A 54,279-nucleotide genomic window follows, 5' to 3' on the forward strand; every position below is an offset into this window, starting at 1 on the left:
TTGCGACGCGCACCCGCATACCGGTGGAATACGTGCGCAGCGGCATCGACAGGTATTCGCCCAGCTCGGTGAACTCGGCGATCTCGTCCATCTTCGCGAGCATCTGCTTGCGGGTCTGCCCCAGGAACAGGCCGCGGATGATGATGTTCTCGTAGCCGGAGATCTCGGGGTCCATGCCCACGCCGAGGTCGAAGACCGGGGCCACCCGGCCGCGGATGCTCGCGCTGCCGCGGGTGGGCTCGTAGATGCCCGACAGCAGCCGCAGCAACGTCGACTTGCCCGCGCCGTTGTGGCCGACCAGGCCGATCCGGTCGCCTTCCTTCAGCGACAGGTTGATGTCGCGCAGGGCCTCGACCACCACGACGTCCGAATTGTTTCGCCCGATGGAACCGCCGGCCTTGCCGAGGAACGCCTTCTTCAGCGACCGGGACTTGGCGTCGAAGATGGGGAAGTCGACGCAGGCGTCCCGCGTCTCGATGCTCACATGCTCCGCCATTTGCCCCTCGCTCCGCTCAACCGTTGTCATGGTGACCCCTAAACCCAGTAGGGCACGCGGGCCCGGTACTTGCGAAGCGCGAGGATGGCGGCGGTCCACCCGACGGCGGTGATGGCCAGCACGATGTACCAGTGGTACGCCTGCTGGTCCTGCCCGATCATCGGTGCGCGCACGATGTCGAGGTAGTGGAACAGCGGGTTCAGCTCGGCGAGCTTGGCGCGCTCGGCGGCCTGACCGCCCTGCGCCTCGAGGCTCTGCGTGGTCCACATGATCGGCGTCAGCACGAACAGCAGCAGCGTCATGCTGCCGAGGATCGGCGCGATGTCCCGGTACCGGGTGGAGAAGATGCCGAACATGATCGACACCCACGCGGCGTTGACGACGATCAGCCCGATCGCCGGAATCGCGGCCAGCGACATCCAGGTCAGGTGCCGCCACACCCCGAACACGAACAGCATGATCACGTAGATCACGAGGTTGTGGGCGAACAGCAGCAGTTGCCGCCACACGAGCCGGTACACGTGCACGCTCAGCGCCGACGGCAGCTGTTTGATCAGCCCCTCGTTGGCGATGAACACCTCGGACCCCTCGAGGATGCTCGCGCTGATCAGGTTCCAGACGATCAGACCCACGGTGACGTACGGCAGGAACTCGTCCAGCGGGATGTCCAGCAGCGCGGAGTACAGGATGCCCATCGCCGCGGCCTGCACGCCGGTCGCGATCGTGATCCAGAACGGACCGATCACCGACCGGCGGTAGCGCTGCTTGATGTCCTGCCAGCCGAGGCTCAGCCACAGCTCGCGCTGAGCGAAGCCGTCCCCGAGGTCCCTGAACGCGCGACGGAAGGTCTGCGAATCGGACGCCGGGAGCGGGCCGCCTGCGGCCTCGGTTTCGATAGCGGATGCTGACACGGGCACCGAGCCTACCGGGAGTCGAGTTCCATGCTGATTGCCCGTTGCTACAGGTACTGGCCCGTACCGCTCGACTGCGACCCCGAATCGTTGTTGTGCGGCCCGTGCGGGTTGCCCATGCTGAGGCCCGGAGGCAGCGCGCCCTGACGCATCTGCTCGAGCTGGGAGCGGGCCGCCATCTGCTGGGCGAACAGGGCCGTCTGGATGCCGTGGAACAGTCCCTCTAGCCACCCCACCAGCTGCGCCTGTGCGATGCGGAGTTCGGCGTCGGTCGGGACGGTGTCGTCGGTGAAGGGAAGCGTGAGGCGTTCGAGTTCGTCGCGCAGTTCGGGGGCGAGGCCCTGCTCGAGCTCGTGGATCGACGACTCGTGGATCTGCCGCAACCGGTTGCGGCTGGCGTCGTCGAGCGGCGCGGCGCGCACTTCTTCGAGAAGCTGCTTGATCATGGTGCCGATGCGCATGACCTTGGCCGGCTGCTCCACCATGTCGGCCACCGATTCGGCGCCGTTGCCGTTCGCGTCTCCGGCGGGTTCGGGGTCTTCGGATTTGCTCGCGGCCTCGGCGACGGGGATCGCCATGGGTTGACCGTCGGGGCCGATCACGACGACGTGTTCATTCTCCGAGTTCGTCATGCCTCCATCTTGTCTGTTCCTGCTCGGCGGCGCGAAGGTGCGTCCGATTTGGGGCCATTCCATTTTGTTGCTCATCGCAACAATTGATGGCTGGCTTCGACCGTATTGACTTGGGGTCTTAGAGTGTCGGGCATGGCTTACGACGTTGCCCGCGTTCGGGGACTCATCCCCTCACTCGGCGACGGTTGGATCCATCTCGATCCGCAGGCCGGCATGCAGATTCCGGATGCGGTGTCACGCACTGTCTCGACAGCCTTCCGGGCCTCTGCCTCTTCGTCGACCGGACGACATGTGTCCAGCCGGCGCAGTGCGGCGGTACTCGATGCGGCCCGAGCAGCCGTCGCCGACCTGGTCGGAGGCGATCCCGCCGGGGTCGTCCTCGGCCCCGACCGATCCGTTCTCCTCGCCTGGCTCGCGGAATCGCTCAGCACCCGCCTCGGCCTCGGAACCGGCCTGGTGCTCTCCCGCCTCGACGAAGAAGCGAACGTCGCGCCCTGGTTGCGCGTCGCCAGCCGCTACGGCGCCCAGGTGCGGTGGGCGGAAGTCGAGATCGAGACCTGCGAGCTCCCCAGCTGGCAGTTCCAGGACCTCATCACCACCACGACGCGTCTCGTCGCACTCACCGCCGCCTCCCCGATCGTCGGCTCGGCGCCCGACGTCCGCGTCGCGTCGGACCGCGTGCACGAGGTCGGTGGGCTGATGGTCGTCGACGCGATCGGCGCCGCCCCCTACGCGCACGTCGACATCAACGAACTCGGCGCCGACATCGTCGCCGTCGGTGCCACGTCCTGGGGTGGACCGCAGGTCGGTGCCCTCGTCTTCCGCGACCCGAGCCTCCTCGACCGCATCCCCGCCGTGTCGCTCAACCCCTACGCGCGGGGTGTCGAACGTCTCGAGGTCGGGGGGCACCAGTTCGCGCTCCTCGCCGGTCTCACCACCTCCATCGACTTCCTCGCGAACCTCGACGAGTCGGCCACCGGCTCCCGGCGCGAGAAGCTCGAAGCGTCCATCAGCTCGCTGCAGAACTACCAGGACACCCTGTTCGACCACCTCATGGCGTCGCTGAAGCGACTACCGCAGGTGATGGTCATCGGGCGCTCGCCCAGCCGGGTTCCGACGCTCAGCTTCACCGTCGCGGGCGTCTCGGCCGACAAGGTTGCCTCGCACCTCGCCGACAAGCGCATCGCCACCGTCAGCGGCGTCCACGGCGGCTCCCGGCTGCTCGACGCACTCGGCGTCAACGACGAGGGCGGCGCCGTCACCATCGGTCTCGCGCCGTACACCACCCGCTACGAGATCGACCAGCTCGTCAACGAGCTCGCCACCCTGGGCTGAGTACGCCCTTGGCCCCGTGCCGCGCCCGGTCCACCGCCGCCGCGCCCAATGTGACATTCGTTCCGTGGGACTGGACGAATGTCACACCGGGCGACGACGGGGAGCGTCAGTTCCGCGGGATCGTGAGGATCACCTTGCCGACGGTGTCCGCCGAATCGAGCAGCTCGTGCCCGCGCGGCGCCTCGGTGATGGGCAGTTCGGCCGACACGATGGGGTGCACCGCGCCCTCCGCGATCAGCGGCCACAGCCGCTTCCGGACGTCGGCGACGATGTCGGCCTTGCCCTCGCGTCCCGCCTCGGGGCGTCCCCGGAGTCCGGCGGCCGTCACGTGCCCGCGTTTGCCGAGCAGCTTGCCCAGGTCGAGTTCGCCCTTGCGCCCGCCCTGCATGCCGATGACGACGAGCCGGCCGTCGGCGGCGAGCACGTCCACGTTGCGGTCGAGGTAGGCGCCGCCCATGTTGTCGAGGATGACGTCGGCGCCGTGACCGTCGGTCGCCTTGCGGATCTCGTCGACGAAGTCGGCCTCGCGGTAGTTGACGAGGATGTCGGCGCCGAGTTCGCGGCAGCGCGCCAGCTTCTCCTCGGACCCGGCGGTGACGGCCACGCGGGCCCCCAGCGCAACGCCCACCTGGATGGCGTGGGTGCCGATGCCGCCACCACCGCCGTGCACCAGCAGCACGTCGCCGCGGGACAATCCGGCGCCCATCACGACGTTCGACCACACCGTGCATGCGACCTCCGGCAGCGACGCGGCGACGCGCAGGTCCACGCCCTCGGGCAGCGGGAGCAGCTGCGACGCCGGGACGGCGACCTTCTCCGCGTAGCCGCCGCCGGACAGCAGCGCGCACACCTGGTCGCCGACGGACCACCCCGACACGCCCTCGCCCAGTTCGGCGACCGTGCCGGAACATTCGAGCCCGAGGATGTCGCTGGCTCCGGGCGGCGGCGGGTAGAACCCCTGCCGCTGCAGCAGGTCGGCGCGGTTCACGGCTGTCGCGGCGACGTCGAGGAGGACGTGTCCGGGTGGGATTTCCGGGTCCGGCTGCTCGGCCCACGTCATGACTTCGGGGCCGCCCGGCTGGTCGATCGTGATCGCATACATGGGGACGACGCTAGCGAAATGCGGCGGCGTCCGGTGCCCGCGACCGATCCGAGCGACCACTCGGCCTCGTCCGGTACCGCAGGCTACTGGAAAGTAATGTCGCACTACTAGAATGTGAACCTGTGACAGCAGAAACCTCCGACGCCGCAGCGGCGACCAACTGGTTGACCCCTGCCGAGATGCGCGCGTGGCGCGGGTACATGGACGGCAACCAGCGGCTGATGGACATCCTCAACCGGGATCTGCAGGAGAAACACGATCTCTCCCTGGCGGACTACCGGATTCTGGTACTGCTGTCCGAGTCTCCGGACGGTTCCCTGCGCATGAGCGATCTGGCGGACGGCGTCCTCTCCTCCCGCAGCCGCCTCACCCACCAGATCCGGCGGATGGAGGCGCAGGGCATGGTCGGCCGCGACACGTGCGTCGAGGACGGCCGTGGCGTGCTCGCCGTCATCACCGACGAAGGTCGCGCCCGGCTCGCCGCGGCGGCGCCCACTCATGTGGCCGGGGTGCGCAGCAACCTCGTCGATCTGCTCACCAAGTCGCAGCTGAAGGTTCTCGCCGAGGTGTTCGAACGCGTAGACAAGGCCATCGGCGACCGCTGACCGGTTGCCCGATGCCGACTCCGTACCGATAAGATCGCCCACGGAAGCGTGGCAGAGCGGCCGAATGCACTCGCCTTGAAAGCGAGCGTCGTGAAAGCGACCGGGGGTTCAAATCCCTCCGCTTCCGCCAACGACCGGCAGCCCTGATCTGGTATCTCGCCAGATCAGGGCTGCCGTCGTTTCTACTTCTTGCGGGACTTCGGTTGTTTCGGCGGCAGTGCGGCGATCTCGGCGAGCGCGCGTTCGACCCACGGTGTGGCGAGGCCCGGGGTGTTCCGCCACTGGTCCGGCAGGGCCAGGTATTCGCGCATCGGCTTCTCTCCCGGCCCGAACGGACCGGCGCCGTCGGCGGACGCCAGTTCGTCCTTCGCCTGCTCGGTGAGGAGCCGGACCCCGACGCTCGGCCCGAGGAGTCCGGCGAACATGTTCCCGTTGACGAAGGCGCCGAGGTTGCCGAACATCGGTTTCACCTCGACGCCGGGGGTGTCGGGGATCAGTGACCGGAAGAACTGTTTGTCCTCCTCGGAGGGTTTGGGCATCTTCACGGTTTCAGGAATCCTGACGTTCCGCGGGCGTCATGATGCTGAAGGTCGCGCCCTGCGGGTCGGCGACGCCGGCCATCCGGCCGACGGTGGGGATGTCCATCGCCTCTTCGACGATCTTGCCGCCGAGTGCCACGACCTTCGCTGCGCTGGCGTCGACGTCCTCGACCGCGAAGTAGACGCGCCAGTGGTTCGGTGTGCCGGCCGTCAGCGGCTGCCCGCACCCACACACCTGGTCTCCGCCCACCTCGAACAGCGTGTAGGTGTATTCCGGGCCCATGGACATCTGCGACGTCGTGATCCCGAAGACGCTGGTGTAGAACGCAACTGCCGTGTCGACGTCGCCGGTGTTCAGTTCGTTCCAGACGCAGGCGCCGGGATCGCCGACGAGGGAGGCGCCGATGTGCTTGTTCGCCTGCCACAGTCCGACGGCCGCCCCGGTGGGGTCGGTGACGAAGGTCATGCGGCCCGCTTCCCCCACGTCGAACGCAGGCATCAGAACCTGGCCGCCGGCGGCGGGGACCTTTCCGACGGTCGCATCGACGTCGTCGACCGCGATGTAGGTGTTCCAATTCGCGGGGGCCCCGGCCCCGGCTGCGTCGGGTTGCAGCGGCGCGATGGCGGCGACGTTCCGCCGCGCACGGTGGCCATGGAGTAGACGGGTCCTTCGGGCATCGGCCGGTCGTCGTACTCCCAGCCGAACAGTTCGGAATAGAACTTCTTGGCCGCGTCCTGATCGCGGGCCTGGAGGTCGACCCAGCTCGGTGTCCCCTGGGCGTATTCCGATTTGATGGGCATGACGGTTCCTTTCCGTTGTGTGTCAGGCTGCCGGGACGGGACGACGGCCGGTGTACGCGACGAGCCGGGTCACCGCGTCGCTGGCATGCGGGGCGGGTACGGGGTCGTCGAAGCCGACGGCTTTCCTGCCCTCGGGCGAGATGATCTTGTGCGTCAACGTCAGCACGTATTCGGCGAGAGCTTCGGGGATGGCCGCCGGCCGCCCGGTCGCGGCCGCGAAATCCCAGGCGTGGACCAGGAATTCGATCGAGAGGATCCCTGCGGCGACGGTGGCGGGGATGTCGTTCGGGCCGACGGTCACCGTGCCGTCCAGGCCGCGACCGCGCCACGCCTCCAGTGCGGGCTGGGCGAGGTCGGCGATTCTGATTTCGACGGGTTTTCCGGGGTCGTCGTCGAACTGCGCTCCGGCCGCGCCGCCGAGGGTGGTGATCGAGCCGACGAGGTGATCGGCGAGCTGGGCGACGGTGAACTCGGTGCAGGCCGTCTGCGCCGACATGTCGTCCGCAGTGACGTCCCGCAGGACCCGTTGGACGACCGCCAATGTGGCCTCGGCGCTGGACAGTTCGTCGAGCGGATCGGGTGCGGCCGCCCACTCGTCGGGGCCGGCGTCGCTGTTCTGCGCGGCGACGACGAGACGATCCAGGTAATGGTTCCAACCTTCCGCATGGCGTACGGCCTGGGCGTCGGTGAGTCCGTCGTGCACGAGGCGCACCTCGGTTCCGCCTGCGGTGGGGGTGAGTGTCACCGTCACGGTGGACGTGCCCGGCGGGAGTTCGTCGTCGCCTTCCCATCCCCAGGTGAACACCACCCGCTTGCCGGGGACGATCTCGGAGAACGTGCCGGTGGCGGAATGTCCGGGGACGACGGTCCATCGGTACTCGCCGCCCGCCTGCAGGTCGACGCGGGCGGCGACGGTCTGCCACCGCCGCAATCGTTCCGGTCGGGTGACGAGGTCGAATGTCGCGTCCGGGTCCAGGGGGACGACGACGGTCTTGTCGAAAGGCATCAACTGTCTCCTTTGGAAGCTGCTTCCTCGGTGGCGTCCGCGACGAGCCGGTCGAGTTCGTCGATCCAGAAGGAGTCGAACAACGTGCGGAGTTGCACGAGTCCCTGCGGGTCGAGCCGGTAGTACCTGAAGCGTCCGTCCTTGCGTGCAGTGACCAGTCCCGCCTCGGTGAGCACCCTGAGATGTTGCGATATCGCCGACCGGCTCGCGGGGAAGTGTGCGGCGAGGTTGTTGACGGTCTGTTCACCAGATGTCAGCAGTTGCATGAGGCGTCTCCGGGTGGGCTCAGCTGCGACTTCCAACTGATCGAGCACGACCAATACGTTAGTCGTGACTAACGCGTTGTGCAATGGGTCTCGCCGACGGGCCGGAGAGGTGGGAGAATTCGTAAGCGACGAGGGAGTGAAAAATGACAACGTCAAGCCCCTGGCCCACGATTCACGACGAACGCCGCGCCCTGGTGGACGACCTCGAACCGCTGACCGAAGAGCAGTGGTCGACGCCGTCTCTCTGCGAGCGGTGGACAGTGCGGGACGTGTTCGCGCACATGACGGCGACGGAGAAGATGACGCCGCCGAAGTTCGTCGGAAAATTCGTCGGATCGGGATTCCGCATCAACACCATGTTCGAGAAGGACATCGCCCACGAAGAGGAAGGAACACCGGCCGAGGCGCTCGACGAATTCCGGGCGCACATGGGCGACTCCACGCATCCGCCCGGCCCCATCGACGCCATGCTCGGCGAGATGATCGTCCACGGCGAGGACATCCGCCGCCCGCTCGGCATCACGCACGACTACCCGATGGACGCCGTCGTCCGCGTCGCCGACTTCTACAAGAATTCCAACCTGCTCATCGGCTCGAAGTCCCGGGTCGCGGGCCTGACGCTGCGGGCCACCGACACCGACTGGACCACCGGATCGGGCCCGGAGGTCTCCGGTCCGATGCTCGCGCTGGTGCTGGCGATGACGGGTCGCAGCGCCGCCCTCGGCGAACTCGGCGGCGTCGGTCTCGACCAGCTGAAGTCCGCCCTCGCGAAGTAACGGTCCGGCATCCGCCGCCGCACCCTTTCTGCGTAGCCGCACCCGAATTCTGGCCCAGAAGGGGTGCGGCCGCGGGAAACGGATGCGTTTATCGAGGTGCGGACTGCAGTGACTACAACGTGATCGGGCTGGGGCACACAGCTGTCACAAACCCTCTAAGCTCTTGTTGACCGGACGCATTTTGTACTGTGCAATCGGGGTCCACACAGTCCGGGGAAGAGGGATTTCTGTATGCGTCGCGAAGCATTGGCTGCTGCCGGTATGGCAGTGTCACTGGCCCTTCTGGGGCCGGCGTTCACTGCAGTCGCCGACCCGGCGCCTGCTCCGGCCGCGCCGCAGAACAACAGGGTCGCCAGCGTCGACAAGATCGTTCCGCTCACCGACACCCGCAGTGCCGTCTTCATCAATTCCCCCGCCATGGGCAGGGTCGTGCAGGTGCAGGTCCTGCATCCCGCCGGGGGCGGATCGAGGCCGTCGCTGTATCTGCTGGACGGCGTCAGCGCGGGCGCCGAGTCGAACTTCCAGGAGAGCACCTGGACGCAGAAGACGGACGTCGTCCAGTTCTTCGCCGACAAGAAGGTCAACGTGGTGCTCCCGGTGGGGGGCACCGCCAGCTACTACACCGACTGGCTGCAGCCCGACCCCACGCTGGGAGTCAACAAGTGGGAGACGTTCCTGGCCAACGAACTCCCGCCGATCATCGACCGGAACTTCAGCGGAAACGGCGTCAACGCCGTCGCGGGTGTGTCGATGGGCGCGATGGGCGCCGCCAACCTCATCACCCGGCACCCCCAGCTCTACCGCGGACTGGCCGCCTACAGCGGATGCCTCGACAACTCGAATCCCAGCTCGCGCGACTCGGTCCGCGGCACGGTGGCGTTCAAGGGCGGAAACCCGGCCAACATGTGGGGGCCCGACACCGATCCGGCCTGGACCGCTCACGATCCGTCGGTGAATGCCGAAGCCTTGCGCGGCAAGCAGATCTACATCTCCACGGGCAACGGGCTCCCCGGACCGTACGAGATCGGGGGAGATATCGCGTCGACGATCGCGGTGGGTGGTCCGCTCGAGGCGGCCGCGAACCTGTGCACACAGACGTTCCAGCAGCGACTGACCCAGCTCGCGATTCCGGCGACGTTCACCTACCGGAACTTCGGCACGCATTCGTGGCCGTACTGGCAGGACGAGCTGCGGACGTCGTGGCCGGTCCTGAAGAACGCGCTCGGCGTCTGACCGCGCTCACTGTCAGCCGATCACCGTGATCCGGTCGGTGGTCGGCGGCGCCACGGGTGATCGCGCTCCCAGATACGCCGTGAAGGCGTCCAGGTCGCAGCCCGCGTGCACGGCCTCGGTGCGGCTGCGGAACGCGTCGAAGCCGTCGCCGCCGTCGGCGAGGAACTTGTTGACCGCCACCCGGTAGATGTTCTCGGGAGTGACCGCTGCGCCGTTCACCCGCAGGTCCGAGATGCGTTCGCCGACAATCGCCGAGCGGTTCATCGTGTACGTCAGTGAACTCGACGGGGCGAGGATGCGCTCGGAGATCGTGCCGTCGCCGCGCGGCTGGAACTGCTGCTCCAACGCGGACTTCAGCGTCGCGCCGGTGACCGTGAGAACTTCGAGGGTGTTGCCGAACGGCTGAGCGGCGTAGGCCTGTCCATAGGTGACGGCGCCGTCCGGGCCCGGCAGCAGGTCGTCCCGGAGCCCGCCGGGGTTGGTGAGCGCCACCTGGGCGCCGTGCCCGGAACCCGCGGCCAGCTGGGCGTCGGCGACAACGTTGCCGAGGGTGGACTCGCCGCTGCCGTTCGCGTCGCGGGTGAGGTCACCCACAAGCGACGCGACCCGCGCCCCGCCGACCTCGGAGGCCCGGCGGGCGGCGTCGTCGGCGAGCGCCTGGATGCCGGGATCGGGCGGGATGTCGTGGGTGACCACCTGATTGAACGAGGACGCGCGGTCGCGCAGGATGTCGCGGGTGGTGCGGTCGATCGTCACGTCGACCACCGAGATGATCCGGCCGTGCGACGCGCCCTGCATCATCACCCGCGGGTTCCCCATCGGGTCGGGGAACGAGCAGTTGTACTGCTGATGGCTGTCGGCGGTGAAGATGACGTCGACCTTCGGGGACGCCCGCAGCGCGAGGTCGCGCGCGGGTCCGGACGTCACCTCGCACGAGTTGGGGCCGTTGTCGGCGACGGGTTCGGCGCCCCTGTGCATCAGCAGGGCGATGGCCCGCACCCCGAAGAAGTCGAGGAGATCCGCCGTCCGGTCGACGGCCGCGAGTTCGTCCGTGAACCGCAGCCCACCCACGCCCTCGGACGTCACCATCCGCGCGGTGTCGGCGGGCATGGTCGCGATCACCCCGACCGGGATTCCCTCCACGTAGTCGACGGTGAAGGGAAGCGTTGCCGGCGCGCCGTTCTCGAACTCCATATTCGCGGCGAGGAGCGGGAACCGGGCGCCCTCGAACGTGTCCCCGAAGCGGCAGCCGTCGACGGGATGGCAACCGCCGGTCTGCATCCGCCGGAATTCCGCGTACCCCTCGTCGAGTTCGTGATTGCCGATCGCGGACGCGTCGACGCCCATCCGGTTGAGGAGTTGCACGGTCGGTTCGTCGTGGAACATCGCGGATTCGAGTGCCGACGACCCCCAGTTGTCACCCACCGAGTACAGCAGCGAATGCGTCGCCTGGCCGCGCAACTGGTCGACGTAGGCGGCCAGGTAGGCGGCGCCGCCGGCCGGGGCCAGCGAACCGTCGGCGTGCTTCACCTGACTGCGGACGCCCGGCGGTGGTTCGAGGCTGCCGTGGAGGTCGTTGAACGCGAGCAGCCGGACCGACACGGTCGTGTCCTGCGCCTGCGCCGCGGACAGCCCCGACGTCACCGACACCGTGAGCGCCGTCGACAGTCCGGCCGCCAGCGCGGCGGTGCGGAGCGCGGCACGGCGACGCATGTGGGGGCTCCCTTCGGCAAAACCTCACTGAGTCTGCCAACAAGGAGTCACGGGCGTTATACCCGTGGGTAACGTTTACGTCTCGAGCGTTACGCCCGGACCGCCACGTTCGCGACCGCTCGGGCCTCGGCGCCCGTGGCGAAGGCGAGGAACGCGTCGTTCTCCGCCGGATCGCCGATCGTGATCCGCACCCCGTCGTCGCCGTACGGGCGCAGCAGCACACCGGCCTCGGCGCTGGCGGCCGCGAACGGTCCGGAGTGCGTTCCCAGCGGCAGGTAGACGAAGTTGGCGGCCGATTCGGGCACCTCGTAGCCGGCGGCGATCAGGGCGTCGCGCACCCGGTTCCGCTCGGCGATGACACCGTCCGTGCGCGCGAGCAGTTCGGCGGACGCGGCCAGCGACGCGATGGCGGCGGCCTGCGCGACGGCATTGACCGCGAACGCGATGTGCACCTTGCTCAGGGCGGTGACGACGGCGGGGTCGGCGACCGCGTACCCCACCCGGATGCCCGCGAGACCGTAGGCCTTGGAGAAGGTGCGCAGCACCACCACGTTGGGGCGTCCGCGGAACAGTTCGATGCCGTCGGCGTCGGACCGGTTGTATTCGAAGTAGGCCTCGTCCAGGGCGACCAGGACGTGCGCGGGAACGGCGTCGAGGAAACGTTCGAGTTCGGCCTTGGTGAGGGCGTTGCCGGTGGGGTTGTTCGGGTTGCAGACGAAGATCAGCCGGGTGCGGTCGGTGACCGCGGCGGCCATGGCGTCGAGGTCGTGACCGTGGTCCGCGGTGAGCGGAACCTTGACCGGCGTCGCCCCGCCCACCTGGGTGACCACGGGGTAGGCCTCGAACGACCGCCACGCGAAGACGACCTCGTCGCCGTCGTTGCACGTGGCCTGCACCAGCTCCTGGCACAGGCTGACCGAACCGCAGCCCGCGGCGATGTTCTCGGTGGCCACCCCGAGGTGGTCGGCGAGCGCCGCGATCAGAGCGACGTGACCGTTGTCGGGGTACCGGTTGGCGTTCCCGACGGCGTCGGCGATGGCGTCCCGCACACTCGGCAACGGGCCCAGCGTGGTCTCGTTGCTCGCCAGCTTGATCGCGCCCGGAAAATTCTTGCCGGGGACGTAGGCCGGAATCGTGTCGAGGTCTGCCCTGGTTCGCGGAGTCACCAGGCGATTATGCGCCTCCCGATCCTCTGCGCCGACGCCCCCTTCGTGCCAAGGTAGGGACATGTCGGGATTCTTCAGGGACAGTGCAGCCCTGCGGACGTCCGGAGACGCGCCGGAAGGTCCTCAGCTGCGAGTTCCGCTCACCGCGGTGGAACCGGACGGTCCGGCGCGGGGCGGCATCGTGGTCCTGCACGAGTCACGAACGTTCAGTGAAGCTCTCCTCGATCTGATGCGCGCGCTCGCGATGGAGGGGTGGGTGACGGTCGCGCCGCACCTCTTCCACCGGGAACCGGCGCCCAGCGACATCGAGGTGTTCGGCGAAACGCTGTTCGCAGACTTCGACGCCACGTTCGACTGGCTCCTCGCGCGGGGCATCTACGCCGACTGCGTGGGGGTACTGGGATTCGACGACGCCGGGACCGCGGCCCTGCTCGTCGCGACGACGCGTCCCGTCGGTGCCGCCGTGAGCGTCGCCGCCCGCGGAATCGTCGAGCCGCTGTCGGAGGACGCGCCCGCGCTGGTGCACGCCGCCCCCGACCTGAAGGCGCCGTGGCTCGGTCTGTACGGGGAGGACGATCCGTCGACGCCGCCCGATCAGGTCGAGCTGCTGCGCGACGCCACCGCCCGATCCGACGTCGCGGGGCTCGTAGTGAGTTATGCCGGGCTCGCGCACCGGGCCGACGAACCGCCTCAGGTCCCCGACGGCCGCGACGACGACCCGGGGGTGGAGGCCATCGTCGACGCGCAGAGGCGGATCTTCGACTGGTTCGACGGCTACCTGCGGTAGAGCGGCCATCCTTGCGCTCTGACCAGCCGTTTTGCCTTTGTGGTGGAAAGGTGTGTAATCTTTCGCACCGGCGGTCCGAAGGGATCGGAACCACCCCAGGGAGGCGTGCCAGAGCGGCCGAATGGGACTCACTGCTAATGAGTTGTCCCTTTTACGAGGGACCGGAGGTTCAAATCCTCTCGCCTCCGCCACACCGGGCCTAGACGGCCGGTGCAAGTTAGACAACTGAAGAACATGCGCCCGTAGCTCAACGGATAGAGCACTTGACTACGGATCAAGAGGTTAGGGGTTCGAATCCCTTCGGGCGCACCACGAAGCCCCCGTCAACTGCAGTGATGCAGTGGCGGGGGCTTCTCGTTGTGGTCGGCCGGGCGGTCACGACGTTCGCGTGCTCGATTCGAGACCGATCGTCGTGGTGGTCGAACCGAGACCGATTCGTGGCCAGCCGGCGGTGACCGCGATGAACCCGGAGATGGGTATCGCGTCCAGCCAGTAGTGCGGTTCGGTCCGGTATTCGGGCGGCCCGCTCTGCGCCGACTTGGACGCCGACGCCGGATGGTAGGGGTCGGCCTCGCCCTCGACGTCGTCGACGCGGGCGCGCACGGACAGATAGGACCATCGGGTCGACGGATCGTCGGGATCGGACAGCGACCGTGTTTCGTACTGCGCCAGTTCTGCGGGCCTGCCCGTGGCCGTCAGGGCCATCCGGAGGTGGAGGCCGTCCGGGAACGCCACGATCTCGAACAGTTCGAGGGTGAGGTGTTCTTCGGTCGTGAGAAGTAGCGGGCCGTGGACTTGATGTCCCCCGGTGGTGGGTGGCGCTACTGCCGGCCAACGCGGTCTGCGCATACTCCTATGTTCCCACCGATCCGAATGCAGATGCAATGGTGGACAACGCAGTTCATGCCGTGTAGGAGCGGGCGCAGCCGTGATCTCAGCGGGTGGGCGGGACGAACTCCGGTTGGTCGAGGAGGCGCAGCCACGTTCCGTCCGGTTGCCTGCGCACCACCTGCGCCCGCGCGCCGGATCCGTCCTTGGGCGGGGTGGAGGTGAGGGCGATGTCGTCACTGATCAGTGTGGGGAGCGGGGTCTCGAGTTCGAAGTGCGGGGCGTTCGCGAGCACCGATTCCCACAGCTTCCGGATGGCCTCCCGGCCGACCGTCCGGCTGCCGGGCGGATAGGCCATGACGGCGTTCTCCTCGTACAGCGCGGCGACCCCGGCGGCGTCGCCTGCGTTGCTCCGCTCGACGAACAGGCGGGTGAGGTCTTCGGGCTTCAGGGCCTTCTCGTGGTCCGACATTGCGCATCCTCTCGTAGGTGATCTGTTGCCATCTCCCAGGGTGGCGCCTGCACAACCGGAAGTCCAACAGATAGTTGTGCTGAGTACTAGAATCTATGGTTATGGAACTTCGGCAGCTCGAGTACTTCGTCGCGGTCGCCGAGGAAGCGAACTTCACCCGCGCCGCCGAACGCGTCCACATCAGCCAGTCGGGGATCAGCGCGCAGATCCGGCAGCTCGAACACGACCTCGGCGCGACGCTGATCGACCGGTCGAGCCGGACCGCGACACTCACGTCCGCGGGGGAGGCGGCGCTCGTGCACGCCCGCGCGGCCCTCGCCTCGGCGGAGGCGGTGCGCCAGGCGGTGGACGACGAGAACCAGTTGGTCCGCGGCCGCCTCGTCGTCGGGATGGTCACCGCCTGCACGGTGAAACCTCTGTTCGACGCGCTGTCCGCGTTCCATCTCGCGCACCCGGGCATCGAGATCACGCTGACCGAGGACAATTCGGACCGCCTGATCGACCGTGTCCGTTCCGGCGCGACCGATCTGGCTCTCGTCGCCACCGCGTCCGCACCACCGGACGGGCTGGACGCCTTCCCGATCATCAGCGAGGGGCTGGTCGCTGCGGTGACCCCCGGTCATCCGCTGGCGCGGCGTTCCCGCGTCGCTCTGGCCGAACTCGTCGACCATACGATCGTCTGTATGCCGACCGGGACGGGCATCCGGACGGTGTTCGACCAGGCGTGTGCGGCCGCGGGCCTCCGCCCCGAGATCGCCCTGCAGGCGAGTGCACCGGATGCGGTCGCCGACCTCGCGATCCGCGGACTGGGGGTCGCGATCCTCAGCGAATCGATGGCGACCGACTACCGGGGCCGGCTGACGGCGGTCGCGCTCGACGACGTCGACATCCCGGCCGTGCTCGCGCTGGTCTGGAGGGGTCGCGGCGGCCCCGCGCTGCGCGAACTCGTCCGGCACACCCGCCGCTCCTTCGGGGAACTGCAGACCGACCCGGCCCGGTAGTTCCTCACACCACCGACGTCATCCCGCCGTCGACGAAGATGACCTGACCGTTGACGTACCGGGAGGCATCGGACGCCAGCCAGACGGCGGGACCCACGAGATCGTCCGGTGTGCCCCACCGGCCCGCGGGCGCCCGGCCGCGGAGCCAGGAGTCGAACTCGGCGTCGTCGACGAGGGCCTGCGTCATCTCGGTGTGGATGTAGCCGGGCGCGAGACCGTTGATCTGCAACCCGGACGCCGCCCATTCCGCCGTCATCGCTCGCGTCAGATTCCGCAATCCGCCCTTCGCGGCGGTGTACGGCGCAATCGTGGGCCGGGCCAGGTCGCTCTGCACCGAGCAGACGTTGACGATCTTCCCGCTGCCGCGCCCGATCTGGAACCGGGCCACCGCCCGCCCGACAAGGAAGGCGCTGGTGAGGTCGGTGTCGATCACCCGCTTCCAGTCCTCGACGGTGACGTCGAGCAGCGGTTGACGGTGTTGCAGCGCAGCGTTGTTGACCAGGATCTCGATCGGCCCGACCTCCGACTCGATCCGCGCGACGGATTCGTCCACCCGATCGGCATCGGTGACGTCGAACGCGCGCGCGTGGATCCGGTTCTCGCCGAACTGCTCGCAGAGTTCGTCCCGGGCCTGTGCGAGACGCGCTTGTGACACCCCATTGAGGACGATCGTGGCGCCCGCCTCGGCCAGGCCCCGCGCGAGTGCGAAGCCGATTCCCCGGCTGGAACCGGTGATCAGGGCGATGCGCCCGGACAGATCGAAGAGGTTCACAGGGCACGCACCGGGTTGCCGAGCGTGCCGATTCCGTCGAGCGTGATCTCGGCGCGGTCGCCCGGTTTGACCGGGCCGGACGTGAACGGACACCCCGTGAGCACGACGTCGCCCGGGCCGAGGGTCAGATACCGGGTGAGATGGACCAGTTGCTCGGAGACGTTCCAGGCGAGCTGCCGGGTGGACGCCTCCGCCACGGTCACCCCGTTCACGCGCACGGCGATCGGCACGTCGCCGGGGTCGAGGTCCGTCTCGATCGACGGTCCCAGCGGGGTGAAACCATCGCCGTGCTTGGCCTGGGTGAGTTTGTCGTCCAGCGCTATCTGTTCGACGGCGGTGACGTCGTTGCCGATCGTGTATCCGAGGATCGCCGACGGGACGTCCTCGGGACGCAGCCTGCGGCACGTGCGGCGGATGACAACGGCCAGTTCGCCCTCCACGACGACCTGCCCCAGCCCCTCGTCGGCGACGATCGGATCCTCGGGACCGACCACCGTCCGCGTCGACTTCATGAATGCCTGCAACGGCAGGTCGCGATCGCCGGGTGCGCCGTTGTGCGCCATCCCGAGCAGGACCCGCGGTTCGGCGGGCGCCAGCAGGCGGGCGTCGTCGACGTCGTGCGTGGGTCCGGTGAACGTCAGGGTGTCCGCGTAGAGATCCGTCACCTCGTGCCAGCGACCGTCGCGCAGGCACACCGGCCGCGGTCCCGAAGGCGTGGCGATGCGGGCCAGTCTCATACGTGCACCCGATCCTTCGACTCGGCGGCCACGGCGTCCGGTCCGTGAAGCGGATCGGCCATCGCGTCCCACGCGAGCCCGAGGTCGCGGCCGCGGGTCTCGGGTGTCACGAACGTCGTGGCGAACGTGATGACGCTGAGGACGAGAACGTAGATCGCGAGCGGCACCCACGAGTTGTTCAGCAGCGACAGCAGCAGGGCGCCGACGAACGGGGCGATGCCGCCGGCGAGGATCGCGCTCGTCTCCCGGGCGACCGCGACGCCGATGTAGCGGTGACGGTTCCCGAACAGCTCGGGCAGCGCGGCGCACTGTGCGCCGAGCATGACGTTGACGCCGATCCCGTAGCTGACCGCGAGGGTCGCCACCACGAGGTACGGGTTGCCGAGCGAGAGCAGCCACCACGACGGGACGGCGAGGACGAGTTGCAGGGCCGCACCGAACCGGTACACCCGCATCCGGCCGAAGCGGTCCGACAGTGCGCCCGAGAACGGGATGACGAGCATGCCGATGGCGGCGCCGCAAGCGATGGCGAGTGGTCCGATCGACTTGCTGACACCCACCACCGTGGTCACGTAGCTGATGCCGAGGGTCTGGAAGATGTACGAGCCACCGTTCTCGGCCATCCGCAGGCCGATGCCGCGGAGCACGCTGGGCATCGAACTGCCGACCAGTTCCCGGAACGGGCTCTCGCTGATCTGATCCTGCTTCTCCAGCTTGACGAACGTGGGGCTCTCCTGCATGCGGAGCCGGATGAACACGGCGACGGCGATGAGGAAGACGGAGGCCAGGAACGGCACCCGCCACACCCACGCGAGGAGGAGTTCCCGATCGATTTGACCGAGGATCGCGAAGACTCCCGACGCCATGAGTGTGCCCACCATGATCCCGACGAACGGGAGGGCGGAGAAGAATCCGCGGCGCGCGGTGGGGGAGTACTCGGCCATCAGCGTGGTGGCCCCGGCCTGTTCGGCGCCGGCGCCGAATCCCTGCAGCAGTCGCAGCGCGACCAGCAGGATCGGAGCCCAGATGCCGACCTGCGCGCCGGTGGGCAGGACGCCGATCAGGGTGCTCGCACCGCCCATGATGGCGATGGTGATCATCAGGACGGCCTTGCGTCCGAGGCGGTCCCCGAGGGCGCCGAAGAACAGGCCGCCGACGGGACGGGCGAGGAAGCCGACGGCGTAGGTGCCGAAACTGGCCATCAGCGCGGCCGACGCACCCATCGCGGGGAAGAAGAGCTGGCCGAAGATCAGCGCCGACGCCAGCCCGTACAGGGCGAAGTCGTAGTACTCGAGCGCGCTACCGATGGAACTGGCGAGCGTCGCGCGTTTGAGGTTGGCGGCGTACTCCGGGTCGTCCGAGGCGCGCACGGGCGTCGTCGAGTCTGTGTTCTTGGAGGCTGTCTTCTTGGAGTCTGGGGACATCTTCTGCTCCGTTGCGGGACGGGACCACGTCGAGCGCGGTCACAAACAGGTCGGTCTAGTGACCCAGGTCACTGGCATGCGGAGGACGATACAGCGGATCGAGCTATTTGTCATACATAATTGAAAGTGTTGACCAAATCACATTATTAGTGCAGAGTTTTTGATCTGAACATATGGTCAGCACCGGCCCGTAGCGAAGGAATCTGCAGTGAGCGCACACGACCCGAAGCCACTCGACCGACTCCGCGTCGTCGCCGCGACCCCCGTGAGCGAGGAACTCATCGATCTCGTCGTCCGCGCGGAACCGCGCATCGACTTCATCCGCGTGCAGGATCTGCTGCCACCCTCCCGGTTCCCCGGTGATCACTCCGGCGATCCGGCGTTCTCCCGGACCGCCGAGCAGCAGAAGGCGTTCGAGGACCTCGTCGATTCGGCGCAGGCCCTGTACGGCGTGCCGGACGAGAATCCGGCGGCACTGACGAGGACGGCGCGCGTCAACCCGGGGCTCCGCTGGGTGCACACCATGCCCGCGGGTGGCGGCGCGCAGGTGAAAGCGGCCGGACTCACCGACGAGCAACTCGGGCGCATCGCCTTCAGTACGTCCGCCGGCGTGCACGCGGAACCGCTCGCCGAGTTCGCCGTCTTCGGTCTGCTGGCCGGTGCCAAGACCCTCCCGCGTCTGCTCGCCCAGCAGCGCGACAAGGCGTGGAGTGGGCGGTGGGCCATGGGCACCGTGTCCGGGCAGCGCATCGTCGTCGTCGGGCTGGGCAGCATCGGCCGCGCGACGGCCCTCAAGCTGAAGGCGCTCGGCGCCACCGTCGTCGGAACGAGCAGACGCGACACCGCGGTCGAGGGCGTCGACGAGATCGTGCACCCCGACCGCCTGGCCGACGTGGTCGGGGACGCCGACGGCATCGTCGTGACACTGCCCGGAACCACCGCCACCGAAGGTCTCGTCAGCGCAAAGGTCTTCGGCGCGGTGAAGCCCGGGGTCACGGTGGTCAGCGTCGGCCGCGGCACCGTCGTCGACGAGGTGGCCATGACCGCGGCGATCGAGGACGGACGGGTCGGGTTCGCCGCCCTGGACGTGTTCGCGTCTGAGCCGCTGGTGTCGGACAGCCCGCTGTGGACTCACCCGAACGTGCTGGTCAGCCCCCACACCGCGGCCCTGAACCCCGCAGAGGATCGGCTGATCGCGGAACTGTTCGCGCGCAACGCCACTCGCTTCCTCGACGGCGCGGAGCTGATCAACCGCGTCGACACCGTCGAGTTCTACTGAGGATTCGGAGGCCGCTCAGGATCCGAGCAGCTTCGCCTTCGCCGCCGCGAACTCGTCGTCCGTGAGCACGCCCGCCTCCTTCAGGCGGGCGAGTTCCTGGAGTCGGGACACCAGGTCGTCGCCCCCGGCGGGTGCGGGTGGTGGCGGGGCGGCCTGCTGTTGCGCTGCCTGCTGTTCCGCGTACTGCTGCTGGGCCGCTTGGTCGATCCGCTCTTGTTCGTCCGCCTGCTTGTCGGCGGCGCGCCTGTTCATCGCGTTGGACGTTGCCCGTGCGGTGCCGGTGATCACCGCGGTCCGGGCTACCGTGCCGAGCAGTCCCGGACGTCCTACGCGGCGTGGACCTCTGAAAACCATGTCGTTCTCCGTTTCTGTGCGTGCAGGTCAGGTTGCCGCGGCGATGGCCGCCTCGACCACCTCGCGCGGGATGTGCAGGTGGAGGGCCACCTCGCCCCCGGCCTTGCGGGAGGCGGCCGCGACCTTGCGCGCCCACGTCTGCTCGTAGACGATCGCGACGGCGGACGAGCCCGGCTCCAGTGATTCCCGCACCACCTCGAGGTCCTCGTCGCTGATCAGTTCCTTGGCCTCGAGCGACAGGGCGGCGAGACCGATGCTGTCGAGGTCCTCGTCCACCTCGACCTGACGCATCGTTCCGTCCGTTCCCTTCGAGATGAACACGAGGTCGAGGATCGTGACCAGCCCCTGTTCGACTGCGTCCCGGAAGGTCTCGACCACCTCGGGGTCGGCCTGCTCACCCGGGAAGGTGAGAAAGAGGAACGCGACCGGACCGACATCTTCAGCTGAACTCGACATCTTTTCTCCCTGCGCTGGCGTGTCCTGGTGTCGATGATCGCCGCCGGCCGGGAGCCCCGCATCATCCACGACGGGTGATTCCGGTGGTGGCGTTCATCCGCTACGGATGATGTCTCGTGATCCGGGCTCTGTGAGGCTCGAGCCCAGTGCTGTTTCCGGTGGATCGAGAGACGGGGTGACGCATGCCTTCCGTGGGAGCCTCGCTGTTCTGGATCGTGGCATGCGCGGTGGTGGCCTCCGCGCCCGGCGTTCTGATCGCGTTCATCCTCCTCTTCCCGCTCGGGGCGACCCTGCTCGCGTCGACCCCCGAACCGGCGGGAGACACGGCCGGCCAGGCGCAGGGCGGCGACACGACTCCCGGGAGCAGACCATGACCCGCACCGAAGCGACACAGGCCCCGGCTCGGTCGACGATCATCCTCGCGACCCTCATCCTCGTGGCCGCCGTCGCCAACCTGAACCTGTCGGTCGCCAACGTCGCACTGCCCGACATCGGACGCGCGTTCGACGCGAGTCAGACGCAACTCAACCTCATTGCGGTGGCGTACTCCCTCGGACTCGCCGCGTCCGTCCTGTATCTCGGGGCGCTCGGCGACCGCTACGGACGCAAGCAGATGCTGGTGCTCGGCATGGCGCTGTCGCTGCCCGCGTCGGCGATCGCGGGTTTCGCCGGAAACTTCGAAATACTGTTCCTCGCACGCGTTCTCGGTGGAATCTCGGCCGGACTCGCGTACCCCACCACCCTCGCGATCATCACCGCACTGTGGGCGGGGCCGCCGCGGACTCGGGCCATCGCCCTGTGGTCGGCGCTCGGTGGCGCCATCTCCTCGCTCGGACCCATCGTGTCGGGTGCGCTGCTCGAGCAGTTCCACTGGGGCTCGGTGTTCTTCGTGACCCTCCCGCTCGCCGGCCTCGCCCTCGTCGCCGCCATCCTGTGGGTGCCCGCCCACGTCAACGAAACGACCGATCCCGTCGACAATCTCGGCGGCATCATTTCCGTCGTCTTCGTCGCCTCGCTCATCCTCGCGATCAATTTCGCACCCGTCGACGGCGCGGGAGCGACCGCCCTCGGGCTCGGGGTGATCGCCCTCGCGTCGGGTGCCGCATTCTTCCTGCAGCAACGCCGGGCGGCGCACCCGCTGTTCGATCTGCACGTCGCCGCCCGGCCGACGTTCTGGGTGGCCGCGGTCGGCGGGGTGATCGTGTTCGGCGCGCTGATGGGAGCGATGTTCATCGGGCAGCAGTTCCTGCAGAACGTGCTCGGGTACTCCACGCTCGCCGCCGGATCCGCGATCATCCCGGCCGCCGTCGCGATGGTCGTCGTCGCGCCCCGCTCCGCGAAACTCGTCGAATCGCACGGTGCCCGGTTCACCCTGCTGCTCGGGTACCTGTTCGTCGTCATCGGACTGGTGGTCGCGCTTGTGTGGTGGGACGAGGATGCGACGTTCTGGTGGGTGGCGCTCGCCTACGCGTTCGTCGGCATCGGCGTCGGGTTCGCGGGCACCCCCGCGTCCCGTTCGCTGACGGGGTCGGTGCCGGTGTCCCGCGCAGGCATGGCGTCCGGCACGTCCGACCTGCAACGCGACCTCGGTGGTGCGATCATGCAGTCGATCCTCGGCGCCGTGCTTACCGCCGGCTACGCGAAGTCGCTGTCGGCGACGATCGCGGCGTCGTCCGCCGCCGACCAGGTGTCGCCGGAAACCCAAGCGGCACTGACCAAGTCGTTCTCCAGTGCCGAGGTGCTCGCCGAGCGGTATCCGCAGTACGCGGAACAGATCATCACCGCCGCCCGCAATGCCTTCCTCGACGGCGACGACAAGGCCTACCTCGCGGCGATCCTCGTGGTCTGCGTCGGCGCCGTGGTGGTGTTCTTCTTCTTCCCGCGCCGGGACGAGGAGAAGCAGTTGCTGGCCGACTACGCGACCGAGAGAACGGAGTAGGGCGAATGTACCGCTCGCCGCGGCGGAAGCGTCGAAAGGCACATTCGCCCATCGGTGCCGGAGTAAATTTCCGGCAGGGGCACCTCGACGACGGGACCGCACGATGACAGCTCAGGTCGTGACCAAGACGAATCGGCGACGACTCCTCGGGGCGGCGGCGGCAACATTGCTGCTGGTGGCGCCGGTGGCGTGCTCGGACGACTCGTCTTCCACGGGCGCCTCCGCCACCTCGACGACGGAACAGTCGGGGTCGCCGAGCACCGGGGCGGACGCGCAGATCGACTCCGGTGTCGCGGCCCGGCTGGACGAGGCGATCCAGAAGGCGATGTCGATGGCGTCGATCCCCGGCGCGATCGTGGGCGTGTGGGGGCCCGACGGCAACTACGTCAAGGCCTTCGGTGTTTCCGACAAGACGTCGGGGGCGCCGATGGAGACCGACTTCTTCCACCGAATCGGCAGTGTGACAAAGACGTTCACGGTCACCGGGGTTCTGCAGTTGGTCGACGAGGACAAGGTCGCGCTCGACGATCCGATCTCCAAGTACGTCGAGGGTGTGCCGCTGGGTGATCAGATCACCCTGCGCGAACTCGCCCGGATGCAGAGCGGGCTGGCCAACTATTCGGCCAACGAGGACTTCCAGAAGGCCCTGCTCGCCAATCCGCAGGCGGACTTCACCCCGCAACAGTTGCTGGACTACGCGTTCGCGCAGCCGGCGTCCTTCCCGCCCGGGCAGGGATTCGAATACTCCAACACGAACACGATCCTGCTGGGGCTCGTCATCGAGAAGGTCAGCGGCATGCCGCTCCCGGAGTACGTGACGCAGAAGATCATCCAGCCGCTGAAGATGGCGGACACGAGCTTTCCGACCACCAACGCCTTCCCCGAACCGCACGCGCAGGGCTACACGGAGCAGACCGTGGACGGCAAGGAAGCCACGGCCACCGACTGGAATCCGTCCTGGGGATGGTCGGCGGGCGCCATGATCTCGACCCTCGACGATCTGCACATCTGGGCTCCCGCGCTGGCCACCGGAACTCTGCTGCAGCCGGCCACGCAGGCCCAGCGGCTCGAGACGGTGAACGCCCCGGGGCTGGCGCCCGACGTCGGTTACGGGCTGGGCATCTTCGACGTCGCCGGCTGGATCGGGCACAACGGCAGCCTGCCCGGCTATCAAACGGTCTGCGTCTACCTCCCCGAGAAGCAGACGACCCTCGCGATCATGATCAACACCGACGTCGCGTATCAGGACAGCGAACCGAGTACGGCGCTGGCGGGGGCCGTCACCGAGATCATCTCCCCGGAGCACGTGTATCACCTGCGCCCCGGAGCGCAGAATCCCGACGCGTCCACCCCAGCGACACCGACACCTTCGGAGACACCGGCGACAACGACGACCTCCGCCCCGCCGACCAGCTGACCCCCACGTGAGTGGCATTGCGTGCCCCCGCACACTTTGCCACTCACCTGCAGCGAGGGTCCGGGAAGTCTCAGCGGTTCGGGGTGAGCGCGACGACCGGGATCGGCCGGTCCGTCTTCTCCTGGTACTCGCGATACCGGCCGCCGTTGACCTCGTTCATCGTGGCCCACATCCGGTCGTAGTCCGGGTCGCCCGGAAGCACTTTTCGCGCCTTGACGGTGATGTGCTCGCGGCCCACCTGGATCTCACAGGTGGGTGCGGCCAGCACGTTGTGCATCCACGCCGGCGACGTGGGCGCGCCGCCCTTCGACGCGACCACCAGGAACGCGGCGCCGTCCCGGCCGTACGTCAGGGCGGACGTGCGCGGTTGCCCGGACTTCCGGCCGACGCTGTGCAACAGCAGGGTCGGCATTCCGAACAGCAACCGGTGCCCCACCCATCCGCCGCTGCGCTCGTACACGAACTGATGGAGCTGAAGAGCTTTCACGAACAGGTCGGTCACGGCGCCCTCGTCTCGGCACTGGGAACTGATCGGGCCACACGGGACGGCGACGCCGACCGGTCTACGGGCTGTGGAACGTGAAGATCCGGCAACCACTCATGTTCGCCGCCGATACGACGCCGTCGGCCCGCATGTAGTCGCCCTTGGCGGCGAGGTTGTTGGCGAGGGCGGCCTGATCGTCGCAAAAACTCTGGTCGGTCGGGTTGGCCGGGGGATTGCTGATGTAGGTGTCGCCGGGTGCAGCCGCGGCAAGGGCAGGCACGAGTGGGACGGCCGCTGCTGCAATCGCAATGGAGGCCGCCGCGACGATACGGCGGATCATCATGCTCCTCCGAAGGTGGTTCGAGTAGTGGGTGTGACACCATCCTGCACCGATCCGGGGCGCGCGACCATACCCCTAGGGGTGGAAAATACGACACCTCCTCTGTCGCCGTCAGCGCGGCCGGGCGTCCCCGTCGTCCAGAACGTGCTCGACCCTGTCTGCGGCGGCCACCGGATTCTCGTGCTCCCAGATTCGCACCACCGTCCAGCCTGCGTCCGCGAGCCTCGTGTCGGTGTCGCGGTCGCGGGTGACGTTCCCGGCGAGTTTCTCCGCCCACCATTCGGCATTGTTCTTCGGGAACGTGGCGTGCTGCGGGCAGCTGTGCCAGAAGCAGCCGTCCACGTACACGGCCACCTTCCGCCGCGGAAACACCAGGTCGGCGCGGCGTCGAACGCCCTTCATCGGGGCCCGGTCCACGAAGTACCGGACCCCACGCCGATGTAGTTCGCGGCGCAGTGCGAGCTCGGGTGCGGTGTCGCGCCGCCGCTGCGCCCGCATCCGGGCACTGGTCGCGGGATCGGTGGCGGGCATCGCGGGTCCGTCCGCCTACGCGGCGGCCTCGGGAAAGCCGCCCATGCGGTCGAGGTGGCTCTCGACGTCGTCGATGAACCCGGGAACGAACCGCAGATTCCCCATCCGCGCCCGCTTCAGGAACCCCGCGGTCGCGCGTGCCGACAGCAGTCGGGTGTCCTCGAGGAATCCGCTGAGATCCTCGTACGGTTCCTGCACGGGCCACGTCGACGTGTGCACCCGGAACGCCTGACGGTTGCTGCCCCACGCCGCCGCGGGCCACGCGTCGCCGGGCTTCATCGGCGTCTCGACACCGCGCTCGTAGTCCACCGGCTCGAGCAGTCGCCTGCCGACCCACGACGCCATCCGCACACTCACCGCGTTGCCGACGAGCTTCCACCGATGACTGTTCCGCAGACCGGGCACCAGCGCGGCCGGCGCCGTCCAGTCGGGGTCGAAACCCTGCAACCGTTCGGCATCCACCAGTCCGGGGGTCACGATCTCGCCCGACGGCAGCCGCACCGCGGGCGGGCTTGCGATGCCGACGGACGAACCACCCTTGAGCGTCGGGACCGCGTTGACGGCCCACCCGAGGCCGCGGGTGCCCTCGGTCCAGTAGAAGCCGCACGGGAAGTCGGCGGGATCGTCGACGGGACGCTCCCCGGCGTCCTCACCGAACAGCACCGCGCGCGGATCCTCCGTCCGCGAGGCGAGCATCAGGACCCGCTGCCGGCGCTGGGGGAGGCCGAACGCGCGCGCATCCACCACCCGGTACGCCCACGTGTAGCCGAGGTCCTCCAGAGCGTCCGTGATGTGCCTCATAGCAGCCCCCCGGCCCAGCTGCAGCATGAACGGAACGTTCTCGATCAGCAGCCAGCGCGGACCCCTCTTTCGCTTCACCAACCGGAACACCTCGTCGACGAGCCCGGACCGCGAGCCCGTGATGCCGGCGGTCCGGCCGGCCTGGGAGAGGTCCTGGCAGGGGAAACCGGCGGCCACCAATTCGATGTCCTGGGGGAGGGAACGCAACTTGGTGACGTCGGAATGCACTGGGACGTCCGTGAATCGGGTACGCAGAACCGCCTGGGCGCCCGGGTCGATCTCACAGAGCAGTTCGGTGTTCCAGCCGTGCTCCCTCAGACCCAACTCGAGCCCGCCGATACCGGCGAACAGGCCCACCATGCTCCCGGTTGACGTCACGGCACCCTTCCTCACGAACCAGTCACCCGAGAACGTTACTCGAGATCTGAGCCTGTCATGACCAACCACCCGTGAGTACTTCTTAACCGCCCGCGGTTAACAAGTACTCACGGCCCGGAGGCATCTAGACTTTTCGTGGGTGGGAACACAGGGAGGCGCCATGATCTCGGGTTTCCGGCACCGGTCGCACCTCCTGCGCGACGCTCAGGGCAGCGGCCTCGTCGAAGCGTTCGTCATCATCGGGATCGTCACGATCCTGCTCACCCGCGCCTACCTCCACCTCACCGGATATCCGCAGGTCGGGGGTTCCTCGCTGCACATCGCGCACGTCCTGTGGGGCGGACTCGGCATGGTCGTGGCCCTCGTCACCGTGTTCTCGTTCCTCGGGATGAAACCGCGGGTCCTGGGCGTCGTGGTCGGCGGCATCGGGTTCGGGTTGTTCCTCGACGAGATCGGCAAGTTCGTCACCAAGACCAACGACTACTTCTACCGGCCGTCCATCGCGATCATGTATGTGGTGATCGTCGTGTTGCTGCTGGTCAACCGGTCGCTACACGACGTGCGCCCGCCGACCCCGACGGAAGACGTCGCCAATGCCGCCGCGATCGCGCTCGGCGGACTCGACCGCGGACTGGACCGCGGGCGGCGGGAGCAGGCGCTGGCCCAACTGCGCAGGGCAGCCGCGGCCGGCGCCGACGAGGCGACGCTCACGCCCGTCCGGGATCTGCTCGCCCGCTGCCCGGACCGCGCCGGCCGGACCCTGCCTACGGCCCGGGAGCTAGCCCGGCGCGCGACCCCCGACTTCGCCAAAGGTCCCGGCATGCTCTGGACCGCGGCCGTGCTGCTCACCCTGTTCTCCACTCTGGGGCTGCTCAGTGCCGTGGTCACGCTCGGCGACGACCTTCGCGGCGACGAGGGAACCGACATCACCACCATCGGCCAGCTCACCGGATCCGCCATCGCCTTCGTGCTGTGCTGGGCGGGCATCGTGCGACTGCGGAACGGCAAGCTGTGGCCGCTGCAGTTCCTGCGGGCCGCCGCGCTCGTCACGGTCCTTCTCACCGAGGTGTTCGACTTCGTCGCCCAGGAATTCGGGGCGCTGCTGAACGTGGCCGTCGGACTCGGCGCCCTCGTCGTCTTCTCGTCGCGCATCGCGGTCACGGAACGCGCGCGCGCACTGGCTCTCGACAACTCTGCTGCAACGAAACTCGGCCCGTTGCCACCCCGGGCGCCGTCGTCGCTTACCGTAGACAGGTGAGCATCCAAGCCTCCGGTGCCTCGACCTGGCCCGCAGTACTGACGTGGCGGGCGGACAACGCACCCCGAATGGAATCGGTGCGCGTCCAGCTGAGCGGCGACCGCATCAAGGCCGCAGGGCGGATCATCGGCGGCGAGTGCGCCGAGCATCCGGCGTTCAGCGCGTCCTACGACCTCGTCACCGACGAGAGCGGTGTCACCCGCCGGCTGTCGCTGCGGACGTCCGTCGCGTCCGGTGAACGGCAGATGTCGATCAGCCGGGACGAAGAGGGCACGTGGATGGTGGAACACGGCGCCAACCACCAGCGGTCCACGTTCGACGGTGCCCTCGACGTCGACATGGTGCTCAGCCCCTTCTTCAACGCCCTGCCCATCCGGCGGTACGGCCTGCACCTCGGGTCGGAGGACGTCGAGGTCCCCGTCGTGTACGTGAACCTCCTGGACCTTCGGGTCGAGGGAGCGATCCTCACCTACAGCAGCGGTCCGGACGGCATTCACGTGCTGTCGCCGGTGTCGAGTTCCTCGGTGACCGTCGACGGGGACGGGTTCATCGTCGACTACCCGGGCCTGGCCGAACGGATCTAGGCGCTGCGCGCTCGTGCGCCTTTTTGGTAGCTCCCGCAACCAGAAAGGCTCACAGGCGGCGGAGCCGCCCTCCCCGCCGACCCGCATCGCGCATCTCGTCGATCCAGCCGTCGCGGCCGGGGACGATGCCGGTGATCTCCCACGTCTCCTGGTTGTCGTACGTCATGCGGGCGGCGTGACCGTCCTCGACGAGGGTCGCCGTCGACGCCTGCTCCGACAGTTCGGTCCGCGCATCCTGCAGCAGCACCAGCGCCTCGTCGAGGGCGATCAGCAGGGCGTCCCGGTTGCCTTCGCACATGGCCCGGACGAGTCCGGGCGCGCTGCCTGCGACCCGGGTGCCGTCGCGGAACGATCCCGCTGCCAGACCCAGCGCCAGCGGTCCGCCCCGGGCGCCCGTGATCGCGAGGGTCTCGGCGAGCAGGTGCGGCAGGTGCGAGATGCGCGCGACGGCCCGGTCGTGTTCGCCGGACTCGGCGGGCACGACGACGGAACCGCAGTCCAACGCGAGCTGCGCGACCTGCGTCCAGATGCCGGGGTCGACGCCGTCGTCGGTGCCGACCACCCATACGGCCTCCCGGAACAGGTCGGCGCTGCCGACGCTCCACCCCGACGCCGACGTTCCGGCCATCGGGTGCCCACCCACGTAGCGGTCGGCGAGCCCCTGACGGGCCGCCGCCGCGGCGACCTCCGCCTTGACGCTGACGACGTCGGTGATCGAACAGTTCGGTGCGTACAGGGCGATCGCGGTGAGGGTCGCGGCGACTGCGGGGACGGGAACGGCGATCACGATCAGCGCCGACTCCGCAGACGCGCGCTGGAGCACCGCGACGAGGTCCGTGTCGGCGTCGAAGCCGTCGGCGCGGGCGGCGTCGACGGACGGCGCGGATCGATTGTGGCCCCACGCTTCGCGGCCCGCCCGGACCGCCGCACGCAGCAGTGAACCGCCGATCAAACCCAGGCCGAGCACGCACACCGGAGGTGCGGAAGCGGTATCAGACACCCGAACAGGTTGGCACATTCGCGTGCGGACTTCATTTACCGGCACCCCGCGGGCTACCGTTGCGCTCATGGGTGCACAGCGCGCGGAAAACAACAGCGCCTCCTCGGATCGGGCAGAGGATCTGGAGGGCTTCGGTGTCGCGGTAGTACACGAGGACGGCCGATGGAAGGTCAAGGCCCTCACGTCGGCTGCTCTGACCAGTCTGAGCGTCGCGGAGGAGGAGCTTCGGGCCCTCCGTAGCGCGGGCGCGTTCTTCGGTCTGCTGGACGTGGACGACGAATTCTTCGTCGTGCTCCGGCCGGCACCGTCGGGAACGCGTCTGCTGCTGTCCGACGCCACCGCCGCCATCGACTACGACATCGCCGCCGACGTCCTCGAGGCGCTCAACGTCGAGGTCCCGGACATCGATCCGGACGAACTCGACGACATCGACCCCTGGGAGGAGGGCGACCTGTCGCTGCTGTCCGACCTCGGTCTGCCCGAACCCGTTCTGGCCGTCATCACGTCGGAGACGGACCTGTACCCGGACGAGCAGCTCGGGATGATCGCGCAGCGGCTCGGGTTCACCTCGGAGCTGGCCGGCGTCCTCGACAAGCTTCCCCGGTAGCTTCGCGCGCCGTGACACTGCAGGACGACGAGCGGATGATCCGCTCGGCGATCGAGGCCGCCCGCGCCGCCACCGACGCGGACGTGCCGGTGGGTGCGGTGGTGTTCGACGCCGACGGGGTCGAGGTGTCGCGGGCCGTGAATTCGCGCGAGGCGATGTCGGATCCGACGGCGCACGCGGAGATCATCGCGTTGCGGGCGGCCGCGCGGGTGTACGGCGACGGCTGGCGCCTCGAGGGGGCGACGCTGGCGGTGACGCTGGAGCCGTGCACGATGTGCGCGGGCGCGCTCGTCCTGGCCCGGATCTCCCGGGTGGTGTTCGGGGCGTGGGAGCCGAAGACGGGTGCCGTTGGCTCGCTGTGGGACGTGGTCCGCGATCGCCGGCTCACGCACCGCCCGCAGGTCAGGGGCGGTGTTCTCGAGGACGAATGCGCCGGGATCCTCGAAGATTTCTTCCGTGAACGCCGCTGACCGGTTTCAAACGCTTTCGTGGGGTACTCGACAGTGTGTGGCCGGGTCCGCATGACCCGTGCTTCTCTGGAGAAAGGTGCCGAAGAGGCGCCGCCGGACCCGAGGCCGGGTCCGAAAACGGATTCACGGAGGTATCTCGTGGGAATCGCAGACAAAGCTTCGAACAAGGCAGAGGATCTGAAGGGCCAGGCCAAGGAGGCCACGGGCAAGGCGACGGGCGATCCGGACCTGCGCGACGAAGGCAAGGCCGATCAGGCGTCGTCGGCGGTGAAGGATGCCGGCGAGAAGGTCAAGGACGCCGCCAAGAACCTCAAGGACAAGCTCACATAACGCGGGTTCACCTGGCGATTTCGGGCTCGGGCGCACCATCCGGTAAAGTCACCGGCGGTGGCGTGTCCGAGCGGCCTAAGGAGCACGCCTCGAAAGCGTGTGACGGGTAACCCCCGTCCGAGGGTTCAAATCCCTCCGCCACCGCCAAAACTCCCCACCTGCACATGCAGGTGGGGAGTTTTTTGTTCCCAGCGCACTCCCAGGTCGTAGTGAGTGACAGCAATTGAAGCTGCAACTAGCCTGAGCTCATGAAGAAACTGTGGTGGTTGGTCGGCGCAGTTGTCGTTATGGTTGTCGCGGTGCTGGTGGGACCGTGGTTCTACGGCCAGTTCATCGCAGAGGACGACGCTCCGGCGGCCTCGGTGTCCACCGAGGGGGCGCAGGCGGCCACCGGATCGGTCGACGGTCAGTGGACCGTCACGCCGGGTGAGGGGCCCAACCAGACCGCGGCGGGGTACACCGTCCACGAGATCCTCAACGGCGCGAGCGTCACCGTGGTCGGGTCGACCGGCGACGTCACCGGCACCGCGACCGTCGAGGGCGAGAAACTCACCGCCGGTGAGGTGACGGTGCAGGTGGCGACCATCGCGACCGATCAGTCCCGCCGCGACGGCCAGTTCCGCGGCAACGTCATGGACACCGCCACGTTCCCGACCGCCACGTTCACCGTCGACGCCCCGGTCGACCTGTCGGCGCTGCCGGCGGACGGTTCGGTGGGAACGGTCACCGCGCAGGGCACGCTGACCCTCAAGGGGCAGTCGCGTCCGGTGTCCGTCGATATCGACGTGCTGCGCTCCGGCGACGACCTCATCGCGTCGGGCAGTGTCCCGGTCACCTGGACGGACTTCGGCGTGACGCCGCCGTCACTGGGCTTCGTGACCGTGGACGGCAACGGCACGGTCGACTTCCTGGTCAGCCTTTCGCGGTCCTGACGGCGCCCACCCGGGCGGCCCGAAGACGTACCCCAGCTTGTCGCGCCACGACGATGCCCGGCGCCAGTCCCGTGCGATGGCGGTGTATTCGTGGGTTTGCAGTCTCCAGATGTTGTAGGTGCCCACCGGTGTCGTGAGTCCGTAGGTGGGGCGGTGGGTTTCGGGTTGGAACGTGCCGAACATCCGGTCCCACACGATGAGGATGCCCGCGTAGTTGCGGTCGAGGTATTCGGGGTCACAGCCGTGGTGGACGCGGTGGTGGGAGGGCGTGTTGAACACGAACTCGACGGGCCGGGGCAGCTTGCCGATGCGCTCGGTGTGGACGAAGAACTGGTAGACGAGGTTCACGGAGAACCCGATGAACACCATCCATGGCGGAATGCCGATCAGCGGCAGGGGAATCCACATCAGGATCTCGGCGCTGTTGTTCCACTTCTGCCGCAGCGCGGTGGAGAAGTTGAAGTACTCGCTCGAGTGATGCGCCTGGTGGGTGGCCCAGATCAGCCGGATACGGTGCGACATCCGGTGGTAGGTGTAGAACAGCAGATCGACGCCGAGGATGAGGAGCACCCACGTGTACCAGGCGTCGGCAGGCAGATGCCACGGCGCGACGTACACCCAGATGGCGGAGTATCCGATCAGGGCGAGGAGTTTCCAGAACGTGGTCGTGAGGATCGAGACTGCCCCCATCGCGACGCTGGCTCGCGCGTCGCGACGTTCGTAGCCGCCCCGGACCGGGCGGGACCGGCCGTCGGGGTCGATGGCTGCATCTTCGAGGTGCCGGGCCGCGCACCATTCGATGACCAGGAACAGTACGAACGCCGGGATGGCCAGCGTCACCGGTTCGTGCAGGGGAGTCAGAAGCGCCGAGTTCCAGGCCGACGTCACGGTGTCCCACATTGCGTCCTCCACGGGCAAGACGAGCGTCCAGGTCAATGTACCTCGACGTGACGGGTATCACTGAGTTGCCTGTTTTCATACTCGGGTGATAGGAATTCGGTGTGCACATCACCGCCAAGGTGGACTACGCCGTGCGGACGCTGATCGAACTGGCCGCTGCCGGGCCGTCCCCGTCCAAGGCCGAGTTCCTGGCGCAGTCGCAGACCATCCCGCACAAGTTCCTCGAGGCCGTGCTCGCCGACCTCCGGCGTGGGGGACTGGTGAACAGCAGGCGCGGACCCGACGGCGGCTACTGGCTCGCCCGTCCCGCCGAGGACATCACGATCGCCGACGTGATCCGGACCGTCGAGGGTCCGCTGGCGTCGGTCCGGGGTGAGCGGCCCGAGGACGTCGACTACAGCGGTCCGGCCGCCAGACTGCAGGACGTGTGGATCGCGGTGCGGGTGAACCTGCGTGCCGTGCTCGAGAACGTGAGCCTGGCGGATGTGGCGAACGAGCAGCTGCCGGACTTCCTGTCCACGCTGACGTCCGACCCGGGCGCCTGGGAGCGTCGTACCCCGTCGGCTACGACGGCGGACGAGGCCGCAGCGCGCGGCTGATGGTCCGGCCCGCGGCGCGCACCAGCGGAACCAGTGCGTTCACCGACGCGGTCTCCGCCGACACCACCAGCGACACGGCCGCGACGGCCGTTCCGGGGCGTTCGAAGATCGGTGCGGCGACCGAGACGGCGTCCAGGGTCACCTGACGATCGCTGATCGCGACCTCGGACCGCCGGATCTCGGCGAGCGTCCGCCGCAGGACGGCGGGGTCGGTGACGGTCCGGTCGGTGAACTTCTCGATCGGGCCGGCCAGCACCTGCTCCTGCACGTCGGCGGGCATGTACGCGAGCAGGGCCAGGCCGATGCCGGACGCCGTCAGCGGGAACCTGCCGCCGACGCGGGTGTGCACGGGGACGGCCTTCTTGCCGGCGATGCGCTCGACGAACACGACCTCGGTGCCCTCACAGATTCCGAGTTGCACATTCTCCCGGGTGATCTGCGAGAGGTCCTCCATGACCGGCATCGCCAGTTCGCGGAGCATCGTGCCGCGCGGCGCGAGCGAGGCGATCTCCCACAGCTTGAGCCCGACGGTGAAGCGCCCGCTGCTGTCCCGCTCGAGGGCGCCCCATTCGATGAGGTCGCTGGTCAGCCGGTGCACCGTGCTCAGCGGATACCCGGACTTCCGCGACAGGTCGCTGAGGGTGAGCCGCGGAGCCGACGGGGTGAACAGTTCGAGGAGACGCAGCGAGCGGATGGTCACCGAACCGGTGATCGCCATGGCTCGTTCTCCATCTCACAGTTCCAGGATCAGGCGTGGGCAGGTCGCACGCGAGACGCAGATCATCATAGTGTCGTCGGCGGCCTGCTCGTCCGCGGTGAGCAGGGAATCCCGGTGCTCGACGGTGCCGCCGAGGACGGCCGTCTCGCAGGTTCCGCAGGTCCCTTCCTCGCAGGACGAGAGCACCTGGACGCCGGCGGCCGTGACGGCCTGCAGGATCGTTTGATCGGGGGCGACCGCGACCGTCTTGCCGCTGAGCGTCAACTCCACCTCGAACCCCTCCGCCCGAACCGGGGCGTCGAGGTCCCTGGCGGCGAAGCGCTCGAGGTGCAGGGCGCCGGACGGCCAGCCGTCGCAGTGACCGGTGATGGCGTCGAGCAGCGGTGCGGGCCCGCAGCAGTACACGAGCGTGTTCTCACGGACCTCGCCGAGCAGCCCGGGCAGGTCGATCAGGCCGTGTTCGTCCGCGGGGTGGACGACGAGTCGGTCGCCGAAGCGCGCGGCGAGCGTGTCGGCGAACGCCATCGAACTGCGACTGCGTCCGCCGTAGACGAGGGTCCAGTCGGCGCCGGCGTCCTCCGCCGCCTGCGCCATGGTGAGGATCGGCGTGATCCCGATGCCGCCGGCGATGAACAGGTACCGCGGTGACGGTTCGAGTTCGAAATGATTGCGCGGCCCGCGGACGGTGACCGTGTCGCCCACGCTCAGCTTGTCGTGCACGAACTGGGAACCGCCGCGGCCCATCGCCTCCCGCAGCACCGCGACCCGCCACGTGCCGGTGTCGGCCGGGTCGCCGCACAGCGAGTACTGACGGGTGAGCTCCGGGGTGAGCAGCAGATCGATGTGCGCGCCGGGCGTCCACGCAGGCAGGTCGGCGCCGGACGGGTCGCGGAAGTCGAGGACGACGACGCCGTCGGCGCCGGTGGTTCTGGCGGTGAGTTGCAGGTCGAGTATCGGTTCGGGTGGCATGACGGTCTCTCCGGATCAGACGGGAACGGCGGCGAGGGGTGAGGCGGCGTCGTCGGGTGCGGGTGAGTCGACGGCGCGATGTCCGACCGGGTGGGCGAGGAGCCACTCCCACAGGGCGGCGGGGTCGTCGGCTTCGTGTGCCGCTCCGCAGTGGCAGACGCCGCGCAGCCGGTCGGTGCCCGGCAGCCAGACGATCCGCAGGACGTTCGCGCCGCGGAGCATCCGGGTCGGTTCGATGTTCATGACGTGGGCACCGCGGTGCGGGAGTTGTCCACCAGCTTCTTCAGCAGCCGGCGGGCGCCGAGGCCGCCGGCGTCGATGTTGATCGACAACTCCTGGTAGCCGGCCTGCTCGGTGTCGAGTGCCCGCTGCAGAACGTTCAGTGCCACCACGTCCTGCATCACGACGGTCCGGTTGTTCTCGGCGAGGAACGTGGTGACGTCGTCGTCGCCGAGCGCGAAGTCGCGGGCCACGGCCCAGAAGTCGAGGGTGGAATTCTCGGTGGAGGGGGTGATCGCGTAGACGATCTCGCTGTGGAAGGCGTGCGGGTCACTGCCGTTTTCGCCGGGCAGCGGTGCGCCGATCGGGGCGATGCGGCTGTGCAGCAGATACAGGCACGGCGGCGTGTACTCGATGTCCTGCCAGCGGGTGATGCGTCCCTCGATGCCGGTGGACGTCGAGTAGAACGGCGGGCACTCGGCGTCGTCCATGTGCCGGGACACGTAGATGACGTTCCGGTCCTCGTCGACCTCGGTGGTGATCGGGGTTTCGGCCACCTCGGGGGTGCCGATGTAGCCGCCGTGCAGGTACGTCTCGTGCGAGAGGTCCATCAGGTTGTCGACGAGCAGGCCGTAGTTGCAGTCGATCGGTTCCATCCCGGACACGACGGTGTAGTCGGGGGAGTCCATCCACGGTGCGCGGGGGATGCGGGTGGGGTCGCCCTGTTCGGGGTTCGCCGGGTCGGCGATCCAGACCCACACGAACGAATCCTGCTCGACCACCTGGTACTGCTTCAGCCGGGCGGTGCGGGGGACGCGTTTCTGACCGGGGACGAACACGCAGCCGCCGTCGCTGCCGTAGGTGAACCCGTGATAGCCGCAGACCACGGTGTCGCCGTCGAGTCGGCTCGGCGCCTCGGACAGCGGGTAGCGGCGGTGCACGCACCGGTCGCTCATCGCGACGGCCTCGCCGGCCTCGGTGCGCCAGAACAGGATCGGCTCCTCGCAGATGGTGCGCGAGAGCAGGTCGCGTCCGACCTCGCGGCCGTACGCTGCGACGTACCACTGGTTGCGGGCGATCGTGGACATGAGGCCTCCGGAAGATGCTGGGCTGCGGCGGAATTCGTGACGCGGGACGCGGTGGGGCATCGGCGTCGTCTCCACCACTGTGCGCCACCGGAGGTGATCCACCGCACCCGGTTTCCGAATGCCGGAAGGGTTTCGTCAGGGCTTGCGGACGAGGTAGGCGAACATCGTCACCGACATGTGGAAGTCGCCGACGCGGGCGGCGGCGGTCAGCCGCTCGAGCAACTCGACGCGCTCCGCCTCGGTGATCGCACCCTCCGCGACGGCGGCGACGGTCATCATCTGGGCGAGCGGGCCGGTCGCGTCGTCCGGGTCCTGGATCAGCGCCTCCGTGCCGATGTCCTCGACGACGAGTCCGGCGGCGGTGAGCTGCCCCGGGAGCCGGCGTCCGGAGTGCGGGTTCGCGGTGTGCGAGAGCATCACGCCCATGATCCGGTGCAGCATCTCCGGTTCGCCGGGGTGCACGATCGCCGTGCCCCAGTCGCTGTCGACGATGACGGCCCGGCCGCCCCGCCGGAGGACCCGCGCCACTTCCGCCGCTGCACGCTCCGGTTCGCTCAGGTGCTGGAAGACGCGCTCGCTCCGGACCACGTCGAGGCGCTCGTCGGGGAAGGGCAGCGAGTAGGCGTCGCCGACGACGAACCGCGCGGTCGATCCCTCCTCCTCGGTGCGCTCACGGGCGAGGAGCACCATCCCGGGGTTCGGGTCGAGTCCGATCGCGCGACCCGACGCGGTGACCGCCGCCGCGAGGGCCCGCGTCTCCGATCCGGTGCCCGAACCGATGTCGAGGGCGCTCTCGCCCGGCTGCACCTGCAGCGCGGCGTGCGACCACTCGCGCAGTCGCCGGATACCCGGGCGCGCGGCCTGCAGGTCGAGAACGGAGGCGAGTCGGTCCAGTGCGGCGCGGTCGATCTCGTCCGCCCGGAACGACAGCGGCGCCGTCGGATCGGACATGTTTCCACCGTAGCCGCCCGGTGACTTCTGCCACAGTGCCGCGAGAACTGTGGGCAAGGGCATAGAAATTGCACACTCGCGCAAATTTGCAGAGCTGCGCAAGTTCTGTACCGTCGGTGTAGTGATTTCGGAAATCGGATTGCGGGACCGCAAGAAAGCCGCCACGCGCGCGGCCCTCAGCGGTGCCGCCGCACGCCTGGCCCGGGCGCTGGGCATCGAATGCGTCACCGCCGACGCCATCGCATCCGAGGCGGGGGTCTCCACCCGGACGTTCCACAACTACTTCTCCAGCAAGGAGGAGGCGGTACTTGCCCACTTCGAGGAGTCCGTCCACGACTGGGTGAACCTCCTGCGCGCGCGCCCCGAGGACGAGCCGATCTGGGATTCCCTCGAGCACGTGGTGGTCCAGATCGTCACCGCTCCCGGGAAGCCGCTCGAAGAGACCGCCGCGATGATGGACCTCGTCGAGTCCAGCCCCGCGCTGCTCGCGAAGAAGCTCGAAGTGCACCTCCGGGTCACGCGCCTCATCGGCGAAGTGATCGCCGAACGCACCGGCACGAACATCGACACCGACCTTTACCCCAACCTGCTGCACATGGCGGTCGGATCGGCGTGCAAGGCGTCTATCGACCTGTGGCGCAGCGGCAAGACCGGCGCGAGCGGACCCGAAGAACTGGTCCGTGACGCCATGCGCCAACTCCGGCAAGGAATCCCGCAGCCGTAACCGGCCGCCCCCGAACCACCCCTCGTTCCACCGACTCGCAAGGAGCCTCCCGTGGCCACCTATCTCTATCGGATCGGCAGATTCGCCTACCGGCGAAAAGGCGCGGTCCTCAGCGTCTGGCTGGTGATCCTTGTCCTCATGGGCGTCGGGGCGGCCACGCTGTCCGGACCCACCAAGGACTCGTTCTCCATCCCGGGCACCCCCGCGCAGCAAGCGCAGGACCTCATGGCCGAACGCTTCCCCGAAGCCGCGGGCAGCGATCCGATGAACGCGGTCAGCGCGCGCTACGTGTTCGCCGCACCCGAGGGGCAGACCCTCGAGAGCGAGCAGAGTCAGCAGGCGATGGACGCCGTCCTCGCCAAGGTTCGCGGCATCGAGCAGGTCCAGGACGCGGCCAAAGTGGATCCCGCCGCCGCGTCGGGTGCCGACGCCGCGAAGGCGCTGGTCAACCCCGTCACCGCGAACGACCAGCTCGTCGAGATGGCGAAGTCCACCGCGGCCGACAAGGGCATCAGCGAGCAGACGGCCGTCGCGAACGCGCAGGCACTGTCTCCGCTCAACGCGGACAAGACCGTCGGCTACGTCGAGGTGCCGTTCACGGGCACCGTGGCTGACGTCGACCAGGCGCTGCGCGACCAGATCGACTCCGCGGCCGACGCCGGCCGCAACGCGGGTCTCACCGTCGAGATCAGCGGTTCCGTCGTCAACGAAGCCGCGCCGCCGGGCGGCGCCACCGAACTCGTCGGCATCGGCGTGGCCGCCGTCGTCCTCGCGCTGACGTTCGGTTCGCTCGTCGCCGCGGGTCTGCCCCTGATCACCGCGATCATCGGCATCATGATCGGCAGCCTCGGCATCACCGTCGCCACCGGATTCACCGATCTCAGCTCGATGACACCCACGCTGGCCATCATGATCGGCCTGGCCGTCGCCATCGACTACTCGCTGTTCATCGTCTCCCGGTTCCGGCACGAACTCACCCTCACGGACGACCGCTCCGAAGCGGCCGGACGTGCCGTCGGAACCGCAGGCTCCGCCGTGGTGTTCGCCGGACTCACCGTCATCATCGCGCTGATCGCCCTGCGCGTCGTCGGGATCCCGTTCCTGTCCGACATGGGTGCGGCCGCCGCGTTCACGGTGTTCATCGCCGTGTCCATCGCGCTGACCCTGCTGCCCGCGATCCTCGGGCTGTTCGGGAAGAAGGCGTTCGCCGGCAAGATCCCGTTCCTCAGCAGTCGTGACCTCGAGGACGACGAGGGCAAGCCGAGCCTCGCGCTGCGCTTCATCAGCGCCGTGGTCCGCAGGCCCGCGATCCCGTTGGTCGCCGGAGTCGTGGTGCTCGGGGCGCTCGCCATCCCCGCCACCGGCCTGAGCCTGGCCCTGCCGAGCGAGGGCACCGGCGACCCCGCCACCAGCTCCCGGCAGGCGTACGACCTGGTGAGCGACGGCTTCGGCCCCGGCAAGAACGGCCCGCTGCTCGTCGTCGTCGACGCCAAGGACATCACCACCGGCACGCCGTCGGAGGCGTTCGGTGAGGTCGTGAAGACCATCACCGCGCAGGACGACGTGGCCAACGCCCAGGTCGTCGGCATGAACAAGGCCGGCGACACCGCGCAGATCCTGGTGACGCCGAGCAGTGCCCCGAGCGATCCCGCCACCATGGACCTCGTCGACAACATCCGGGGGGCTGAGGGCGCGCTGCACGACTCGATCGGCGTCAACTACGGCGTCACCGGGCAGACCGCGCTCGAGGGCGACGTGTCCGAGACCCTGCAGGACGCGCTGATCCCGTACCTCGCGGTGGTCGTCGGCTTGGCGTTCCTCCTGCTCCTGCTGGTGTTCCGCTCGCTGCTCGTGCCGCTGACCGCCACGCTCGGCTTCCTCCTCAGCGTCGCGGCCACCTTCGGCGCCACGGTCGCGGTGTTCCAGGAAGGCTGGGGCGGCATCATCGCCAACCCGCAGCCGATCGTCAGCTTCATGCCGATCTTCCTGATCGGTGTCGTGTTCGGTCTCGCGATGGACTACCAGGTGTTCCTGGTGACCCGGATGCGGGAGGAATACGTCCACGGCGCCACCGCGAAGCAGGCCGTCACCGTCGGCTTCAACCACGGTGCCCGGGTGGTCAGCGCCGCCGCCGTCATCATGATCTCGGTGTTCGCGGCCTTCATCGCCGAACCGAACTCGTTCATCAAGTCGATCGGATTCGCCCTGGCAGCGGCCGTGTTCTTCGACGCCTTCGTCGTCCGCATGGTCATCATCCCGTCCGTGATGGCACTGCTCGGCGACAAGGCCTGGTGGCTGCCGACGTGGCTGGACAAGATCCTGCCCAACGTCGACATCGAGGGCGAGAAGCTGAAGAAGGTGCTGGACGACGCGGACCAGTCGCTGCAACCCGTCAGGTAGGCGCTCCGCGCCCGTGCGCCTTTTTGGTAGTGGCTGCTACCAGAAAGGCGCACAGGGCCGCAGGCCCCCCAAAATCCGCGGGCCTGCGGTCCTTTCTGTTGGTAACCTTCGCACATAATGATGACCCGCCAGGATCGCTGCCCATGTTGAATGCCCTGCTCACCACGTACCTCCGCCCGTACAAGCGGGAACTCACCGCGGTCGTCCTGTTCCAGTTGGTCGCCACCGCCGCTGCCCTGTACCTGCCCAGCCTGAACGCCGATCTCATCGACAACGGCGTCACGAAGGGCGACACCGCGTACATCCTGTCGACCGGACTCATGATGCTGCTCGTCACCGTCGTGCAGATCGTCTGCTCGATCGGATCGGTGTACTTCGGCGCCCGCGCCGCAATGGGTTTCGGGCGCGACGTGCGCCGCGCCGTGATGCATCAGGTCGGGAGCTTCTCGTCCCGCGAGTTCGGCCGCTTCGGCGCGCCGTCCCTGATCACCCGCAACACGAACGACGTGCAGCAGGTGCAGATGCTCGTCGTCATGAGCTGCACGATCCTCGTGATGGCGCCGATCATGTGCGTCGGCGGCGTCGTGATGTCGATCCGGGAGGACGCCGGGCTCGCCTGGATCCTGGCGGTCACCGTGCCGGTTCTCGCGCTGTCCATGGGATTCGTGATCTCGCGGATGGTGCCCGCGTTCCGGGAGATGCAGACCCGCATCGACGGCGTCAACCGGGTGCTCCGTGAGCAGATCACCGGCATCCGGGTGGTGCGGGCGTTCGTCCGCGAGCGCTCCGAGATGCAGCGGTTCGGCGACGCGAACGAGCAGCTCACCCAGACCGCCCTGCGGGTCGGCAGGCTGACCGCCGTGATGTTCCCCCTCGTGATGGTCATCGCGAACATCACCAGCGTCGCCGTCATCTGGTTCGGTGGTCACGAGATCAACAGCGGCACGATGCAGGTCGGCTCGCTCACCGCGATGCTCAGCTACATCATGCAGATCCTGATGTCGGTGATGATGGCGTCGTTCATCGCGATGATGGCCCCCCGCGCCACCGTCTGCGCCGAACGCATCGGCGAGGTCCTCGACACCGATTCCACCGTCGTCCCGCCGGCCGACGCGATCACCGTGCTGGACAACCCCGGCGTGGTGGAACTGCGCGACGCCCAGTTCAAATTCCCCGGTGCCGACGAACCCGTGTTGCGCGACATCAGTTTCCGCGCCGAACCGGGCAAGACCACCGCGATCATCGGCGGCACCGGTTCCGGCAAGACGACGCTGCTGTCGCTGATCCCGCGTCTCATCGACGCGACATCGGGTGCGGTCACCGTGTCCGACACGGATGTGCGCGGTATCGACCTGGACGTCCTGCGGGCCGGTATCGGGCTCGTTCCGCAGCGGCCGTACCTGTTCTCGGGCACCGTCGCGACCAACCTCCGGTACGGCAAACCCGACGCCACGGACGACGAACTGTGGCGGGCCCTGGAGATCGCGCAGGCCGCCGATTTCGTCCGCGCCATGCCCGAGGGTCTCGACACCCCGATCGCGCAGGGCGGCACCACCGTGTCCGGCGGTCAGCGGCAGCGGCTCGCCATTGCGCGGGCGCTGGTCCGTCGGCCGTCGATCTACCTGTTCGACGACTCCTTCTCCGCCCTCGACCTCACCACCGACGCCCGGCTGCGCGCGGCGCTCAAACCCGAGACGTCGGACGCGTGCGTCATCGTCGTCGCCCAGCGGGTCTCGACCATCGTGGAGGCCGAGCAGATCGTGGTTCTCGAGGACGGCGCGGTCGTCGGAATCGGAACGCACGACCAACTGCTCGAGACGTGTCCGTGTTATGTCGAGATCGTCGAATCCCAACGATCGGTCCAGGAAGCACTATGAGCGATCGCGCCACTACGACCACCGCCGAAAGGCCCGCCGGCCCGCGCATTCCGGGACCGGTCGCACCGGGTGCCCCGGGGACGAAGCCGAACGACCTGTGGCCGTCCACCAAGCGGCTGCTGCGGCGGCTCCGACCCCACCGCATCGCCGTCGGCGTCGTCTTCCTCGTCGCGGCCATCTCGGTGGTGCTCACCTCCATCGCGCCGCGCATGCTCGGTCAGGGCACGAACCTGATCTTCGACGGCATCATCGGCGCCCAGTTGCCCGCCGGGATGTCGAAGGACCAGGCCGTCGCCGCGTTGCGGGCCGACGGTCAGAACACGTTCGCCGACATGGTGTCCGGCATGGCCGTCGTCCCCGGTGTCGGCATCGACTTCAGCGCGCTCGGCCGGGTCCTGGCGATCGTGCTGGCCCTGTACCTGGGGTCGGCGGTGTTCATGTGGATGTCGGGTTTCCTGCTGAACATCATCGTGCAGGGCGTCGTCAAGAACCTGCGCGCCGAGGTCGAACGGAAGATCCACCGGCTTCCGCTGCGCTACTTCGACTCCCACTCCCGAGGCGACCTGCTGAGCCGCGTCACCAACGACATCGACAACGTGTCGCAGTCGCTGCAGCAGACGATGAGTCAGCTGATCGTGTCGGCGATGACGGTGATCGGCATCCTCGTGATGATGATCGTCATCTCGCCGCTGCTCGCGTTGATCGCGGTGCTGACGGTGCCGCTGTCGATCCTGGTGACGGCGCAGATCGCGAAGCGGTCCAAGACCCACTTCGTGTCGCAGTGGAAGTCGACCGGGGCGCTCAACTCGCACGTGGAAGAGGCGTACACGGGCCACGAACTGGTCACCGTGTTCGGCCGCAGCCGCGAGGTGGAGGAGCGGTTCGAGGAGCAGAACGAGTCGCTCTACCAGGCCAGCTACCGGGCCCAGTTCATCTCCGGCCTGATCATGCCGGCGATCATGTTCCTCGGAAACCTCAACTTCGTGGCCATCGCCGTTCTCGGCGGCATGCGCGTCGCGTCCGGCACCATGAGCCTCGGCGACGTGCAGGCGTTCATCCAGTACTCACGCCAGTTCACCCAGCCCCTCACCCAGATCGGGGCCATGGTCAACCTCATGCAGTCGGGCGTGGCGTCCGCCGAGCGGGTGTTCGCCGTCCTCGACGAGGACGAGGAGGAGCCCGACCTCACGGAAGCTCCCACGGTCGCCGAGCCACGCGGCCGGGTGGAGTTCTCGAATGTGTCGTTCGGATACTCGCCGGAGACGCCGCTGATCGAGAACCTGTCGCTGGTCGCGGAACCCGGCCAGATGGTCGCGATCGTCGGACCCACCGGCGCAGGCAAGACCACCCTCGTCAACCTGATCCTGCGGTTCTACGAACTCGACGGCGGCCGGATCCTCCTCGACGGCGTCGACATCGCCGAGATGTCGCGCGACGACCTGCGGTCCCGCATCGGCATGGTGCTGCAGGACGCGTGGCTGTTCGGCGGCACCATCCGCGACAACATCGCGTACGGACGTCCTGACGCCACCGAGGAGGAGATCCAGGCGGCCGCCCGGATCAGCTACGTCGACCGGTTCGTCCACTCGCTGCCCGACGGTTACGACACCGTCATCGACGAAGAGGGCAGCAACATCAGTGCCGGCGAGAAGCAGCTGATCACCATTGCGCGCGCGTTCATCTCGCAGCCGTCGATCCTGATCCTCGACGAGGCGACCAGTTCCGTCGACACCCGCACCGAGTTGCTGGTGCAGCACGCGACCGCGGTCCTGCGCAGCGATCGCACGAGTTTCGTGATCGCACACCGGTTGTCGACCATTCGCGACGCCGACCTCATCGTCGTCATGGAAGACGGCCGCATCGTCGAGCAGGGCAGCCACGAGGACCTGCTCCTCACCCGCGGCGCGTACTACCGCCTGTACAACAGCCAGTTCGTCAGTGCGTGACCTGTGAGTACTTATTAACGTCCCGCGGTTAACAAGTACTCACAGGCACGCAGTGCTACCCCCGGCCTCGAAGGTGGCGGTGTCGCAGTAGGCGGAGCGCGGATAGTACGGACCCATGGTGGTGGCGGGGTCGGTGTGGTTGTTCTGCGATGCCTGGACCGACTGCGGGTAGAAGGCGTCGGACGGCAGCATGTACCGCAGGAACAGCACCTTCTTCGCGACGTCGGTGGAACCCCAGGGGATGACGGTGACGGTGGGGTCGGCTGCGGCGCGGGCGGGGACGTCCTGCGGGGCGGCGACGACGTAGGTGTAGTTGCCGTCGCTGTCGGTGCGGGTCTGGAAGTCGGCGGCGCACGCGACGACGGGATACGGCGTCACCTGGTCGTTCTGGCACATCGACCAGTACCGCACCTGCCGGTCGGGTGCGGTGACGGGTTGGCCGGCGCGGGTGTCGGGGAAGGTGGGCGCCCGGCCCTGCACCACGACGATGCGTCCCGGCTGGTAGGTCAGCCCCGCCCCGACGTACTTGTTGTCGCCGTTGGGGAACAGTCCCGACGTGCTCGCGGGGTTCACGAACGTGGCCTCGGGGACGTTGCCGGGAAATGCGCCGGACGCGGCGCCGGCGATGATCTGATCGAATCCGGCTTCCGCGATCTGCCCGAGGGGGCCGTTGTCGTAGGCGGCGGGGTCGAATTCGGTGCCGCAGGTCGGAACCGGCGACGTTCGGCCCGCGGACGTCAGTGTCACGTCGGGCAGTGGGACGCCGCCCGACGGCGATGCCGGGTCGTCGGGCACGTAGACCCGGATGATGAGGAAGCCGACGGGCACCGACTGCGCATCGACTCCGGCCGGGAGGGCCTGAATCTGGTTGCGCGAGTGATCGGCCGGTCCGGTCACGACCGTCGCGTGCCACCGCTTCTGCGGGGTGGGCAGGGAACCGGCGGCCGCGTCGGTGAACGGGTTTCCGCTGCCCGGGTCGGGCCCGATCTGGTTGTCGCGCAACGTGTCGACGGTGTCGAAGTTCGTCCCGTACGTGTTGAGCGAGAAGTAGCGGGCTGCCGGGTAGGTGCCGTTCAGTTCGATGCTGTCGCCGGGCCCCAGCGCGTAGGGCAGCACCCAATACGTCGCGTTGGCGTCCGGGAAGGCCACGTTGAGCACGGTCGAGTTGGACATGAACTGCCACGCGCACGGCGCCGTCGGAGCGGGTGCCGCCGAGGCGACCGACACCGCGCCCGTCCACAGCAGCAGGAGACACACGGCGGCAACGACCTTCCCTGCCATGGTGGTCAGAACACCTCCCCGAACGCGGTCAGCTTCTCGATGCCCTCACGGTCGATCTCGCCCGGAGTGTAGCGGTTGATCAGCTGGATGTAGGCGAGATAACGCGCCATCGCGTCGGCGCTCTGCTGGGCGAACGCCGGGGGCAGCGGCGCGGCGAGCTGAGTCGGCAGGTACTGGGTCATCAGCTGGGCGGCCATCGCCGGGCCACGCGGGTCGTGATCGAAGGTGTTGTCGAGTTCGGCCCGGCCGCGCTCGGTGGCGTAGTCGTAGAACTCGTACTGGAACGACGCGGGGTCGACGAAGGACGTGGGCCCCAACCACTTCGAATACACCGCGACCTTCGCCTCGGGGGTGCGCAGCACGTAGATGTGGGTGGGGGAGTTGTTCCAGTTGACCCCCTGCGGCGCGTGCTCGTTGGTGGCCAGGACGACGTGGTCGCGGCCCGCGGCGGCGTTGCTCCGCAGCAGCGGCAGGAGATCGACGCGTTCGGCGTACGTGGCGAACAGGTCCCCGGACATCCAGTTCCGGTCGCCGTGACCGAGCGTCGCGAGCAGCGGCACCACGTCGACGCTCGACGTGAGCTGGGCGCGCGGGGTGTCGGTGTCGCCGGTGAATCGTCCGGTCGGGTCGGCGACGATCAGCGGGATGTGAAACGCCTCGTCGTAGGCGGTGGACAGCTTGCCCGCCACGAAGCCGTGCGCCCCCGCGTACTCGCCGTGGTCGGATGTCATGACGAACACTGTGTTCGCCGCGACGTCCGCCGGCAGCGAATTGATCACCGTGCCGATGTGATGATCGACCATCGACAGCACGTTGGTGTAACTGTCCAGGGCCCGCTCCCAGTACGTGTAGGGCGCGAAGGCGATGTGCCGGTCGGGGTCGGTGCCCTGGCCGTAGGGCTGGAGGTAATAGTTCGACAGATTCTGGACGTCGTCGGTGACGCCGCCCCACACCAGGGCCTGGAACTCCCGCGCGAAAACCTGGGTGCTCGGTTTCGACTGCAGCGCCTTCTCGGGTTCCCAGTTCGGTGGCACGGACGGAAAACCCAGCCGCGGGGGATCGCTCTCGCCGGTGGTCACCGACCAGGCCCGGGCGGGGCTGAGCGGGGGAACGTTGTTCGCGTACAGCGACTGGTAGCGTTCGGCTTCCGTTCCGGCCCAGAAGAACTGCTGGTCGTGGGGGTTGACGAAGCTCGCCGTGAGGCAGAACGGCCCGTCGCCGGGTTTTCGCGTCGACAGCCAGGCCGCCGCCTGGTCGGCGATGTGCCCGTCGAATTCGAAACCCTCACCGTTCAATCCGATGATGTCGGGCATGGTCAGCCCGTCGAACCCGTACTCCTCCAGATAGCCGGGGGCGAGCCCCGAATCCTCGTCGGGCGACGGCGACAGATGCCATTTGCCGACGTACGGCGTGACGTACCCGGCCTGCCGCAGCAACTTGCCGTACGTCGGAAAGTCGCGTCCCATCGCGGGCGACGGGACGGGGGAGGCCCGATTTCCGGTCCGCGTCTGCAACATCCAGTTCTGCAGCGGGTAGAGCCCGGTGACGAAGCACGCGCGGCCCGGACTGCACGCCACCCCGGCCGTGTAGTGCTGCGTGAATTTCACCCCGGGCGCCCACAGCTTGTGGAGGTTCGGCATGAACCGCTGCAGGAACTGGTCCGCGGTGGTGATCCCGGCCGGAAAGACCTGGGGAAACCGCATCTCGTCGACGACGATGAACACGATGTTGGGCTGCACGTAATTGTTCGGCTGGCGGCGTAGCGGCGTCTCCGACGCGTCCGCCCGGCGGTCGAAGAGACCCGACATCACGGTCACCCCACCCGCGACCGCTGCCCCCGAGAGAAACGTTCGCCGGTCGATTCGATGTCCTGACTTCTCGTCGGTCATGGCGGTTCCTCCGGTCGAAGGGATGGGATCGTCTCACTGTCTGTACCCACTTTCGAACGAAGTAGTGATGTGTCGGCGGAAATGTCGCGCGTGATTGGATACACCCGTGAATGCCGTAGTCCCGACCCCGCCCGATCCGTTCTTCACCGTCGGCACCCGACTCGACGGCAGGCTGGGCCGAACCGGGACCATTCACACCCCGCACGGCGACATCGCGACGCCGTCGTTCGTGGCCGTCGGTACCAAGGCCACCGTCAAGGCGGTGCTGCCGGAGAGCATGAAGGAACTGGGTGCGCAGTCGCTGCTCGCCAACGCCTACCACCTGTACCTGCAGCCCGGTCCGGACATCGTGGACGAGGCCGGTGGCCTCGGCAAGTTCATGAACTGGGACGGCCCGACGTTCACCGACAGCGGCGGATTCCAGGTGATGTCGCTGGGTGTCGGGTTCAAGAAGGTCCTGGCGATGGAAGCGGTCGGGGTGAGGTCCGACGACGTCATCGCCAAGGGCAAGGAACGCCTGGCGACCGTCGACGACGACGGCGTCACCTTCAAATCGCACCTGGACGGGTCGCGGCACCGGTTCACCCCGGAGGTGTCGATGCAGATCCAGCACCAACTCGGCGCCGACATCATGTTCGCGTTCGACGAGCTCACCACCCTGCTGAACACCCGCGGGTACCAGGAGCAGTCGGTGGAGCGGACGCAGGCGTGGGCGGTGCGCTGCGTTGCCGAGCACGAGAAGCTCACCGCGGAGCGTGCCCACCGCCCGTATCAGGCGCTGTTCGGGGTGGTCCAGGGCGCGCAGTACGAGGACCTGCGGCGGCAGGCGTGCCGGGGCCTGGAGTCGATCACGGGCGAGAGCGGCCGCGGCTTCGACGGGTACGGCATCGGCGGGGCGCTGGAGAAGCAGAACCTGGGCACCATCGTCCGCTGGTGCAACGAGGAACTCCCCGAGCACAAGCCGCGGCACATGCTCGGCATCAGCGAGCCGGACGACTTCTTCGTGGCCATCGAGAACGGCGCCGACACGTTCGACTGCGTCAATCCGTCGCGGGTGGCGCGCAACGCGGCGATCTATCACCCGGCCGGCCGGTTCAACATCAACACCAGCCGCTTCCGTCGTGATTTCACACCGATCGACGAGAACTGCGACTGCTACACGTGCGCGAATTACACCAGCGCCTACATCCACCATCTGTTCAAGGCCAAGGAGATGCTGGCGTCGACGCTGTGCACCATCCACAACGAGCGCTTCACCGTGCGGTTGGTCGATCAGATCCGCGACAGCATCGACGGCGGCTACTTCGACGACTTCAAGGCCGACACGCTGGGCCGCTTCTACCGCAGGTGAGTGGGAATGCGTCCTCGGGGACACATTCCCACTCACGTGGGGGTCAGAGCTGGTAGGTGGGCTCGCGCTTCTTCACATAGGCGATGACGCGGTACGTGATCGGCATGACCAGCACCTCCACCAGGGTCTTCCACAGGAATCCGACGATCACGTAGTTGACGAAATCGCTCCACGTGCTGATGCCGATCGCGCCTGCGGCGATGGAGCAGAAGATCAGGGTGTCGGCGAACTCACCGACGATGGTCGAGCCGATGAGCCGCGCCCACAGATGCTTCTCCTTGGTGCGCTCCTTGATCAGGACCAGCGTCACCGAGTTCAGCATCTGCCCGACGAGGTAGCCGGACAGCCCGGCGATCAGCAGTCGCGGGTACACGCCGACGACGGTCCGCAGCGCTTCCTGGTTCTCGTAGAAGTCGGCGGACGGCAGTTCGATGAGAAGCCAGAAGCAGAACGCGGCCAGGATCAGGGCGCCGAAGCCCAGGTAGATCGCGCGACGCGTCGACTTGAACCCGTACACCTCGCTGAGGACGTCGCCGAGGATGTAGGCCAGCGGGAACAGGAAGAACCCGCCGTCCGTGATGACCGGCAGGATCTGCAGCGGCCCGAGCGTCAGCGACGAGTCGGCGAAGAATGCGACGCCTTTCGTCGCGCAGATATTCGAGATCAGCAGCGTCGCGGTGAAGAGCGCGACGAACGTGGGGTAGTACCCGCGGCTGACGTGCGCGAACGTCGCGTGGTCGTCTGGTTTGGTCTGCTGATCTGAGGCTGTCACGCCGCAATCCAAGCACCTGCAGGTGGAGGGGCGCGAATCAGGAACGGGTGAACGTACCTTTTGTCCGATCTGACGCGACGAAAGGTACGTTCACCCGCCCAGTGGGACGTGACTCGGACTAGCCCTGGACGACGCGCGTGCCGCCGGCCAGTTCGTCGTGCTTGCCCTGCTTGGTGGGGCTGCCGTTGATCGTCACGCCGATTACGACGGCGGCGACGACACCGAGCAGACCGAACAGGAACCCGAGGAACGGGAACCCGCCGAGCGCGCACAGGACGTAGAAACCGTTCCGGGTCAGCGACTGCTGCTGGGTGGGCAGTCCGCCGTTCGGGCCTACGACGCGCAGGCCCAGGAGCTGCTTGCCGAGCGTCTGCCCCCGCGTCGTCTCGAGGAACACGAAGTAACCCACCGCGGCGGCCGCGGTGAGGATCGCCCCGAGAAGGCTGCCGAGGAAGGTGCCCACCACCAGCGAGATGACGGTGGTGACCACGGCCAACGGAATGCCGACGATGAGGCCGTCGATCACCCGCGCCCCGAGGCGCGGAAGAAGGTCGCCGGGCCGGGTCGGGTCGAACCCGAAGTCGGGCTGAGTGAACGGCTGGGTGCCGAACTCCTGCGCCGAATCGAACTGCGGCTGTGCGCCGAACTGCTGTCCGTACTGCTGCTGTCCCGCCCCGTTGTAGTGCGGCTGCCCGTACTGCTGCCCACCGAACGGCCGTTGTCCCTGGTTGGGATCGAATCCGCCAGAAGTCATGTGTTCCCCCTCGAATCGCGAGTCCTGAATGTCTCGGATGACGCCTGAGCACAATACGCAAGGGGTGGGAGTGACTCGAGTGACGGGAGTAGCAAAACGGGTGGGCGTGCTTCCGTCCCGCAGGACAGGAGCACGCCCACCCGTGGGGCGCGAACGGTCAGGCCGCGACGTAACGGCCGGTGAGCACGCGGTAGGCGTAGGTCGACGCGATGATCGTGATCGGGATCGAGACGAGAAGTCCGACACCGCAGAGGAGTGCACCGACGATGTTGATGCCGACGAGGGCCAGGGCCAGCAGCAGCACCTGGCCGACGTTCTGCGAGATCACCCGGAAGCTCGACTTGATGCCGGTGATCGCGTCCTCGTTCTGGTCGATGACGAACTGCAGCGTCCACCACGTCAGGAAGATGACGATGAGACCGGGGATGATGAGCAGCACGAAACCGATGGTGGAGGCCACACCGATGATGACGCTGGCGATGATGATCGCCCCGACGTTGGTGAACTGGAAGAACGAACCGAACGCCGGCTTGTTCCCGTCCACCTCGTGCAACGCGCCGCGCACGAGTGCGGCGTTGATGAGGTAGCCGACGATGGTGGTGACGATCGTGCCGATGATGCGCCACACCGAGAACGCCGCGCTCATGTCGGAAGACGTGCTGAATCCACCGAAGACGAGGTTCAGCACCACCTCGATGACGACGGCGATCAGGAGAATGCCGATCCAGATGAGGGCGTTGTCCTTGAACTTGTTCCAGCCGTAGCCGATCGCGTCGCCGACCGAGAACTGTCCCGGCGTCTGCCCGGGGGCGCCGTAATCCGACATCGGCGGGGGCGGCGGATATCCGCCGGGCGGTGGGCCCTGCGGCGGCGGCGGGTAATTACCCTGCGGCGGCGGGTAATTTCCGCCGGGCGGGGGTCCTTGCGGCGGGGGCGGGTAATTGCCGGGCGGCGGCGGATAGTTACCGCCGGGGGGCGGTGGGTAGTTACCGCCGGGGGGCGGTGGCGGATATCCGCCGGGCGGTGGACCCTGCGGCGGCGGAGGGTAATTTCCCGGAGGCGGCGGATAACCACCGGGCGGCGGCGGAGGGTTGCCCTGCGGGGGATATCCGCCCTGGTCACCGCCTTGGGGTTTGTCGTTCGGGTCGTATCCACCAGTCGTCATGTGATCCCCTCAGCAAGAGTTGAGCGCTCGCGCGTGACAGTGCGAATAAACACTACGTGGACAATCCTTTACTCGCCTCCCTTTGGTCTGCTTCTTCTCCTGCGGTTTTGATGCTTTACGCTGGTTATCGTGACTAATTCTGGGGGATCGGACGATTCGAATCCGTACAAGGGGCAGACGCCACCGAGTTACGGTGAGGTGCCGGGATTACCGCGTGACGGTTACGGGGTCGACGAATCCGGTTATCCCACCTATTCGGCGCCCACCGAAAAGTATCCCGACTACCAGCAGCCGGGCGCGTACGGCACTTCCCCGAATCCGTATGCGGCGCCGAATCAGTACGGCGGCGACCAGTACGGCGCCCCGAACCAGCAGTACGGGACACCCAACCCGTACGCCGCCCCGAATCAGTACAACGCCCCGAACCAGTACGGCGCACCCAATCAGTACGGGGCACAGGGCCAGTACGGCGGTCCCGGTCCGCAGTACGGCGCACCGAATCCGTACGGCGCGCCCTACCCGCAGTCGCGCGGGACGAACGGTCTCGCGATCGCGTCGCTGATCACGTCGATCGTCGGCGGGTGCTTCTACGGCGTCGGCTCCATCGTCGGCATCATCCTCGGCATCGTTGCGCTGGGCCAGATCAAGCAGTCCGGGCAGGAAGGCCGCGGTCTCGCGATCGCCGGAATCGCCATCGGCGGAGCCTACGTCGTCGGCTGGATCCTGTTCTTCGTCATCATGCTCATCGCGGCGGCGTCGGGGGCCTGACCACCCACGGTTCGCGGGGCAGACGGGCGGGGTCGAAGCGGTCGAGGAGGCTGCTGAGATCCACGACCTCGCCCGGTGCCGCGAGTCCGAGCGACGTCGCCATCAGACCGAGGACGTCGCCGGGGGTGCGTCCCAACGCTTTCAGGTCGGCGAGGGTGACGGCGCCGTCGCGTTTCGCCAGCCGCTTGCCGTCCTCGTTGAGTGCCAGCGCGACGTGCGCGTAGGTGGGGGCGGTCAACCCGAGCAGTCCCGCGAGGTACGCCTGGCGGGGCGCGGACGACAGCAGGTCGTCGCCGCGCACCACCTGATCGATTCCCTGGGCGGCGTCGTCGACCACGACGGCCAGGTTGTAGGCGGGCGTTCCGTCTCCGCGGCGCAGCACGAGGTCGTCGACCATACCGGAATAGCTTCCGTGCAGGACGTCGTGGATGGTGAACGACGTGACGTCGGCGCGCAGTCGCAGTGCGGGTGGGCGGCCGCCGGCGAGCCGATCCGCGCGTTCGTCGAGTGTCAGGTCGCGGCACGTCCCCGGGTAGGCGCCCTGGGGGGCGTGCGGGGCCGAGGCCGCCTTCTGGATTTCTCTTCTCGTGCAGAAGCACTCGTAGGTGAGACCGGCGTCGTGGAGCTGCGCGATGGCATCCGCGTACCGCGGGATCCGGTGCGACTGCGACACGACGTCGCCGTCCCAGTCGAGTCCGAGTTCGGTGAGGTCGGCCAACTGCTGGTCCCGGGCGCCCTCGCGGACGCGGTCGAGGTCTTCGACGCGCAGCAGGAACCGCCGGCCGGTCGACCGCGCGAACAGCCACGCCAGCACGGCCGTCCGCAGGTTTCCGAGGTGCAGGTCGCCGGACGGACTGGGGGCGAACCGTCCCGCACCCTCCGCCGAATGTGACAGCGGTTCACTCTGACGAGACGAATGTGACATCAGGCGACGGGTCAGCTGGCCAGTTCGATCGACGACGACGGCGCGGCGTCGGCGCCCTGCAGAACCATGCCGATCTGGATGTCGAGCGCGTGCTCGAGGTACTCCGGCGGATACAGCGCCGGACTGCCGAGCGCGTCGAGGGCCAGGCCGTCGACGGTGGCGAGCAGAAGTGCCGCACGGGTTTCCGCTTCGGGTGTGCCGATCCCGATCAGCACGGCGGACAGTCCGGTGCGGATGGTGAACAACGTCTGGCGCCGGATCTCGGCGAGCGACGGGGAGGTCGCGGCCCGGACGGCGAAAGCCGCCAGGACGTGGACCTCCCGCGACCTCGCCTCGTCCAGCGGCAGGAGCTGGGACATCGCCGCGAACAGGGCAGGCGCGGGGTCGCCGCCGCGGTCGATCTCCGACAGCCGGGCGAGCACGGTGTCGACGAGGGTGCGCAGCGCGAAGGCGAACATCTCGTCCTTCGTGGAGAAGTGGTGCTGGACGGCACCGATGGACACACCCGCCCTCTTGGCGACCTCGCGCACGCTGGCACCCTCGAGGCCCGACTCGGCCGCGACATCGAACAGGGCTGAGGCCAGGTGCTCGGGGCTGGTGGACGAGTATCGGCGTTCGCGCATGCCCCGAACATTACTTACGTATTGATTCGATACGTGCGTCAGAGGCTCGTGTCGCCCGAGTGACGGGTGTGTTTTCGGTTATCGGCGGACGTACGTCAGGAAAATCATCCCGCTCTCGAAGGCCCGGCTGTCGGCGAGCCGGAACCGCTGGGGTGCGAATTCGCCGTCGAACAGCGGAATGCCGGTGCCGATCGCCACGGGGTTTAGCTTGATCCGAAGCTCGTCGATCTCGGGCTCCACCGCGGCCGCGAGTTTCCCGCCGCCGCACAACCAGATGTCCTTGCCGTCCTCCTGCTTGAGTTCCCGTACCTTCTCGATCGGATCGCCCGAGACGATCTCGACGTCCGGGTCGGGCGACTCGGTGATCGTCGTCGAGAACACGCACTGCCGCAGGTGCGCGTACGGGCTGGTCACGCCGAGGTCGAGGCCCGGCTGGTAGGTGCTGCGGCCCATGAGCACCGTGTCGAAATGCCGGTTGGGGGCGTCGATTCCCAGCGGCGCCCGCATGTGGGTGGGGACAGTCTCGGGGTACTCGGCGATCATCACGGGCATGTGATCGCCGTCGACCTCGAAGATGGCGCCGGTGGGGTCGGCGCCG

58 protein-coding genes, 4 tRNA genes and 1 pseudogene (2 of these 63 only partly in view) are annotated in these 54,279 nt (G+C 68.0%); 27 read left to right on the forward strand and 36 right to left on the reverse strand.

What is annotated here, in order from left to right; all coding sequences use genetic code 11:
• The 3 genes in view from ACFTWF_RS07975 to ACFTWF_RS07985 are tightly spaced (at most 47 nt apart) and all read right to left on the reverse strand, a layout consistent with a single transcriptional unit that may run on beyond the window.
• A protein-coding gene (locus ACFTWF_RS07975; protein WP_378460713.1) for an ABC transporter ATP-binding protein crosses the window boundary here: on the reverse strand, positions 1-496 show its 5' portion. The gene continues 401 nt to the left of window position 1, outside the view; the window shows 496 of its 897 coding nt (coding positions 1-496); it begins with the start codon at positions 494-496; its stop codon lies off the left edge, out of view.
• 38 nt (positions 497-534) lie between these two features.
• Positions 535-1,407, reverse strand: coding sequence for an ABC transporter permease (locus ACFTWF_RS07980; protein WP_378460714.1), 873 nt, complete (start codon positions 1,405-1,407; stop codon positions 535-537).
• A 47-nt stretch (positions 1,408-1,454) separates the two neighbouring features.
• Positions 1,455-2,039: a bacterial proteasome activator family protein gene (locus tag ACFTWF_RS07985; RefSeq protein WP_378460715.1), complete on the reverse strand. Its 585-nt coding sequence runs from the start codon at positions 2,037-2,039 to the stop codon at positions 1,455-1,457.
• A gap of 132 nt (positions 2,040-2,171) precedes the next feature.
• Between ACFTWF_RS07985 and ACFTWF_RS07990 the strand changes: the two genes are divergently transcribed.
• A complete protein-coding gene (locus ACFTWF_RS07990; RefSeq protein WP_378460716.1) occupies positions 2,172-3,374 on the forward strand; it encodes a cysteine desulfurase-like protein in 1,203 nt (400 codons plus the stop codon).
• A gap of 106 nt (positions 3,375-3,480) precedes the next feature.
• Here the strand turns inward: ACFTWF_RS07990 and ACFTWF_RS07995 are convergent, their stop codons facing one another.
• Positions 3,481-4,476 carry an NAD(P)H-quinone oxidoreductase gene (locus ACFTWF_RS07995; RefSeq protein ID WP_378460717.1) on the reverse strand — a complete coding sequence of 332 codons (996 nt, stop codon included), beginning with the start codon at positions 4,474-4,476 and terminating at the stop codon, positions 3,481-3,483.
• A gap of 122 nt (positions 4,477-4,598) precedes the next feature.
• Between ACFTWF_RS07995 and ACFTWF_RS08000 the strand changes: the two genes are divergently transcribed.
• Both ACFTWF_RS08000 and ACFTWF_RS08005 read left to right on the forward strand, forming a co-directional pair.
• Complete coding sequence (locus ACFTWF_RS08000) at positions 4,599-5,081, forward strand: MarR family transcriptional regulator (protein WP_185727048.1); 483 nt, start codon at positions 4,599-4,601, stop codon at positions 5,079-5,081.
• Between the two features lie 42 nt (positions 5,082-5,123).
• A tRNA-Ser gene (locus ACFTWF_RS08005) sits at positions 5,124-5,211 on the forward strand.
• 52 nt (positions 5,212-5,263) lie between these two features.
• On the opposite strand, the gene ACFTWF_RS08010 is transcribed toward ACFTWF_RS08005, so the two are convergent.
• From ACFTWF_RS08010 to ACFTWF_RS08025, 4 genes and pseudogenes are all read right to left on the reverse strand, one after another.
• On the reverse strand, positions 5,264-5,626 hold the full coding sequence (locus ACFTWF_RS08010; RefSeq protein ID WP_378460718.1) for a TfoX/Sxy family protein: 363 nt from the start codon (positions 5,624-5,626) through the stop codon (positions 5,264-5,266).
• Between the two features lie 4 nt (positions 5,627-5,630).
• Positions 5,631-6,421 (reverse strand): annotated as a pseudogene (locus ACFTWF_RS08015) (VOC family protein).
• Between the two features lie 22 nt (positions 6,422-6,443).
• Complete coding sequence (locus tag ACFTWF_RS08020; protein ID WP_378460719.1) at positions 6,444-7,427, reverse strand: TIGR03086 family metal-binding protein; 984 nt, start codon at positions 7,425-7,427, stop codon at positions 6,444-6,446.
• A complete protein-coding gene (locus tag ACFTWF_RS08025) occupies positions 7,427-7,693 on the reverse strand; it encodes a helix-turn-helix transcriptional regulator (RefSeq protein ID WP_241769442.1) in 267 nt (88 codons plus the stop codon). Before ACFTWF_RS08025 ends, ACFTWF_RS08020 begins: the two co-directional genes overlap by 1 nt.
• 143 nt (positions 7,694-7,836) lie before the next feature.
• Between ACFTWF_RS08025 and ACFTWF_RS08030 the strand changes: the two genes are divergently transcribed.
• Both ACFTWF_RS08030 and ACFTWF_RS08035 read left to right on the forward strand, forming a co-directional pair.
• Positions 7,837-8,469 (forward strand): maleylpyruvate isomerase family mycothiol-dependent enzyme, encoded by a 633-nt coding sequence (locus ACFTWF_RS08030; protein WP_378460720.1) that lies wholly within the window; start codon positions 7,837-7,839, stop codon positions 8,467-8,469.
• A gap of 231 nt (positions 8,470-8,700) precedes the next feature.
• Positions 8,701-9,702, forward strand: a complete 1,002-nt coding sequence (locus ACFTWF_RS08035; RefSeq protein WP_378460721.1) for an alpha/beta hydrolase — start codon at positions 8,701-8,703, stop codon at positions 9,700-9,702.
• Positions 9,703-9,714: 12 nt separating this feature from the next.
• Here the strand turns inward: ACFTWF_RS08035 and ACFTWF_RS08040 are convergent, their stop codons facing one another.
• Entirely contained in the window at positions 9,715-11,415 is a 1,701-nt protein-coding gene (locus ACFTWF_RS08040) for a bifunctional metallophosphatase/5'-nucleotidase (protein WP_378460722.1), read from the reverse strand.
• Positions 11,416-11,504: 89 nt separating this feature from the next.
• A complete protein-coding gene (gene hisC / locus ACFTWF_RS08045) occupies positions 11,505-12,581 on the reverse strand; it encodes a histidinol-phosphate transaminase (RefSeq protein ID WP_378460723.1) in 1,077 nt (358 codons plus the stop codon).
• A gap of 61 nt (positions 12,582-12,642) precedes the next feature.
• Between hisC and ACFTWF_RS08050 the strand changes: the two genes are divergently transcribed.
• The 3 genes from ACFTWF_RS08050 (at position 12,643) to ACFTWF_RS08060 (ending at position 13,680) form a co-directional block, all read left to right on the forward strand.
• Positions 12,643-13,368 carry a dienelactone hydrolase family protein gene (locus tag ACFTWF_RS08050; RefSeq protein WP_378460724.1) on the forward strand — a complete coding sequence of 242 codons (726 nt, stop codon included), beginning with the start codon at positions 12,643-12,645 and terminating at the stop codon, positions 13,366-13,368.
• Between the two features lie 99 nt (positions 13,369-13,467).
• Positions 13,468-13,559: transfer RNA gene (locus ACFTWF_RS08055), tRNA-Ser, on the forward strand.
• A 45-nt stretch (positions 13,560-13,604) separates the two neighbouring features.
• Positions 13,605-13,680, forward strand: a tRNA-Arg gene (locus ACFTWF_RS08060).
• Between the two features lie 63 nt (positions 13,681-13,743).
• Here ACFTWF_RS08060 and ACFTWF_RS08065 read toward each other — a convergent pair.
• Together ACFTWF_RS08065 and ACFTWF_RS08070 are read right to left on the reverse strand one after the other, a co-directional pair.
• Positions 13,744-14,217, reverse strand: a complete 474-nt coding sequence (locus ACFTWF_RS08065; RefSeq protein WP_378460725.1) for a hypothetical protein — start codon at positions 14,215-14,217, stop codon at positions 13,744-13,746.
• Between the two features lie 85 nt (positions 14,218-14,302).
• Positions 14,303-14,668: a YybH family protein gene (locus ACFTWF_RS08070; RefSeq protein WP_378460726.1), complete on the reverse strand. Its 366-nt coding sequence runs from the start codon at positions 14,666-14,668 to the stop codon at positions 14,303-14,305.
• Between the two features lie 101 nt (positions 14,669-14,769).
• Between ACFTWF_RS08070 and ACFTWF_RS08075 the strand changes: the two genes are divergently transcribed.
• Complete coding sequence (locus tag ACFTWF_RS08075; protein WP_378460727.1) at positions 14,770-15,669, forward strand: LysR family transcriptional regulator; 900 nt, start codon at positions 14,770-14,772, stop codon at positions 15,667-15,669.
• Between the two features lie 4 nt (positions 15,670-15,673).
• Here ACFTWF_RS08075 and ACFTWF_RS08080 read toward each other — a convergent pair whose 3' ends face one another.
• From ACFTWF_RS08080 to ACFTWF_RS08090, 3 genes are read right to left on the reverse strand one after another with little or no spacing between them, the layout of a single operon-like run.
• On the reverse strand, positions 15,674-16,441 hold the full coding sequence (locus tag ACFTWF_RS08080; protein WP_378460728.1) for an SDR family oxidoreductase: 768 nt from the start codon (positions 16,439-16,441) through the stop codon (positions 15,674-15,676).
• Complete coding sequence (locus ACFTWF_RS08085; protein ID WP_378460729.1) at positions 16,438-17,178, reverse strand: fumarylacetoacetate hydrolase family protein; 741 nt, start codon at positions 17,176-17,178, stop codon at positions 16,438-16,440. The genes ACFTWF_RS08080 and ACFTWF_RS08085 overlap by 4 nt, the downstream gene beginning before the upstream one ends.
• Entirely contained in the window at positions 17,175-18,602 is a 1,428-nt protein-coding gene (locus tag ACFTWF_RS08090; protein WP_378460730.1) for an MFS transporter, read from the reverse strand. Before ACFTWF_RS08090 ends, ACFTWF_RS08085 begins: the two co-directional genes overlap by 4 nt.
• 208 nt (positions 18,603-18,810) lie before the next feature.
• On the opposite strand from ACFTWF_RS08090, the gene ACFTWF_RS08095 reads away from it, so the two are divergent.
• Entirely contained in the window at positions 18,811-19,881 is a 1,071-nt protein-coding gene (locus ACFTWF_RS08095; RefSeq protein ID WP_378460731.1) for a D-2-hydroxyacid dehydrogenase, read from the forward strand.
• 15 nt (positions 19,882-19,896) lie between these two features.
• Here the strand turns inward: ACFTWF_RS08095 and ACFTWF_RS08100 are convergent, their stop codons facing one another.
• The gene (locus ACFTWF_RS08100; protein ID WP_378460732.1) at positions 19,897-20,235 is read right to left on the reverse strand and encodes an SHOCT domain-containing protein; all 339 of its coding nucleotides are present in this window, start codon (positions 20,233-20,235) and stop codon (positions 19,897-19,899) included.
• 27 nt (positions 20,236-20,262) lie between these two features.
• Complete coding sequence (locus ACFTWF_RS08105) at positions 20,263-20,691, reverse strand: DUF6325 family protein (RefSeq protein ID WP_185727061.1); 429 nt, start codon at positions 20,689-20,691, stop codon at positions 20,263-20,265.
• A 182-nt stretch (positions 20,692-20,873) separates the two neighbouring features.
• Here ACFTWF_RS08105 and ACFTWF_RS08110 point away from each other — a divergent pair, with 182 nt between their 5' ends.
• The 3 genes from ACFTWF_RS08110 to ACFTWF_RS08120 all read left to right on the forward strand — a co-directional run bounded on the left by ACFTWF_RS08110 (position 20,874) and on the right by ACFTWF_RS08120 (position 24,047).
• A complete protein-coding gene (locus ACFTWF_RS08110) occupies positions 20,874-21,065 on the forward strand; it encodes a hypothetical protein (RefSeq protein WP_378460733.1) in 192 nt (63 codons plus the stop codon).
• A complete protein-coding gene (locus tag ACFTWF_RS08115; RefSeq protein WP_378460734.1) occupies positions 21,062-22,630 on the forward strand; it encodes an MFS transporter in 1,569 nt (522 codons plus the stop codon). Before ACFTWF_RS08110 ends, ACFTWF_RS08115 begins: the two co-directional genes overlap by 4 nt.
• A gap of 103 nt (positions 22,631-22,733) precedes the next feature.
• A complete protein-coding gene (locus tag ACFTWF_RS08120) occupies positions 22,734-24,047 on the forward strand; it encodes a serine hydrolase domain-containing protein (RefSeq protein WP_378460735.1) in 1,314 nt (437 codons plus the stop codon).
• Between the two features lie 70 nt (positions 24,048-24,117).
• On the opposite strand, the gene ACFTWF_RS08125 is transcribed toward ACFTWF_RS08120, so the two are convergent.
• The 4 genes from ACFTWF_RS08125 to ACFTWF_RS08140 form a co-directional block, all read right to left on the reverse strand.
• Positions 24,118-24,549 (reverse strand): nitroreductase family deazaflavin-dependent oxidoreductase, encoded by a 432-nt coding sequence (locus ACFTWF_RS08125; RefSeq protein ID WP_378460736.1) that lies wholly within the window; start codon positions 24,547-24,549, stop codon positions 24,118-24,120.
• Positions 24,550-24,610: 61 nt separating this feature from the next.
• Positions 24,611-24,874 (reverse strand): hypothetical protein, encoded by a 264-nt coding sequence (locus tag ACFTWF_RS08130; protein WP_378460737.1) that lies wholly within the window; start codon positions 24,872-24,874, stop codon positions 24,611-24,613.
• 108 nt (positions 24,875-24,982) lie between these two features.
• The gene (locus ACFTWF_RS08135) at positions 24,983-25,402 is read right to left on the reverse strand and encodes a very short patch repair endonuclease (RefSeq protein WP_378460738.1); all 420 of its coding nucleotides are present in this window, start codon (positions 25,400-25,402) and stop codon (positions 24,983-24,985) included.
• Between the two features lie 15 nt (positions 25,403-25,417).
• Positions 25,418-26,563, reverse strand: coding sequence for a DNA cytosine methyltransferase (locus ACFTWF_RS08140; RefSeq protein ID WP_378460901.1), 1,146 nt, complete (start codon positions 26,561-26,563; stop codon positions 25,418-25,420).
• A 178-nt stretch (positions 26,564-26,741) separates the two neighbouring features.
• On the opposite strand from ACFTWF_RS08140, the gene ACFTWF_RS08145 reads away from it, so the two are divergent.
• On the forward strand, positions 26,742-27,839 hold the full coding sequence (locus ACFTWF_RS08145) for a hypothetical protein (protein WP_378460739.1): 1,098 nt from the start codon (positions 26,742-26,744) through the stop codon (positions 27,837-27,839).
• A complete protein-coding gene (locus ACFTWF_RS08150) occupies positions 27,836-28,423 on the forward strand; it encodes a putative glycolipid-binding domain-containing protein (protein WP_378460740.1) in 588 nt (195 codons plus the stop codon). Before ACFTWF_RS08145 ends, ACFTWF_RS08150 begins: the two co-directional genes overlap by 4 nt.
• 49 nt (positions 28,424-28,472) lie before the next feature.
• On the opposite strand, the gene ACFTWF_RS08155 is transcribed toward ACFTWF_RS08150, so the two are convergent.
• Complete coding sequence (locus ACFTWF_RS08155; protein WP_378460741.1) at positions 28,473-29,441, reverse strand: prephenate dehydrogenase; 969 nt, start codon at positions 29,439-29,441, stop codon at positions 28,473-28,475.
• A 49-nt stretch (positions 29,442-29,490) separates the two neighbouring features.
• Between ACFTWF_RS08155 and ACFTWF_RS08160 the strand changes: the two genes are divergently transcribed.
• The 5 genes from ACFTWF_RS08160 (at position 29,491) to ACFTWF_RS08180 (ending at position 31,762) form a co-directional block, all read left to right on the forward strand.
• The gene (locus tag ACFTWF_RS08160) at positions 29,491-30,030 is read left to right on the forward strand and encodes a tRNA adenosine deaminase-associated protein (RefSeq protein ID WP_185727069.1); all 540 of its coding nucleotides are present in this window, start codon (positions 29,491-29,493) and stop codon (positions 30,028-30,030) included.
• An 11-nt stretch (positions 30,031-30,041) separates the two neighbouring features.
• Positions 30,042-30,500 carry a nucleoside deaminase gene (locus tag ACFTWF_RS08165; protein ID WP_378460742.1) on the forward strand — a complete coding sequence of 153 codons (459 nt, stop codon included), beginning with the start codon at positions 30,042-30,044 and terminating at the stop codon, positions 30,498-30,500.
• Between the two features lie 138 nt (positions 30,501-30,638).
• Entirely contained in the window at positions 30,639-30,830 is a 192-nt protein-coding gene (locus ACFTWF_RS08170; RefSeq protein ID WP_009477222.1) for a CsbD family protein, read from the forward strand.
• A 56-nt stretch (positions 30,831-30,886) separates the two neighbouring features.
• Positions 30,887-30,977: transfer RNA gene (locus tag ACFTWF_RS08175), tRNA-Ser, on the forward strand.
• Positions 30,978-31,078: 101 nt separating this feature from the next.
• Positions 31,079-31,762, forward strand: a complete 684-nt coding sequence (locus ACFTWF_RS08180) for a YceI family protein (RefSeq protein ID WP_378460743.1) — start codon at positions 31,079-31,081, stop codon at positions 31,760-31,762.
• Here ACFTWF_RS08180 and ACFTWF_RS08185 read toward each other — a convergent pair.
• On the reverse strand, positions 31,694-32,662 hold the full coding sequence (locus ACFTWF_RS08185) for a sterol desaturase family protein (protein WP_378460744.1): 969 nt from the start codon (positions 32,660-32,662) through the stop codon (positions 31,694-31,696). The genes ACFTWF_RS08180 and ACFTWF_RS08185 overlap by 69 nt on opposite strands.
• A 101-nt stretch (positions 32,663-32,763) precedes the next feature.
• Here ACFTWF_RS08185 and ACFTWF_RS08190 point away from each other — a divergent pair, with 101 nt between their 5' ends.
• Complete coding sequence (locus ACFTWF_RS08190) at positions 32,764-33,261, forward strand: RrF2 family transcriptional regulator (protein WP_378460745.1); 498 nt, start codon at positions 32,764-32,766, stop codon at positions 33,259-33,261.
• Here ACFTWF_RS08190 and ACFTWF_RS08195 read toward each other — a convergent pair.
• From ACFTWF_RS08195 to ACFTWF_RS08215, 5 genes are all read right to left on the reverse strand, one after another.
• Positions 33,227-33,979: an IclR family transcriptional regulator gene (locus ACFTWF_RS08195; RefSeq protein ID WP_378460746.1), complete on the reverse strand. Its 753-nt coding sequence runs from the start codon at positions 33,977-33,979 to the stop codon at positions 33,227-33,229. The genes ACFTWF_RS08190 and ACFTWF_RS08195 overlap by 35 nt on opposite strands.
• 15 nt (positions 33,980-33,994) lie before the next feature.
• A complete protein-coding gene (locus ACFTWF_RS08200; protein ID WP_378460747.1) occupies positions 33,995-34,948 on the reverse strand; it encodes a PDR/VanB family oxidoreductase in 954 nt (317 codons plus the stop codon).
• Positions 34,949-34,963: 15 nt separating this feature from the next.
• Positions 34,964-35,191, reverse strand: a complete 228-nt coding sequence (locus ACFTWF_RS08205) for a hypothetical protein (RefSeq protein ID WP_378460748.1) — start codon at positions 35,189-35,191, stop codon at positions 34,964-34,966.
• Entirely contained in the window at positions 35,188-36,255 is a 1,068-nt protein-coding gene (locus ACFTWF_RS08210; protein WP_378460749.1) for an aromatic ring-hydroxylating dioxygenase subunit alpha, read from the reverse strand. Before ACFTWF_RS08210 ends, ACFTWF_RS08205 begins: the two co-directional genes overlap by 4 nt.
• A 135-nt stretch (positions 36,256-36,390) precedes the next feature.
• Positions 36,391-37,206, reverse strand: a complete 816-nt coding sequence (locus tag ACFTWF_RS08215; RefSeq protein ID WP_378460902.1) for a class I SAM-dependent methyltransferase — start codon at positions 37,204-37,206, stop codon at positions 36,391-36,393.
• Positions 37,207-37,327: 121 nt separating this feature from the next.
• Between ACFTWF_RS08215 and ACFTWF_RS08220 the strand changes: the two genes are divergently transcribed.
• From ACFTWF_RS08220 to ACFTWF_RS08235, 4 genes are all read left to right on the forward strand, one after another.
• Positions 37,328-37,930, forward strand: coding sequence for a TetR/AcrR family transcriptional regulator (locus tag ACFTWF_RS08220; protein ID WP_378460750.1), 603 nt, complete (start codon positions 37,328-37,330; stop codon positions 37,928-37,930).
• A gap of 51 nt (positions 37,931-37,981) precedes the next feature.
• Entirely contained in the window at positions 37,982-40,330 is a 2,349-nt protein-coding gene (locus ACFTWF_RS08225) for an MMPL family transporter (RefSeq protein ID WP_378460751.1), read from the forward strand.
• 143 nt (positions 40,331-40,473) lie between these two features.
• The gene (locus tag ACFTWF_RS08230) at positions 40,474-42,207 is read left to right on the forward strand and encodes an ABC transporter ATP-binding protein (RefSeq protein WP_378460752.1); all 1,734 of its coding nucleotides are present in this window, start codon (positions 40,474-40,476) and stop codon (positions 42,205-42,207) included.
• The gene (locus ACFTWF_RS08235; protein ID WP_378460753.1) at positions 42,204-44,153 is read left to right on the forward strand and encodes an ABC transporter ATP-binding protein; all 1,950 of its coding nucleotides are present in this window, start codon (positions 42,204-42,206) and stop codon (positions 44,151-44,153) included. The genes ACFTWF_RS08230 and ACFTWF_RS08235 overlap by 4 nt, the downstream gene beginning before the upstream one ends.
• Positions 44,154-44,192: 39 nt before the next feature.
• On the opposite strand, the gene ACFTWF_RS08240 is transcribed toward ACFTWF_RS08235, so the two are convergent.
• Both ACFTWF_RS08240 and ACFTWF_RS08245 read right to left on the reverse strand, forming a co-directional pair.
• Positions 44,193-45,434, reverse strand: a complete 1,242-nt coding sequence (locus ACFTWF_RS08240; RefSeq protein WP_378460754.1) for a hypothetical protein — start codon at positions 45,432-45,434, stop codon at positions 44,193-44,195.
• Between the two features lie 5 nt (positions 45,435-45,439).
• The gene (locus ACFTWF_RS08245) at positions 45,440-47,323 is read right to left on the reverse strand and encodes a sulfatase-like hydrolase/transferase (RefSeq protein WP_378460755.1); all 1,884 of its coding nucleotides are present in this window, start codon (positions 47,321-47,323) and stop codon (positions 45,440-45,442) included.
• Positions 47,324-47,429: 106 nt separating this feature from the next.
• Here ACFTWF_RS08245 and tgt point away from each other — a divergent pair, with 106 nt between their 5' ends.
• A complete protein-coding gene (gene tgt, locus ACFTWF_RS08250) occupies positions 47,430-48,674 on the forward strand; it encodes a tRNA guanosine(34) transglycosylase Tgt (protein ID WP_378460756.1) in 1,245 nt (414 codons plus the stop codon).
• Between the two features lie 43 nt (positions 48,675-48,717).
• On the opposite strand, the gene ACFTWF_RS08255 is transcribed toward tgt, so the two are convergent.
• The 3 genes from ACFTWF_RS08255 to ACFTWF_RS08265 form a co-directional block, all read right to left on the reverse strand.
• The gene (locus ACFTWF_RS08255) at positions 48,718-49,446 is read right to left on the reverse strand and encodes a queuosine precursor transporter (RefSeq protein ID WP_378460757.1); all 729 of its coding nucleotides are present in this window, start codon (positions 49,444-49,446) and stop codon (positions 48,718-48,720) included.
• A 118-nt stretch (positions 49,447-49,564) separates the two neighbouring features.
• Positions 49,565-50,200: an RDD family protein gene (locus tag ACFTWF_RS08260; RefSeq protein ID WP_378460758.1), complete on the reverse strand. Its 636-nt coding sequence runs from the start codon at positions 50,198-50,200 to the stop codon at positions 49,565-49,567.
• A gap of 157 nt (positions 50,201-50,357) precedes the next feature.
• The gene (locus ACFTWF_RS08265) at positions 50,358-51,026 is read right to left on the reverse strand and encodes a hypothetical protein (protein WP_378460759.1); all 669 of its coding nucleotides are present in this window, start codon (positions 51,024-51,026) and stop codon (positions 50,358-50,360) included.
• A gap of 537 nt (positions 51,027-51,563) precedes the next feature.
• Here ACFTWF_RS08265 and ACFTWF_RS08270 point away from each other — a divergent pair.
• Complete coding sequence (locus tag ACFTWF_RS08270; protein ID WP_378460903.1) at positions 51,564-52,133, forward strand: DUF4190 domain-containing protein; 570 nt, start codon at positions 51,564-51,566, stop codon at positions 52,131-52,133.
• On the opposite strand, the gene gluQRS is transcribed toward ACFTWF_RS08270, so the two are convergent.
• From gluQRS to ACFTWF_RS08285, 3 genes are all read right to left on the reverse strand, one after another.
• The gene (gene gluQRS, locus ACFTWF_RS08275; protein WP_378460760.1) at positions 52,108-53,058 is read right to left on the reverse strand and encodes a tRNA glutamyl-Q(34) synthetase GluQRS; all 951 of its coding nucleotides are present in this window, start codon (positions 53,056-53,058) and stop codon (positions 52,108-52,110) included. The genes ACFTWF_RS08270 and gluQRS overlap by 26 nt on opposite strands.
• 11 nt (positions 53,059-53,069) lie before the next feature.
• Positions 53,070-53,681 (reverse strand): TetR/AcrR family transcriptional regulator, encoded by a 612-nt coding sequence (locus tag ACFTWF_RS08280; RefSeq protein WP_378460761.1) that lies wholly within the window; start codon positions 53,679-53,681, stop codon positions 53,070-53,072.
• Between the two features lie 78 nt (positions 53,682-53,759).
• On the reverse strand, positions 53,760-54,279 hold the 3' portion of the coding sequence (locus ACFTWF_RS08285; RefSeq protein ID WP_378460762.1) for a dihydrofolate reductase family protein. The gene runs 59 nt beyond the window's last position; 520 of the gene's 579 nt are visible here — the last part of the coding sequence; the start codon falls outside the window, past its right edge; the stop codon is at positions 53,760-53,762.

This window comes from Rhodococcus sp. NPDC056960, from assembly GCF_042674125.1.
In the GTDB taxonomy this organism is placed as follows: Bacteria; Actinomycetota; Actinomycetes; order Mycobacteriales; family Mycobacteriaceae; genus Rhodococcus_F.

Coding starts and splice junctions, on each gene's coding strand:
- ACFTWF_RS07985 (WP_378460715.1), bottom strand. CDS start 2,039: ATGACGAACTCGGAGAATGAACACGTCGTCGTGATCGGCCCCGACGGT.
- ACFTWF_RS07990 (WP_378460716.1), top strand. CDS start 2,172: ATGGCTTACGACGTTGCCCGCGTTCGGGGACTCATCCCCTCACTCGGC.
- ACFTWF_RS07995 (WP_378460717.1), bottom strand. CDS start 4,476: ATGTATGCGATCACGATCGACCAGCCGGGCGGCCCCGAAGTCATGACG.
- ACFTWF_RS08020 (WP_378460719.1), bottom strand. CDS start 7,427: ATGCCTTTCGACAAGACCGTCGTCGTCCCCCTGGACCCGGACGCGACA.
- ACFTWF_RS08025 (WP_241769442.1), bottom strand. CDS start 7,693: ATGCAACTGCTGACATCTGGTGAACAGACCGTCAACAACCTCGCCGCA.
- ACFTWF_RS08030 (WP_378460720.1), top strand. CDS start 7,837: ATGACAACGTCAAGCCCCTGGCCCACGATTCACGACGAACGCCGCGCC.
- ACFTWF_RS08035 (WP_378460721.1), top strand. CDS start 8,701: ATGCGTCGCGAAGCATTGGCTGCTGCCGGTATGGCAGTGTCACTGGCC.
- ACFTWF_RS08040 (WP_378460722.1), bottom strand. CDS start 11,415: ATGCGTCGCCGTGCCGCGCTCCGCACCGCCGCGCTGGCGGCCGGACTG.
- ACFTWF_RS08050 (WP_378460724.1), top strand. CDS start 12,643: ATGTCGGGATTCTTCAGGGACAGTGCAGCCCTGCGGACGTCCGGAGAC.
- ACFTWF_RS08065 (WP_378460725.1), bottom strand. CDS start 14,217: ATGCGCAGACCGCGTTGGCCGGCAGTAGCGCCACCCACCACCGGGGGA.
- ACFTWF_RS08070 (WP_378460726.1), bottom strand. CDS start 14,668: ATGTCGGACCACGAGAAGGCCCTGAAGCCCGAAGACCTCACCCGCCTG.
- ACFTWF_RS08075 (WP_378460727.1), top strand. CDS start 14,770: ATGGAACTTCGGCAGCTCGAGTACTTCGTCGCGGTCGCCGAGGAAGCG.
- ACFTWF_RS08085 (WP_378460729.1), bottom strand. CDS start 17,178: ATGAGACTGGCCCGCATCGCCACGCCTTCGGGACCGCGGCCGGTGTGC.
- ACFTWF_RS08090 (WP_378460730.1), bottom strand. CDS start 18,602: ATGTCCCCAGACTCCAAGAAGACAGCCTCCAAGAACACAGACTCGACG.
- ACFTWF_RS08100 (WP_378460732.1), bottom strand. CDS start 20,235: ATGGTTTTCAGAGGTCCACGCCGCGTAGGACGTCCGGGACTGCTCGGC.
- ACFTWF_RS08105 (WP_185727061.1), bottom strand. CDS start 20,691: ATGTCGAGTTCAGCTGAAGATGTCGGTCCGGTCGCGTTCCTCTTTCTC.
- ACFTWF_RS08110 (WP_378460733.1), top strand. CDS start 20,874: ATGCCTTCCGTGGGAGCCTCGCTGTTCTGGATCGTGGCATGCGCGGTG.
- ACFTWF_RS08115 (WP_378460734.1), top strand. CDS start 21,062: ATGACCCGCACCGAAGCGACACAGGCCCCGGCTCGGTCGACGATCATC.
- ACFTWF_RS08120 (WP_378460735.1), top strand. CDS start 22,734: ATGACAGCTCAGGTCGTGACCAAGACGAATCGGCGACGACTCCTCGGG.
- ACFTWF_RS08130 (WP_378460737.1), bottom strand. CDS start 24,874: ATGATGATCCGCCGTATCGTCGCGGCGGCCTCCATTGCGATTGCAGCA.
- ACFTWF_RS08135 (WP_378460738.1), bottom strand. CDS start 25,402: ATGCCCGCCACCGATCCCGCGACCAGTGCCCGGATGCGGGCGCAGCGG.
- ACFTWF_RS08140 (WP_378460901.1), bottom strand. CDS start 26,563: ATGGTGGGCCTGTTCGCCGGTATCGGCGGGCTCGAGTTGGGTCTGAGG.
- ACFTWF_RS08145 (WP_378460739.1), top strand. CDS start 26,742: ATGATCTCGGGTTTCCGGCACCGGTCGCACCTCCTGCGCGACGCTCAG.
- ACFTWF_RS08155 (WP_378460741.1), bottom strand. CDS start 29,441: ATGTGCCAACCTGTTCGGGTGTCTGATACCGCTTCCGCACCTCCGGTG.
- ACFTWF_RS08160 (WP_185727069.1), top strand. CDS start 29,491: ATGGGTGCACAGCGCGCGGAAAACAACAGCGCCTCCTCGGATCGGGCA.
- ACFTWF_RS08180 (WP_378460743.1), top strand. CDS start 31,079: ATGAAGAAACTGTGGTGGTTGGTCGGCGCAGTTGTCGTTATGGTTGTC.
- ACFTWF_RS08185 (WP_378460744.1), bottom strand. CDS start 32,662: ATGTGGGACACCGTGACGTCGGCCTGGAACTCGGCGCTTCTGACTCCC.
- ACFTWF_RS08195 (WP_378460746.1), bottom strand. CDS start 33,979: ATGGCGATCACCGGTTCGGTGACCATCCGCTCGCTGCGTCTCCTCGAA.
- ACFTWF_RS08200 (WP_378460747.1), bottom strand. CDS start 34,948: ATGCCACCCGAACCGATACTCGACCTGCAACTCACCGCCAGAACCACC.
- ACFTWF_RS08205 (WP_378460748.1), bottom strand. CDS start 35,191: ATGAACATCGAACCGACCCGGATGCTCCGCGGCGCGAACGTCCTGCGG.
- ACFTWF_RS08210 (WP_378460749.1), bottom strand. CDS start 36,255: ATGTCCACGATCGCCCGCAACCAGTGGTACGTCGCAGCGTACGGCCGC.
- ACFTWF_RS08215 (WP_378460902.1), bottom strand. CDS start 37,206: ATGTCCGATCCGACGGCGCCGCTGTCGTTCCGGGCGGACGAGATCGAC.
- ACFTWF_RS08230 (WP_378460752.1), top strand. CDS start 40,474: ATGTTGAATGCCCTGCTCACCACGTACCTCCGCCCGTACAAGCGGGAA.
- ACFTWF_RS08235 (WP_378460753.1), top strand. CDS start 42,204: ATGAGCGATCGCGCCACTACGACCACCGCCGAAAGGCCCGCCGGCCCG.
- ACFTWF_RS08240 (WP_378460754.1), bottom strand. CDS start 45,434: ATGGCAGGGAAGGTCGTTGCCGCCGTGTGTCTCCTGCTGCTGTGGACG.
- ACFTWF_RS08245 (WP_378460755.1), bottom strand. CDS start 47,323: ATGACCGACGAGAAGTCAGGACATCGAATCGACCGGCGAACGTTTCTC.
- ACFTWF_RS08260 (WP_378460758.1), bottom strand. CDS start 50,200: ATGACTTCTGGCGGATTCGATCCCAACCAGGGACAACGGCCGTTCGGT.
- ACFTWF_RS08265 (WP_378460759.1), bottom strand. CDS start 51,026: ATGTCGGATTACGGCGCCCCCGGGCAGACGCCGGGACAGTTCTCGGTC.
- gluQRS (WP_378460760.1), bottom strand. CDS start 53,058: ATGTCACATTCGTCTCGTCAGAGTGAACCGCTGTCACATTCGGCGGAG.
- ACFTWF_RS08280 (WP_378460761.1), bottom strand. CDS start 53,681: ATGCGCGAACGCCGATACTCGTCCACCAGCCCCGAGCACCTGGCCTCA.